Source organism: Microbacterium resistens NBRC 103078 (assembly GCF_001552355.1).
GTDB classification, from domain to species: Bacteria; Actinomycetota; Actinomycetes; order Actinomycetales; family Microbacteriaceae; genus Microbacterium; species Microbacterium resistens.
In genome coordinates, this window is sequence record NZ_BCRA01000015.1 from 1 (window position 1) to 57,671 (window position 57,671).

54 protein-coding genes (1 of these 54 running past the window's edge) are annotated in these 57,671 nt (G+C 71.8%); 42 read left to right on the plus strand and 12 right to left on the minus strand.

Annotated features, from left to right (window positions below):
• Positions 1-1,350, minus strand: a 1,350-nt coding sequence (locus MR1_RS02985; RefSeq protein WP_067243204.1) for a glycerol-3-phosphate dehydrogenase/oxidase, incomplete at its 3' end; no start/stop codon positions are given.
• A gap of 119 nt (positions 1,351-1,469) precedes the next feature.
• Here MR1_RS02985 and MR1_RS02990 point away from each other — a divergent pair.
• Entirely contained in the window at positions 1,470-2,450 is a 981-nt protein-coding gene (locus tag MR1_RS02990; protein WP_067243205.1) for a sugar-binding transcriptional regulator, read from the plus strand.
• Between the two features lie 9 nt (positions 2,451-2,459).
• On the opposite strand, the gene MR1_RS02995 is transcribed toward MR1_RS02990, so the two are convergent.
• Positions 2,460-3,590: a glutamate--cysteine ligase gene (locus MR1_RS02995; protein WP_067243206.1), complete on the minus strand. Its 1,131-nt coding sequence runs from the start codon at positions 3,588-3,590 to the stop codon at positions 2,460-2,462.
• A gap of 240 nt (positions 3,591-3,830) precedes the next feature.
• Here MR1_RS02995 and rpsP point away from each other — a divergent pair, with 240 nt between their 5' ends.
• The 4 genes from rpsP to trmD are packed head-to-tail and all read left to right on the plus strand — an operon-like array spanning position 3,831 to position 5,800.
• On the plus strand, positions 3,831-4,262 hold the full coding sequence (gene rpsP, locus MR1_RS03000) for a 30S ribosomal protein S16 (protein ID WP_067243207.1): 432 nt from the start codon (positions 3,831-3,833) through the stop codon (positions 4,260-4,262).
• A gap of 6 nt (positions 4,263-4,268) precedes the next feature.
• Positions 4,269-4,499 (plus strand): RNA-binding protein, encoded by a 231-nt coding sequence (locus MR1_RS03005; protein WP_067243208.1) that lies wholly within the window; start codon positions 4,269-4,271, stop codon positions 4,497-4,499.
• Between the two features lies 1 nt (position 4,500).
• Positions 4,501-5,115 carry a ribosome maturation factor RimM gene (gene rimM, locus MR1_RS03010; protein ID WP_067243209.1) on the plus strand — a complete coding sequence of 205 codons (615 nt, stop codon included), beginning with the start codon at positions 4,501-4,503 and terminating at the stop codon, positions 5,113-5,115.
• Positions 5,105-5,800, plus strand: coding sequence for a tRNA (guanosine(37)-N1)-methyltransferase TrmD (gene trmD / locus MR1_RS03015; RefSeq protein WP_067243210.1), 696 nt, complete (start codon positions 5,105-5,107; stop codon positions 5,798-5,800). Before rimM ends, trmD begins: the two co-directional genes overlap by 11 nt.
• A 5-nt stretch (positions 5,801-5,805) precedes the next feature.
• Here trmD and MR1_RS03020 read toward each other — a convergent pair whose 3' ends face one another.
• Together MR1_RS03020 and map are read right to left on the minus strand one after the other, a co-directional pair.
• Entirely contained in the window at positions 5,806-6,399 is a 594-nt protein-coding gene (locus MR1_RS03020; RefSeq protein ID WP_255218077.1) for a histidine phosphatase family protein, read from the minus strand.
• Between the two features lie 59 nt (positions 6,400-6,458).
• Positions 6,459-7,241, minus strand: a complete 783-nt coding sequence (map, locus tag MR1_RS03025; protein ID WP_067243211.1) for a type I methionyl aminopeptidase — start codon at positions 7,239-7,241, stop codon at positions 6,459-6,461.
• Between the two features lie 110 nt (positions 7,242-7,351).
• On the opposite strand from map, the gene MR1_RS03030 reads away from it, so the two are divergent.
• The 9 genes from MR1_RS03030 to MR1_RS03070 all read left to right on the plus strand — a co-directional run bounded on the left by MR1_RS03030 (position 7,352) and on the right by MR1_RS03070 (position 15,032).
• Entirely contained in the window at positions 7,352-7,870 is a 519-nt protein-coding gene (locus MR1_RS03030; protein ID WP_067243212.1) for an MFS transporter permease, read from the plus strand.
• A gap of 187 nt (positions 7,871-8,057) precedes the next feature.
• The gene (gene rplS, locus MR1_RS03035; protein WP_067243213.1) at positions 8,058-8,405 is read left to right on the plus strand and encodes a 50S ribosomal protein L19; all 348 of its coding nucleotides are present in this window, start codon (positions 8,058-8,060) and stop codon (positions 8,403-8,405) included.
• Positions 8,406-8,525: 120 nt separating this feature from the next.
• Complete coding sequence (gene lepB, locus MR1_RS03040) at positions 8,526-9,296, plus strand: signal peptidase I (RefSeq protein WP_067243214.1); 771 nt, start codon at positions 8,526-8,528, stop codon at positions 9,294-9,296.
• Entirely contained in the window at positions 9,293-9,952 is a 660-nt protein-coding gene (locus tag MR1_RS03045; RefSeq protein ID WP_067243215.1) for a ribonuclease HII, read from the plus strand. The genes lepB and MR1_RS03045 overlap by 4 nt, the downstream gene beginning before the upstream one ends.
• 53 nt (positions 9,953-10,005) lie before the next feature.
• A complete protein-coding gene (locus MR1_RS03050) occupies positions 10,006-10,332 on the plus strand; it encodes a DUF2469 family protein (protein ID WP_067243216.1) in 327 nt (108 codons plus the stop codon).
• 612 nt (positions 10,333-10,944) lie between these two features.
• On the plus strand, positions 10,945-11,307 hold the full coding sequence (locus tag MR1_RS03055; RefSeq protein ID WP_067243217.1) for a YraN family protein: 363 nt from the start codon (positions 10,945-10,947) through the stop codon (positions 11,305-11,307).
• Complete coding sequence (locus MR1_RS03060) at positions 11,304-12,872, plus strand: YifB family Mg chelatase-like AAA ATPase (protein ID WP_067243218.1); 1,569 nt, start codon at positions 11,304-11,306, stop codon at positions 12,870-12,872. Before MR1_RS03055 ends, MR1_RS03060 begins: the two co-directional genes overlap by 4 nt.
• Positions 12,869-14,083: a DNA-processing protein DprA gene (gene dprA / locus MR1_RS03065; protein WP_255218078.1), complete on the plus strand. Its 1,215-nt coding sequence runs from the start codon at positions 12,869-12,871 to the stop codon at positions 14,081-14,083. The genes MR1_RS03060 and dprA overlap by 4 nt, the downstream gene beginning before the upstream one ends.
• A gap of 46 nt (positions 14,084-14,129) precedes the next feature.
• Entirely contained in the window at positions 14,130-15,032 is a 903-nt protein-coding gene (locus MR1_RS03070) for a tyrosine recombinase XerC (protein ID WP_067243219.1), read from the plus strand.
• A gap of 12 nt (positions 15,033-15,044) precedes the next feature.
• On the opposite strand, the gene MR1_RS03075 is transcribed toward MR1_RS03070, so the two are convergent.
• A complete protein-coding gene (locus tag MR1_RS03075) occupies positions 15,045-15,617 on the minus strand; it encodes a murein hydrolase activator EnvC family protein (RefSeq protein ID WP_067243220.1) in 573 nt (190 codons plus the stop codon).
• Between the two features lie 299 nt (positions 15,618-15,916).
• Between MR1_RS03075 and rpsB the strand changes: the two genes are divergently transcribed.
• The 9 genes from rpsB (at position 15,917) to MR1_RS03120 (ending at position 22,554) form a co-directional block, all read left to right on the plus strand.
• Entirely contained in the window at positions 15,917-16,828 is a 912-nt protein-coding gene (gene rpsB / locus MR1_RS03080; RefSeq protein WP_067243221.1) for a 30S ribosomal protein S2, read from the plus strand.
• 41 nt (positions 16,829-16,869) lie between these two features.
• The gene (gene tsf, locus MR1_RS03085; protein WP_067243222.1) at positions 16,870-17,697 is read left to right on the plus strand and encodes a translation elongation factor Ts; all 828 of its coding nucleotides are present in this window, start codon (positions 16,870-16,872) and stop codon (positions 17,695-17,697) included.
• Between the two features lie 100 nt (positions 17,698-17,797).
• Entirely contained in the window at positions 17,798-18,514 is a 717-nt protein-coding gene (gene pyrH, locus MR1_RS03090) for a UMP kinase (protein WP_084344327.1), read from the plus strand.
• A gap of 86 nt (positions 18,515-18,600) precedes the next feature.
• Positions 18,601-19,155 (plus strand): ribosome recycling factor, encoded by a 555-nt coding sequence (gene frr, locus MR1_RS03095; RefSeq protein ID WP_067243223.1) that lies wholly within the window; start codon positions 18,601-18,603, stop codon positions 19,153-19,155.
• A 7-nt stretch (positions 19,156-19,162) separates the two neighbouring features.
• Positions 19,163-20,182, plus strand: a complete 1,020-nt coding sequence (locus MR1_RS03100) for a phosphatidate cytidylyltransferase (protein ID WP_084344328.1) — start codon at positions 19,163-19,165, stop codon at positions 20,180-20,182.
• Complete coding sequence (locus MR1_RS03105; protein ID WP_067243224.1) at positions 20,179-20,751, plus strand: DivIVA domain-containing protein; 573 nt, start codon at positions 20,179-20,181, stop codon at positions 20,749-20,751. The genes MR1_RS03100 and MR1_RS03105 overlap by 4 nt, the downstream gene beginning before the upstream one ends.
• A gap of 76 nt (positions 20,752-20,827) precedes the next feature.
• Complete coding sequence (locus MR1_RS03110) at positions 20,828-21,538, plus strand: aggregation-promoting factor C-terminal-like domain-containing protein (protein WP_255218079.1); 711 nt, start codon at positions 20,828-20,830, stop codon at positions 21,536-21,538.
• Positions 21,539-21,553: 15 nt separating this feature from the next.
• Positions 21,554-21,838, plus strand: coding sequence for a hypothetical protein (locus tag MR1_RS03115; protein WP_067243225.1), 285 nt, complete (start codon positions 21,554-21,556; stop codon positions 21,836-21,838).
• Entirely contained in the window at positions 21,838-22,554 is a 717-nt protein-coding gene (locus tag MR1_RS03120; protein WP_067243266.1) for an alpha/beta hydrolase, read from the plus strand. Before MR1_RS03115 ends, MR1_RS03120 begins: the two co-directional genes overlap by 1 nt.
• A 27-nt stretch (positions 22,555-22,581) precedes the next feature.
• Here the strand turns inward: MR1_RS03120 and MR1_RS03125 are convergent, their stop codons facing one another.
• Positions 22,582-23,646 carry an AI-2E family transporter gene (locus MR1_RS03125; protein WP_067243226.1) on the minus strand — a complete coding sequence of 355 codons (1,065 nt, stop codon included), beginning with the start codon at positions 23,644-23,646 and terminating at the stop codon, positions 22,582-22,584.
• 170 nt (positions 23,647-23,816) lie between these two features.
• Between MR1_RS03125 and MR1_RS03130 the strand changes: the two genes are divergently transcribed.
• Both MR1_RS03130 and MR1_RS03135 read left to right on the plus strand, forming a co-directional pair.
• A complete protein-coding gene (locus MR1_RS03130) occupies positions 23,817-25,637 on the plus strand; it encodes a hypothetical protein (RefSeq protein ID WP_067243227.1) in 1,821 nt (606 codons plus the stop codon).
• Complete coding sequence (locus MR1_RS03135; RefSeq protein ID WP_067243228.1) at positions 25,634-26,572, plus strand: tetratricopeptide repeat protein; 939 nt, start codon at positions 25,634-25,636, stop codon at positions 26,570-26,572. The genes MR1_RS03130 and MR1_RS03135 overlap by 4 nt, the downstream gene beginning before the upstream one ends.
• Before the next feature lie 44 nt (positions 26,573-26,616).
• Here the strand turns inward: MR1_RS03135 and soxR are convergent, their stop codons facing one another.
• Positions 26,617-27,063 (minus strand): redox-sensitive transcriptional activator SoxR, encoded by a 447-nt coding sequence (soxR, locus tag MR1_RS03140; RefSeq protein WP_067243229.1) that lies wholly within the window; start codon positions 27,061-27,063, stop codon positions 26,617-26,619.
• A 68-nt stretch (positions 27,064-27,131) separates the two neighbouring features.
• Here soxR and MR1_RS03145 point away from each other — a divergent pair, with 68 nt between their 5' ends.
• Positions 27,132-28,541: an MFS transporter gene (locus tag MR1_RS03145; protein WP_217996173.1), complete on the plus strand. Its 1,410-nt coding sequence runs from the start codon at positions 27,132-27,134 to the stop codon at positions 28,539-28,541.
• A gap of 3 nt (positions 28,542-28,544) precedes the next feature.
• Here MR1_RS03145 and glgB read toward each other — a convergent pair whose 3' ends face one another.
• The 3 genes from glgB to glgX are packed head-to-tail and all read right to left on the minus strand — an operon-like array spanning position 28,545 to position 34,958.
• Positions 28,545-30,740 carry a 1,4-alpha-glucan branching protein GlgB gene (glgB, locus tag MR1_RS03150; RefSeq protein WP_067243230.1) on the minus strand — a complete coding sequence of 732 codons (2,196 nt, stop codon included), beginning with the start codon at positions 30,738-30,740 and terminating at the stop codon, positions 28,545-28,547.
• Positions 30,737-32,821: a maltotransferase domain-containing protein gene (locus MR1_RS03155; protein WP_084344329.1), complete on the minus strand. Its 2,085-nt coding sequence runs from the start codon at positions 32,819-32,821 to the stop codon at positions 30,737-30,739. Before MR1_RS03155 ends, glgB begins: the two co-directional genes overlap by 4 nt.
• Positions 32,822-32,861: 40 nt before the next feature.
• Positions 32,862-34,958, minus strand: coding sequence for a glycogen debranching protein GlgX (glgX, locus tag MR1_RS03160; protein WP_084344330.1), 2,097 nt, complete (start codon positions 34,956-34,958; stop codon positions 32,862-32,864).
• Positions 34,959-35,072: 114 nt separating this feature from the next.
• Between glgX and MR1_RS03165 the strand changes: the two genes are divergently transcribed.
• The 9 genes from MR1_RS03165 (at position 35,073) to ligA (ending at position 47,911) form a co-directional block, all read left to right on the plus strand.
• On the plus strand, positions 35,073-36,254 hold the full coding sequence (locus tag MR1_RS03165) for a cysteine desulfurase family protein (RefSeq protein ID WP_067243231.1): 1,182 nt from the start codon (positions 35,073-35,075) through the stop codon (positions 36,252-36,254).
• 49 nt (positions 36,255-36,303) lie between these two features.
• Positions 36,304-37,401 carry a tRNA 2-thiouridine(34) synthase MnmA gene (gene mnmA, locus MR1_RS03170; RefSeq protein ID WP_157517879.1) on the plus strand — a complete coding sequence of 366 codons (1,098 nt, stop codon included), beginning with the start codon at positions 36,304-36,306 and terminating at the stop codon, positions 37,399-37,401.
• A gap of 318 nt (positions 37,402-37,719) precedes the next feature.
• Positions 37,720-39,060, plus strand: a complete 1,341-nt coding sequence (locus tag MR1_RS03175; RefSeq protein ID WP_067243232.1) for a purine-cytosine permease family protein — start codon at positions 37,720-37,722, stop codon at positions 39,058-39,060.
• A gap of 34 nt (positions 39,061-39,094) precedes the next feature.
• Positions 39,095-40,642, plus strand: coding sequence for a hydantoinase/oxoprolinase N-terminal domain-containing protein (locus MR1_RS03180; protein ID WP_067243233.1), 1,548 nt, complete (start codon positions 39,095-39,097; stop codon positions 40,640-40,642).
• A gap of 1 nt (position 40,643) precedes the next feature.
• Positions 40,644-41,741: a DUF917 domain-containing protein gene (locus MR1_RS03185; protein WP_067243234.1), complete on the plus strand. Its 1,098-nt coding sequence runs from the start codon at positions 40,644-40,646 to the stop codon at positions 41,739-41,741.
• Entirely contained in the window at positions 41,738-42,874 is a 1,137-nt protein-coding gene (locus MR1_RS03190; protein WP_067243235.1) for a DUF917 domain-containing protein, read from the plus strand. The genes MR1_RS03185 and MR1_RS03190 overlap by 4 nt, the downstream gene beginning before the upstream one ends.
• 9 nt (positions 42,875-42,883) lie before the next feature.
• Positions 42,884-43,918 (plus strand): S-methyl thiohydantoin desulfurase domain-containing protein, encoded by a 1,035-nt coding sequence (locus tag MR1_RS03195; protein WP_084344332.1) that lies wholly within the window; start codon positions 42,884-42,886, stop codon positions 43,916-43,918.
• Complete coding sequence (locus MR1_RS03200; RefSeq protein WP_067243236.1) at positions 43,915-45,429, plus strand: PucR family transcriptional regulator; 1,515 nt, start codon at positions 43,915-43,917, stop codon at positions 45,427-45,429. Before MR1_RS03195 ends, MR1_RS03200 begins: the two co-directional genes overlap by 4 nt.
• A gap of 163 nt (positions 45,430-45,592) precedes the next feature.
• A complete protein-coding gene (ligA, locus tag MR1_RS03205) occupies positions 45,593-47,911 on the plus strand; it encodes an NAD-dependent DNA ligase LigA (RefSeq protein ID WP_067243237.1) in 2,319 nt (772 codons plus the stop codon).
• A gap of 91 nt (positions 47,912-48,002) precedes the next feature.
• Here ligA and MR1_RS03210 read toward each other — a convergent pair whose 3' ends face one another.
• A complete protein-coding gene (locus MR1_RS03210) occupies positions 48,003-49,838 on the minus strand; it encodes a DEAD/DEAH box helicase (RefSeq protein WP_409366237.1) in 1,836 nt (611 codons plus the stop codon).
• A 58-nt stretch (positions 49,839-49,896) separates the two neighbouring features.
• Positions 49,897-51,597 (minus strand): long-chain-fatty-acid--CoA ligase, encoded by a 1,701-nt coding sequence (locus MR1_RS03215; RefSeq protein ID WP_067243238.1) that lies wholly within the window; start codon positions 51,595-51,597, stop codon positions 49,897-49,899.
• A gap of 91 nt (positions 51,598-51,688) precedes the next feature.
• On the opposite strand from MR1_RS03215, the gene gatC reads away from it, so the two are divergent.
• From gatC to MR1_RS03250, 7 genes are all read left to right on the plus strand, one after another.
• Complete coding sequence (gene gatC / locus MR1_RS03220; protein WP_067243239.1) at positions 51,689-51,988, plus strand: Asp-tRNA(Asn)/Glu-tRNA(Gln) amidotransferase subunit GatC; 300 nt, start codon at positions 51,689-51,691, stop codon at positions 51,986-51,988.
• A complete protein-coding gene (gatA, locus tag MR1_RS03225; RefSeq protein WP_067243240.1) occupies positions 51,985-53,517 on the plus strand; it encodes an Asp-tRNA(Asn)/Glu-tRNA(Gln) amidotransferase subunit GatA in 1,533 nt (510 codons plus the stop codon). The genes gatC and gatA overlap by 4 nt, the downstream gene beginning before the upstream one ends.
• A complete protein-coding gene (gene gatB / locus MR1_RS03230; protein ID WP_067243241.1) occupies positions 53,517-55,031 on the plus strand; it encodes an Asp-tRNA(Asn)/Glu-tRNA(Gln) amidotransferase subunit GatB in 1,515 nt (504 codons plus the stop codon). The genes gatA and gatB overlap by 1 nt, the downstream gene beginning before the upstream one ends.
• A gap of 10 nt (positions 55,032-55,041) precedes the next feature.
• The gene (locus MR1_RS03235) at positions 55,042-55,761 is read left to right on the plus strand and encodes a DUF1345 domain-containing protein (protein ID WP_067243242.1); all 720 of its coding nucleotides are present in this window, start codon (positions 55,042-55,044) and stop codon (positions 55,759-55,761) included.
• A 60-nt stretch (positions 55,762-55,821) separates the two neighbouring features.
• Complete coding sequence (gene dinB, locus MR1_RS03240) at positions 55,822-57,075, plus strand: DNA polymerase IV (RefSeq protein ID WP_067243243.1); 1,254 nt, start codon at positions 55,822-55,824, stop codon at positions 57,073-57,075.
• Positions 57,076-57,153: 78 nt separating this feature from the next.
• On the plus strand, positions 57,154-57,489 hold the full coding sequence (locus MR1_RS03245; RefSeq protein ID WP_067243244.1) for a hypothetical protein: 336 nt from the start codon (positions 57,154-57,156) through the stop codon (positions 57,487-57,489).
• Positions 57,473-57,671, plus strand: the 5' portion of a protein-coding gene (locus MR1_RS03250) for a nucleoside/nucleotide kinase family protein (RefSeq protein ID WP_067243245.1). 383 nt of this gene lie beyond the right edge of the window; the window shows 199 of its 582 coding nt (coding positions 1-199); its start codon is at positions 57,473-57,475; its stop codon lies off the right edge, out of view. Before MR1_RS03245 ends, MR1_RS03250 begins: the two co-directional genes overlap by 17 nt.

A 57,671-nucleotide genomic window follows, 5' to 3' on the forward strand; every position in this document is an offset into this window, starting at 1 on the left:
GGGGAGGCTCCGCGCGAGCCAGGCGTCGCGCGCGTCGTCGGCGGGGTAGTCGCGTCCGCCGCCGATCGCGCGCCCGGCCGTGGAGACGGTGCGGGTGCGGTCGATCAGACCCAGGACGGTGTCGGACAGGGACTCGCCCAGGGCGCGGAAGGTGGTCCACTTGCCGCCGACGAGCGACACCAGCGGCACGGCGCCCTCGCGGTTGACCTCGACGCGGTAGTCGCGCGACACGAATCCGGGTGCGGTGTCCTCGTGGCGGGGCAGCGGGCGGATCCCGGAGAAGCGGTAGACGATCTGGCCCCGGTCGACGGAGATCGACGGGAAGACGTGGTGGATCAGGTCGAAGAAGTAGTCGACCTCCTCCTCCGTGCACAGGGCGATCTCGCGGGGGTCGGCGTCGATGTCGGTGGTCCCGACGAGCACGCGGCCCTTGAGGGGGTAGATCAGCACGATGCGGCCGTCGGAGTGCTCGAAGAAGATCTCGCGGCCGCCCGTTGCCGCGAGCAGCTCCGGGTGGTCCAGCACGATGTGCGAGCCCTTGGTCCCGCCCATGAACCGCGTCTGCGTGCCGAGGGCCTCGTTGGTGAGGTCCGTCCAGGGGCCAGAGGTGTTCACGACGACGTCCGCCGCCACGCCGAACTCGGTCCCCGTCTCCAGATCGCGCAGGAGGATCCGGTCACCGTCGCGCCCCACGGCCTCGACGTAGTTCAGCGCGACCGCACCGGGGTGCGCGGCCCGGCCATCCTGGAGGACGTCGAGCGCGAGCCGCTCCGGGTCGTGCATGGACGCGTCGTAGTAGGTGGCGGTGTACTTGATCTTCGGATCGAGCATCGGCAGCGCTTCGAGCGACTTCTTGCGCCCGTGGAAGCGGTGCCTCGGCACCGTCCCGCCGTCGCGCGAGAAGGTGTCGTAGATCATCAGCCCCATCTTGATGAGGAAGGCGCCGCGCTCCTTCGGCTTGCCGGACTTGTGCGTGAGGAAGCGCAGCGGCGCCGACAGGATCCCGGAGAATGTCGAGTAGATCGGGATCGTGGTCTGGAGGGGCTTGACGTAGTGCGGCGCGATCTTCAGCAGTCCGTTGCGCTCGTGCACCGATTCGTTGACCAGGCGGAACTCGCCGTTCTCGAGGTAGCGGATGCCGCCGTGGACCATGTGGCTGGAGGCGGCCGACGCTCCGGAGGCGAAGTCCCCGCGCTCGGCCAGCACGACGTCGACGCCCTGCAGAGCCAGTTCACGGAAGGTCGAGATGCCGTTGATCCCGCCGCCGATCACCAGAACGGTCGTGCGGCCGGCCTCCCGGACCCGTCGGACATCGGTGCGCTCCTGCGCGGACGAGAGCTGCTCGGTCATCGTCGTCCCCTTTCCTGCCTGCTCATCACGTCGAGCTTGCTCACAGCATCGACTCCTTCGGCACTTTGCGCAACCTCCGTGCACGAATGTGCAAGGATCGGGGGGAAAGGGGGTCGGACATGGGCTCTCAGGATGCACGGACGCGCGATGCGAAGCTCGAAGCCGCGCTCACCGCCGCGCAGCTCTACTACATGCAGGACAAGACCATGGAGGTCATCGCCGAGGAGCTGGGCACCTCGCGCTCGTCGGTTTCGCGCCTGCTGAGCTTCGCCCGTCAGGTCGGGCTGGTGGACATCCGGATCAACTCGCCGTTCGAGCGCGCCGGCATGCTCGAGGAGAGCATCCATCAGCGTCTGCGCGTCTCCGCACATGTCGTGCCGATGTCGGAGAGCGTGACCGAGGTGGAGCGTCTCGAGCGCGTGGCGCTCACCGCGGGCCGGCTGCTGACGTCCTTCGTGGACTCGAACATGGTCGTCGGGGTCGCGTGGGGGTCGACGATCAGCGCGGTCAGCCGCGAGCTCGGCCAGCAGGAGACCCATGGCACCACCGTCGTCCAGCTCAACGGTGCGGGCAACACGCAGACGAGCGGTCTGGAGTATTCGAGCGACATCCTGCAGCGGTTCGGTCGGGCCTTCGGCGCACAGGTGCAGCTGTTCCCCGTGCCGGCCTTCTTCGACGACCCCCTCACGCGGGAGGCGATGTGGCGCGAGCGCAGCACGCGGCGCGTGCTGGACCTTCAGGCGAAGATGGACATCGCGGTGTTCAGCCTGGGCTCGCCGACGGCCGAGGTGCCCAGCCGCGTGTACGTCGGCGGCTACCTCAGCCGTGACGACTACCGGAGCCTGCGCGAGGATCGTGCCATTGGAGACGTCGCGACGGTCTTCTTCCGTGCGGACGGCACCTGGCAGGACATCCGTCTCAACGCGAGGGCCACCGGGCCGACGCTCGACCGGTTGCGTCGTGTGCCGCGGCGTCTCTGCGTCGTCGCCGGGCTCCAGAAGCTCCCGAGCCTCCAGGCGGCGATCTCCGCCGGGCTCGTCACCGACGTGGTGCTCGACGAGGGGCTGGCGCGCCGGCTGGCGGAGTCGGGCGAGCGCTGAGCGGCGGGCTCAGTCGAGCCCTGCACGGAACTCCTCCATGAGATGCGCGACGACGGCCCGCAGGTCGCCCTGCGCGTCCGCGACCGCGAGCTGGCGGGCGTAGCTCGCCCCGGTGTCGAGGATCCCCGCCACCCGGGTGAGTTCGGCGGGGCACTGCAGGTCCAGCGCGACCGGGGCCAGGAGCTCGAGCGTCTCGGCGAGGTGCTCGCGGACCGGCCGCTGCGATCCCGAGGAGTCCACGATGACCTCGGCGTCGAGTCCGTAGCGCGCCGCGCGCCACTTGTTCTCGCGGTGGAACCACGGCGGCATGGTCGGGAGGATCCGGCCCTCGTCGAGCTCGCGGGAGAACTTCTCGACGAGTGTCTGGACGAGCGCCGCGACGGCGGCGAGCTCGGGCAGCGTCGACAGGCCGTCGCAGGCGCGCACCTCGATCGTGCCCCAGCGGGGTGCGGGCCGGATGTCCCAGCGCACCTCGGTGGCATCGGCCATCACCCCCGTCCTGCGCATGTCCTCCAGGTAGGCCTCGAACTCGGCCCAGGTGGTCAGCGGCCACGGCAATCCCGCGGTCGGCAGCTGCTGGAACACGAGCGCGCGGTTGGACGCGTATCCCGTGCGCTCGCCCGCCCAGAACGGGCTCGAGGCGGCGAGGGCCTGCAGATGCGGGAGATAGGCGGTCAGCGCGCCGATGATCGGGAGCACCTTGTCTCGGTCCTCGATCCCGACATGGACGTGGATCCCCCAGATCATCATGTTCCGCCCCCACCACTGGGTGCGATCGATGAGGGTGTGGTAGCGGGTCTTGTCGCTGACCCGCTGGTCGTACCACTGCGCGAAGGGATGGCTGCCCGCCGACAGCAGCGCGATGCCGGCGGGATCCGTCGCCGCGCGGACGGCCTGGATCGCCCGGCGGACGTCGTCGATCGCGTGCGCGACGGTGGCGCCCACGCCGCTGGTGACCTCGATCGTGTTGGTGAGCAGCTCGCCGGTGACGGTGTGGCGCTCCGCCGCGCTGTCGTCCTCCAGCGCGGCCAGCAGTTCGGGGGCGCGCCCGACGAGATCCCCGGAGAGGGGATCGGCGAGCATCAGCTCCCACTCGACGCCGACCGTCGAGCGCGCGGATTCGGCGAAGCGGATCGTCACCCGCACAGTCTGGCACGCGGCGCCGCCCGTTCCCCGTGTCCCTGACGCGCGGCGTCACGAACGCGGCCGTGGCGCGCCGTGACGCGGTTCGCGGCGGGGCGGGCGATCTGGCAGAATAGAGGGTCGGACGGCCCGCTCGACCCTCTATCCAGCGCGCCATCCACCCGAAGAGCTTCCACCGGGTGTGCACCCCACGCTCCAGGTGACCAGTTCGTTCCTTCCACACCATTCAGGAGAATCGTGGCTGTCAAGATTCGTCTCAAGCGCCTCGGCAAGGTCCGTGCGCCCTACTACCGCATCGTCGTGGCCGACTCGCGCACCAAGCGCGACGGTCGTGTGATCGAGGAGATCGGCAAGTACCACCCGACCGAGGAGCCCTCGTTCATCGAGGTCGACTCGGAGCGCGCGCAGTACTGGCTGTCCGTGGGCGCCCAGCCCACCGAGCAGGTCACCGCCATCCTCAAGATCACGGGCGACTGGGGCACCTTCAAGGGCGAGAAGGACGCGAAGTCCACGCTCAAGGTCGCCGAGGCGAAGCCGGCCTTCGAGGCCGACGCCGCCAAGAAGTCGGTCATCAAGCCCAAGGCGGAGAAGAAGGAGACTCCCGCTGAGGAGGCTCCCGCCGAGGCGCCGGTCGAGGACGCGGCCGAGGCCGCGACCGACGCCGAGTAATCCGCCGTGCTCGCCGCCGCGCTCGAACACATCGTCACGGGGATCGTCGATCACCCGGAGGATGTGCGCATCACCGCATCCACGTCGCCGCGAGGCGAACTGCTCGAGGTGCGTGTGCACCCGGACGACCGTGGGCGCGTGATCGGGCGCGGCGGCCGCACCGCCAAGGCTCTGCGCACGCTCGTCTCCGCGCTCGCGGACGGGCGGCGCGTCCGTGTCGACGTCGCGGACGACTGACGTGCCCGCGAACGGGCGCGCAGGAGGACGGAACCAGCTGCGCGTGGGCCGGCTCGTCAAGGCGCACGGGCTGAAGGGCGCGCTCAAGCTGGAGCTCTACACCGATGATCCAGCGGGGCGGTTCGTGCCCGGGGCGTCGTTCACGCTGCAGGTCCCCGAGGCGTCTCCCTGGCACGGGAAGTCGCTCACGGTGCGCGACTATCGCGTGATGAACGGCAGCTCCGTCGTCTTCTTCGAGGACGTCGAGGACCGGACCGCGGCGGAGAGCCTGGTCCGGGCGATCCTCTGGATGGACCAGGACGAGACCGAGGCGCCCGAGGAGGACGCCTGGTACGACCATCAGCTCGTCGGGCTGGAGGTCGTGCGCGACGACGTCGTCGTCGGGCGCGTGATCCGCGTCGATCACCTTCCGGCACAGGATCTGCTCATCGTCCGCCGGGCCGGCGTCTCCGGAGATGCGGCGGAGGTCATGGTGCCGTTCGTCTCCGCGATCGTCCCGACGGTCGACATCGCCGCCGGACGCCTGGTGGTGACGCCTCCGCCGGGACTGTTCGAGGAGCTGGCCGACGAGGCGGCGGCGCCCGCGGACGAGCAGGACGCGCCCGGTGCGGATTGACGTCGTCTCGATCTTCCCGTCGTACTTCGACGGCCTGACCCTGTCACTGCTCGGCAGGGCGCAGGAGAGCGGCCTCATCGATCTTCGCGTGCACGACCTGCGCGAGTGGACGCACGATCGCCACCGGACCGTGGACGACACCCCCTACGGCGGCGGCGCGGGCATGGTCATGAAGCCCGAGCCCTGGGGCGAGGCGCTGGACGCACTGGTCGCGGCCGACGGCGCCGCCGCGCGTCCCACCATCGTGTTCCCTTCCCCGGCGGGGGAGGTCTTCACCCAGGCGACCGCCCGCACGCTCGCGGAACACGATCATATCGTCTTCGGATGCGGCCGGTACGAGGGCATCGACGAGCGCGTGTTCGACTATGCGGCCGAGCTCGGCGACGTGCGGCTGCTGAGCCTCGGCGACTACGTCCTCAACGGCGGGGAAGTGGCCACCATGGCGATGGTCGAGGCCATCGGCCGGCTCATTCCCGGCGTGGTCGGCAACCCGGACAGCCTGGTCGAGGAGTCGCACGAGGACGGCCTTCTCGAGTACCCGTCCTACACGAAGCCGTCCGTCTGGCGCGACCGTGCGGTGCCGGAGATCCTGCTCAGCGGCGATCACGGCCGGATCGCGCGCTGGCGCCGCGAGCAGCAGGTGGAACGGACCGCCGCCCGCAGGCCCGACCTGCTCGACGGCTGAGCGCGTCAGAGCACCCGCTCCGCCTCGTGCGTGAGCTCGAAGACCACCCCGTGGGGATGCCGGAGGTCCAACGAGGCGTGCGGGCTCAGCCCCCGCATCTCGCCGCGGAGCATCCGTCCGATCATCTCGTGGGAGATGAGCAGCGGAACGCCGTCGGCGACCTCCGTGCAGTGCTCGAGCGCCTGCCGGACCCGACCGCGGGCCTGGGCGTAGCTCTCGCCCCCGGGGAAGGCCCATCCGTAGCGGTTGTCCGCACGCTCTGCGCGAGTGCCCGGGAGCTCCGCCTCGATCTCGGCCCAGGTCCGTCCTGCCAGGGTTCCATGATGGATCTCCGCGAGACCGGGGACGAGGACCACCTCGGCCTCCAGGATCTCGGCGATGATCTCGGCGGTGCGCACCGCCCGGCCGAGCGGACTCGAACAGATGGTCCGGATGCCGCGACCGCGCACTCGGCGTGCGATCTCCCGGGCATGGACGACGCCGTCCGAGGTCAACGGCGAGTCGAGCTGTCCCTGCAGGCGTCCCTCCCGGTTCCAGGTCGTCTGGCCGTGGCGCGCGAGGAAGAGCCGATGCGGCACGGGGCGGTCCTGCGGGATCATGGACCCAGGATGACAGCCGAGGCCGCGGCGGGGAAGCGTCGCCGCCCGCCTGAGTGCGGTCAGTCGACGCCGAGGAAGGAACGGTCGGTGAGGATGATCGGGCCGTCCTCCGTGACCGCGATGGTGTGCTCGGAGTGCGCGCCCCGCGAGCCGTCGGCGCTGCGCAGCGTCCAGCCGTCCGGGTCGGTGATCAGCTCGTCCGTCGTGGCGAGGAACCAGGGCTCGAGCGCCATGACGAGGCCTGCGCGCAGCGGGAAGCCCCGTCCGGCGCGGCCGTCGTTGGGCACGTGCGGGTCGCCGTGCATGATCCGGCCGACGCCGTGGCCGCCGAAGTCCGTGTTGATCGAGTAGCCCTCGCCGCGTGCGACGGCGGCGATCGCGGCGGAGATGTCGCCGATGCGATTGCCGACGGTCGCCGCAGCGATGGCCGCATCCAGCGCGCGCTCGGTCGTGTCGATCAGGCGGAGATCCTCGTCGCGGGGCGTGCCGACGACGAACGAGACGGCGGAGTCCGCCACCCACCCGTCCACCGACACGGCGAAGTCGAGCGAGACGAGGTCGCCGTCGCGCAACGCGTAGTCGTGGGGGAGGCCGTGCAGGACGGCATCGTTCACGGATGTGCAGATCACCTTGCCGAACGGGCTCGCGCCGAACGAGGGGTGGTAGTCGATGTAGCACGACTCCGCGCCGGCCTTGCGGATGAGGTCGTGCGCGCGGCGGTCGATCGCGAGCAGGTTGGTCCCGACCTTCGTCTCGTCGCGCAGGGTCGCCAGCGTCTCGGCCACGAAGCGCCCGGCGGCGCGCATCTCGTCGATCTCGGTGGGCGTGCGCAGTTCGATCATCGGGGGTGTTCCTCTCGTCGCCCTCCATTCTCCCGCATCCGTGCCTGCGACTTCGCTCATGATCGCGGAAGATCGGCGCCCGCCGGACGGGAGCGACGTACGATCTCGGTATGTGGTTGCGGCGCGTGTTCTTCCGATGGCTCCCGCTGGCGGCGGCCGTGCTGCCGGTATGGCTCCTCGTGGGCTGGGGCGTGTTCCAGGCGGGCGGATGGGCGTTCCTCTGGGTCCTCTTCATCGCCGTGCCGTCGGTGCTGGTGGGGCAGCTCGTGCTCCTGCTGCTCGTGCGCGCGCGTCCCTCGGTCCGGGCCGAGCGAGCGGTGTCGTGGTGGGACGTGCTGGGCTTCACGGTGTGGCACGGCCTCACGGTCGCGGTGGGCTGCTTCCCGGAGGGGGCCTTCGCCTGGCTCCTCACCGGCGCGATCGCGGCGTTCCTCGCCCTGTTCTGGTCGTCGCTCTGGCAGCTGTGGAGCGAGGCGCGGGGCGGGCGCCGCGTCGTCGCCCAGTCCGAGACGATCTGGGCGACCACAATCGGCGGTGACGACCGCAGCGGGCCGGTCCGGGGGACGCCGCGCGGCGAGGTCATCGTGATCGCGGAGGCAGGACGCCCCGGCGACGCCGGCGGGCACTGACGCGCACCCTGCGCGGCGCCGTCCGCGTTTTGGAACGGTGCGAGATCCATGACAGAATGAATCCTTGTGCCGTGACCCGGCTCTGCCTCAGGGGAGCCTGCGGACGCCCTGCGCGCCGTTCGACACACACCATCCTTCCTTCCTTCCGAGTGCACGCGACCTGAGGCGAGTGCAGAGAGAGACGATCATGCAGATCCTCGACGCCGTCGACGCGGCTTCGCTCCGCTCCGACATCCCCGCCTTCGGCCCCGGCGACACCGTGAAGGTGCACGTGAACATCACCGAGGGCAACCGCTCCCGCATCCAGGTCTTCCAGGGCGTCGTCATCGGCCGCCAGGGCGACGGCGTGCGCGAGACCTTCACGGTCCGCAAGATCAGCTTCCAGGTCGGCGTCGAGCGCGTCTTCCCGGTGCACTCCCCGGTGATCGACCACATCGAGGTCGTCACCCGCGGTGACGTGCGTCGCGCGAAGCTCTACTACCTGCGCAACCTCCGCGGCAAGAAGGCGAAGATCAAGGAGAAGCGCGAGAACTGACGCGCCGATCCATCACAGAGCACCCCGGGACACGGTGTCCCGGGGTGCTCTGTTCTCCCCGACGTGTGCGACGCTAGAGAGGCCGTCACGAGGCGGCCGTTCCCCTCGTGAAGGAAGCCGATGACAGACGAGACCGCCTCCGCTCCGGCTGCGCTGCGCCGCGACCGCCGTGCCCCGTCGCGCCGTCGCGGCTGGCTCGTGTTCCTGAGGGACGTGCTCGTCATCGTGCTCGTCGCCGTGCTCGTCTCCTTCCTGGTGAAGAGCTTCATCGTGCGCAGCTTCTTCATCCCCTCCAGCTCCATGGAGGACACGCTCCTGGTCAAGGACCGGATCCTCGTCGACGAGATCACGCCCCGCTGGAACCCGTATCACCGCGGTGACGTCGTCGTCTTCAAGGACCCCGGCGGGTGGCTGCCGCCGAGTGAGCCGCAGCCTCCGCGATCGCCCCTGCTGGAGGCGGGGGAGTGGCTCCTGACGATCGTCGGCATCGCGGCGCCGGACTCGGACGACCACCTCGTGAAGCGGGTGATCGGACTCCCGGGCGACCGGGTGCAGTGCTGCAATTCGCTCGGCCAGATCACGGTCAACGGCTCTCCGATCGACGAATCGTCGTACCTCAAGCTCCCCCCGGGGGACACGCTCGCGTCGGAGATCCCGTTCGACGTCACCGTCCCCGCCGGATCGGTGTGGGTGCTTGGCGACAACCGCGACCGATCCCAGGACTCCCGGTACAACCAGGACCAGCCCGGGAACGGCTTCGTCCCGCTCGACAACGTCGTCGGACGCGCGTTCCTCATCAGCTGGCCCTTCGACCGGTTCGGGCTCATCGACGGCCACTACGCCGTGTTCAACGGCGTCGAGGAGCGGGAGCGCGAGGAGGACGCGCGGTGACCGTCGTCGCGCCTCGGCTGACGCTGGAGCGCCGCCTGCTGCGCGAGCACCAGCACATCATCGCCCTCGACGAGGTCGGCCGAGGCGCTCTGGCCGGCCCGGTCGCGGTCGGCGCCGCGATCATCGACGCCTCGGGTGCCCGGCGACGCGTGCCCGAGGGGCTGCGCGACTCCAAGCTCGTGCCGTCCGCCCGTCGTGCCGACGTCGCCGCCCGTGCCCAGGGGTGGGTGCTGTCCAGCGCCGTCGGCTGGGCGGACAACGCGGAGATCGACGAGGTCGGGATCATGCGCGCGCTCGGGCTCGCCGCCTCGCGAGCGCTGATCGCCGCGTGCGCCGACGCCGTGGATCCGGCCACGGCGCTCGTCATCCTCGACGGGAACCACGACTACCTGTCCGCGGTCCACCCGTCCTCCGTCACCGTGCGCACGGTCGTGAAGGGCGACCGCGACTGCGCCTCCGTGTCCGCCGCGTCGGTCATCGCGAAGGTCGCCCGCGACGCCCTCATGGTAGACCTCCACGAGACCCACCCCGACTACCAGTGGGAGCGGAACAAGGGCTATGCGAGCCCGGAGCACCGTGACGCGATCCGCCGGCTCGGGCTGAGCCCGCTGCACCGGTCGTCGTGGGCGATCGCGGAGGCCCCCACGCTCTTCTGACCCGTCGGCGACGGGGCGTCGGCAGCGGCCCGCACGGCCTAGGATGGACGGATATGGATGAGGACGCCTTCGACGACTACGACCGTGAGCTCGAGCTCGCCCTGTATCGCGAGTACCGCGACGTGGTCTCGCAGTTCGCCTACGTGATCGAGACCGAGCGCCGCTTCTATCTCGCGAACGACGTCAACGTCGTCCGCCGGGACACCGAGCACGACTTCTACTTCGAGGTGTCCATGACCGACGTCTGGGTCTGGGACATCTACCGGGCGGACCGCTTCGTGAAGGCCGTGCGTGTGCTCACGTTCAAGGACGTCAACATCGAGGAGCTGTCCCGGCGGGAGTTCGAGCTTCCGCAGGAGCTCTCGCTCGACGGCGAGTGACACAGCTCTGAGCGACGGCCGACCCGCCGTCGCTCGTCGCAATCTCGTGCGGAGATCGCGCGTTTCTACGGAGGGTTGACGGGCATTCGTCCGCGCGGAGGAGTGTCGTCCTCCGGAACGGCTTCCGTTCCGCGGAGGTCACGCGTTCCTACGGAGGTCGCGCGCTCATACGGAGGCCATGCGTTCCTGCGGAGATCCCGCGCATCGGCGGAGGTCGCGCGCGTCGGCGGAGCGTTGACCGGCATTCGTCCGCGCGAAGGGGTGTTCTCCTCCGGGACGGATTCTGTTCCGCGGAGGTCGCGCGCTCGTGCGGAGGTCACGCGCTCGTGCGGAGGTCGCGCGCTCGTGCGGAGATCGCGCGCGTCGGCGGCGGGTTGACCGGCATTCGTCCGCGCGAAGGGGTGTTGTCCTCCGGGACGGATTCTGTTCCGCGGAGGTCACGCGCACCTGCGGAGGATCACGCCCCGGGCGGAGGACCCGTGTTTCGGCGGAGGGCACGTGTTCTCGCGGGGTCGGCGAGCCTCGTCCTCCACACCCGGCGACGACGCGTTGTTCTCCGCGGATCCCGCGGCCCGCACCGGACGCGGCGGTTGAGCGCACGAGGCTGTCGGCATGGCAGCGAAAGACGACCTCGGGCGAGCCGGCGAAGACCGGGCGGCCCTCTATCTGACGGATCTCGGATACCGGATCCTCGCGCGCAACTGGCGGTGCGAGCTCGGCGAGCTGGACATCGTGGCCGAGTGGCGCGACGTCCTCGTGTTCGTCGAGGTGAAGACGCGGCGCAGTCTTCTGTTCGGGCACCCGTTCGAAGCGATCGACGAGCGCAAGCGGCGACGGATGTGGCGCCTGGCGCATGCGTGGGTGCGGGAGCACCCGTTGTCGGCGCGCGGCCGGCCGCTGCGGCTGGAGGCCATCGGGATCGTCGGATCGGAACCCTCCTGCGGCATCCTCGAGCACCTGACGGACCTGCGATGACGGCGGAGCTCCTGGAGGAGGGGACCTCGGGGTCGCGGACCTCCCGCACCTGGGCGGTCGCTCTGACCGGCATCACCGGCCATCTCGTCGAGGTCGAGGCCGACCTCTCGCAGCAGACGCCGGAGTTCCATCTGATCGGTCTCGGCGACCGGGCGCTGAGCGAGGCCGTGCGTCGCGTCCACAACGCCTGCAAGAACAGCGGCGTGGAGCTTCCGCGGCGCAAGCTCACGGTGAACCTGTCGCCGGCGAGCCTGCCGAAGCACGGCTCGGGGTTCGACCTGGCGATCGCGCTCGCCGCCCTCGGCACCGAGGGCAGACTGGACATCGCGTCGCTGGCTCGCACCGTGCACATCGGGGAGCTCGGGCTGGACGGCCGGCTTCGGCCCGTGGCGGGCGTGCTCCCCGCGCTTCACGCCGCCGTCCGGGCCGGGATCGCCCGAGCGATCGTTCCGAGGGCGAACGAGGCGGAGGCGCGGCTCGTCCCCGGGCTGGACGTGCATGCCGTCGCGACGCTCGCCCATGCCGCGGTGCTCCACGGCGCCGAGCTGGATCCTCCTGCAGCACCGGAGCGACTCCCCCGTGCGGAGAGCTCGACGACGACGGAGCGGGAGCCGGATCTCGACGAGGTCATCGGCCAGGACGAGGCCGTGTCCGCGCTGACCGTGGCCGCGGCCGGCGGTCACCACGTGCTCCTGAGCGGCCCGCCGGGCGCGGGGAAGACGATGCTCGCGCGACGGCTCCCCGGCATCCTGCCGGACCTCGACGACGACCTGGCTCTGGACGTCGCGTGCGTCCGCTCCCTGGCGGGTGAGGCGGTCGTGGATCTCGATCGTCGGCCACCGTTCGTCGCGCCTCACCACAGCGCCTCCCTCGCCGCGCTGGTGGGAGGCGGGTCCCGCCAGGTCCGGCCGGGCGCCATCGTCCGCGCGCACGGCGGACTGCTGTTCGTCGACGAGGCGTCGGAGGCGCCGCGTGCCGTCCTCGACGCGCTGCGGCAGCCGCTGGAATCGGGGCGGATCGAGATCCATCGGTCCGAGTTCACCGCCTCTTTCCCGGCCCGCTTCCAGCTCGTCCTGGCGACCAATCCGTGCCCGTGCGGGGTCTACGGTGTGACCGGGGAAGAGTGTGTCTGCCCGCCCGCGGCCGTCCGGCGCTACGCGTCGCGACTGTCGGGTCCGCTGCGCGACCGCCTCGACATCGAGATCCAGGTGGCCCGGGTCTCCGCGGACCTCGCCACGGCCGGGACGCGTGGCACCGTCTCCACGGCGCAGGCACGCGATCGGGTCCGGGAGGCGCGCGAGAGGGCGGCGCGACGCTGGCGGGGCACGCCGTGGCGGGTGAACGCACATGTTCCCGGGGCGTGGCTCCGACGTGGCGCCTACCGGCTTCCGACGCCGGTGCGCGAGCCCCTCGACCGGGCGCTGCGTCGGGGCGCGATCACCCTGCGCGGCTACGATCGCGTCCTGCGACTGGCATGGTCCGTCGCGGACCTCGACGGTGCGGCCGCACCGCGGCTGGAGCACGTCGGCCGGGCGCTGTTCCTGAAGAAGGGGCTGGCGGCGTGACCGAGCACGACCGCGGGGTGGATCCGGCAGCGGAGCTCATGGCGATCATGGACGACCCCGAGATCGGCAGAAGGCTCGGCGAGGTCCGCGCGGCGGGCTCGACCGACGAGGCCCGCGCGGGCGTCGTGTGGAGCGTCATCGCCGAGCCGGGCGACGGCGTCTCCGGTGCCCTCGTCGCTGCGCTCGGCGCCCGGGACGCGTTGGAGGAGGTCTTCGGCGCGGCCGCGTCCTCCGCGGGGGAGAAGGACTCCGGGCGCCCGGCCCGCCGTGCCCTTCAGGAGGCGGGGCGCCGGTGGGCGCCACGCCTCCGGCGAGAGGCGGTCCTCGCGGCGCTCGCCGGCGCGTCCCGGGTGCGGGCGTCGCTGCTGCTCCCGGACGATCCGGACTGGCCCGGGCGGATCGCCGATCTCGGACCGCACGCGCCGCATGCTCTCTGGGTCCGCGGCGACCCGTCGGCGCTCGGCGAGCTCGGCGTCGCCGTGGTGGGGGCGCGGGCATCGACGGCGTATGGCGAGCACGCGGCCGCCGAGATCGTCGGCCCGCTCGCCGCCGACGGGACCTCCATCGTCTCCGGCGGCGCCTACGGGATCGACGGGGTGGCGCACCGGGTCGCTCTGGGAACGGACGGCCGGACGCTGGCGATCCTCGCGGGCGGAGTGGACCGGGCCTACCCGAGCGGACACGCGGGGCTCCTCGTTCGCGTCGCCGGCTCGGGAGCCGTCGTGAGCGAGGTCCCGTGCGGGACGGCGCCCACGCGATGGCGCTTCCTCGCCCGCAATCGCCTGATCGCGGCCGTCGCCGCGGCCACCGTGGTCGTGGAGGCGGGGCGGCGCAGCGGCTCGCTGAACACCGCGGGTCACGCCGCGTCGCTCGGACGCCCGCTCGGCGCGGTTCCCGGACCGATCACGTCGGCGACATCGGCCGGGTGCCATCGCCTGCTCCGCGAATATGCGGCGCAGTGCGTCACGACCGCCGACGAGGTCCGGGAGCTGCTCGGGGCCGCCCCGTCCGCGCCCCCGAGCATCCCCGCGGAGGACCCGGACATGATCCGGATCGCCGACGCGCTGAGCACGCGGCACGGACGCGCGGTCGATGAGCTGGCCCGTGCGGCCGGACTCTCACTGGAGCGGGTCACGGCGCTGCTCGGGATCCTGGAACTGGACGGGGCGGTCGTACGCACACCCGGCGGGTGGCGTCGGCTGCCGGTCTGACGGCGAGGCTCCTCGTTGCGAACGGCCGGGGCCGCACACTGGGAGGGTGCGACTCTCCCACGCGCTGGACGACTTCACGACGCACCTGGCGTCGGTGCGGCGGCTGTCCGCGGCGACGATCCGCGCGTATCGCAACGATCTGACCGATCTGGTCCGGGCCGCCGGCGACCCGGAACTGGCGGACGTGGACCTCGAGACCCTGAGGGAGTGGCTCTGGCGCGCCACGCAGCGCGGCGACGCCCGCGCGACCTTGGCGCGCCGGACGGCCGCCGCCCGTTCCTTCTTCGCCTGGGCCAGGGAGGAGGAACGGATCCCGGTCGACCCCAGTCTCCGACTCGTCGCGCCGAAGCGCGGCAGATCGCTCCCCGCGGTCGCTTCGGCGGACTCGCTCCGGCAGCTGCTCGACGAACTTCGCCACGACGCCGCGGGCGGCGATCCGGTCCGCCTGCGCGACAGCGCCGTCCTGGAACTCCTCTACGGCTCGGGGATGCGCGTCTCGGAGCTCTGCGGCCTCGCGGTCGACGATGTGGACCTGGACCGCGCCACGGCGCGGGTGCGGGGCAAGGGGGACAGAGAGCGGGTGGTGCCGTTCGGCGTCCCCGCGAAGGACGCGGTGGCGGCCTATCTGCGGCGCGGCCGGCCGGCCCTGGCGGCGCGCACGGACCGCTCGTCACCCGCCCTCTTCCGGGGCGCGCGCGGCGGCGCGCTCGGACCGCGGACCGTCTACGCGCTCGTCGCTCGCACGCTCGGCCCCGTGCTCGGTGAGGAGACGGTCGGCCCGCACGCGCTCCGGCACTCCGCGGCGACGCATCTGCTCGACGGCGGCGCGGACCTGCGGGCGGTGCAGGAGATCCTGGGGCACGCCAGCCTCGGCACCACGCAGATCTACACGCACGTGTCCGCCGAGCGGCTGACCGCGACGTACCGCCTCGCGCATCCCCGGGCGTGAGCGGAGAACCGCTCAGCAGACCACCCCGCCGCAGGGGAGCAGGACGGCGCGCGGCACCTCGCCGAACAGCAGCAGGGGATTGATGTACTCGCCGTGCCACCGGACGCCGACGTGGAGCGTCCCGGGCGGTGCGTGTCCTCCCTGAGCCAGCTCGCCGACGGCGTCTCCGACGGCGACCGCCGCGCCCGGGTCGAGGTCGCTCTGCAGGGGCTCGTAAGTCGTGACGAGCCCGTCGCCGTGGTCGATCGTGAGGAGCGGGCGATCCACCACGGTGCCGCGGAACGCGATCGTGCCGTCGGCCGGCGCCCTCACGGGGCCGGCGGCGGCGACGTCGATCCCGCGATGGCCGGGGCCGTACGCGTGCGCCGGGGCGCGGAACGGGGCGACGACGGTTCGGGGTCCGGACACGGGCCATCGCCAGTCGGCTCCCGCAGGAGCCGTCGCCGCGGGAGCCGACGGGGCGGAGATGGTCGCCGCGGCGGTGACGGCTCCCGCGGCCGACCCGGGGGAGCCGAGGAGGACGAGGAGGAGCATGAGAGCGAGCGGCGGAGCGACGCGACCGGGAGGGAGACGACGTGGCGGCATGGCCCGATGATGCCGGGGCGCCGCCGTCGGCGCGGACCCCGCGCCGGAACGGTGGACGACGGGCCGGGGACCGGTGTTCGTGCAGGACGAGGGCGGTGCTCGCGAGGCGTCGAGGCTGATACACTGACAAGGCATCTCGAGCGATCGAGGTGACTACGCGTGCCCACAGCGTCCATCGTGGTGCGACACCCCATCGGTCCCTTCCGAGGGCGGGGTGTGCGCCGGGCACCAGGACAGCCGACCGCCCGGTCGGCGATCAACCGCAACGGCGAGAACCGCCAGAACAGGGGAGTACGACCATGGCCGTCGTCACCATCCGCCAGCTGCTCGACAGCGGCGTGCACTTCGGACACCAGACCCGCCGGTGGAACCCGAAGGTGAAGCGCTTCATCCTCACGGAGCGCAGTGGCATCCACATCATCGACCTGCAGCAGTCGCTGGCCTACATCGACCGCGCCTACGACTTCGTCAAGGAGACCGTCGCGCACGGCGGGACGATCCTCTTCGTCGGCACCAAGAAGCAGGCGCAGGAGATCCTCGCCGAGCAGGCGACCCGCGTGGGCCAGCCCTACGTCAACCAGCGCTGGCTGGGCGGCCTCCTGACGAACTTCTCGACCATCGCGAAGCGTCTGGCCCGCATGAAGGAGCTCGAGGAGCTCGACTACGAGAACCCCGCCGCCTCGGGCTTCACCAAGAAGGAGCTGCTGCTCAAGAAGCGCGAGCTCGACAAGCTGCACAAGTCGCTGGGCGGCATCCGCAACCTCACCAAGACCCCGTCGGCCCTGTGGGTCGTCGACGCCAAGCGTGAGCACCTCGCCATCGACGAGGCGAAGAAGCTGGGCATCCCGGTCATCGGCATCCTCGACACGAACGCGGACCCGGACGACTTCCAGTACCCGATCCCCGGCAACGACGACGCGATCCGCTCCGTCTCGCTGCTGACGCGCATCATCGCCGACGCCGCGGCCGAGGGCCTGCAGCAGAAGCACAACCCGGAGCAGGGCGACGCCGAGCCGCTCGCCGAGTGGGAGCGCGAGCTGCTCGAGGGCGGCGACGCCGAGGCGGCCGCCACCGAGGCCGCTGCGACCGAGACCGCTGCGACCGAGACGGCCGCGGACGAGGCCGGTGCCGCCGCGCACGACGAGGCGATCGCCGCTGCCGCCGAGGAGGCGCCCGCCGAGGTCGCCGCCGCTGAGGCCGCCGACAAGTAATCCCTCGTACACACACGACACGTAGCAAGGAGCCACCACACATGGCCAACTTCACCATCGCCGACATCAAGGCGCTGCGTGAGCAGCTCGGCACGGGAATGGTCGACACCAAGAAGGCGCTCGAGGAGGCCGGCGGCGACGTCGAGAAGGCCACCGAGATCCTGCGTCTCAAGGGTGCCAAGGGCAACGCCAAGCGCGCCGACCGCTCCACCAGCGAGGGTCTGGTCGTCGCCCGCGAGAACGGCAACAGCGTCACGCTGATCGAGCTCGCCTGCGAGACGGACTTCGTCGCGAAGAACGAGCGCTTCATCGCGCTGGCCGAGAAGGTCGCGGACGCGGCCGCCGCGGCGTCGGCGAACACCGTCGAGGAGGTCCTCGCGGCCTCCGCCGGCGGCCAGACCGTCGAGCAGCTGATCTCCGACGAGGCCGCCATCATCGGCGAGAAGGTCGAGCTGCGGCGCGTCCGCACCGTGACCGGCGACGCCGTCTCGGTGTACCTGCACCGCACGAGCAAGGACCTGCCGCCGCAGATCGGCGTCGTCGTCGCCTACACGGGTGACGACGCGGAGACCGCGCGCAGCATCGCCCAGCACATCTCCTTCGCCAACCCGTCGTACCTCACCCGTGAGGACGTCCCGGCAGCGGACGTGGAGAAGGAGCGCGAGATCGTCACCGAGATATCCCGCAACGAGGGCAAGCCGGAGGCGGCCCTGCCGAAGATCGTCGAGGGCCGTGTGTCCGCGTTCTTCAAGCAGGTCGCGCTCCTCGAGCAGGACTACGCCAAGGACAACAAGCTGTCCGTCGGCCAGGTCGCGAAGGACGCCGGCATCACGGTGACGGACTTCGCGCGCTTCAAGGTCGGCGCGTAAGACCGCGGAAGGGGTTCGGATCATCGCGATCCGAACCCCTTCTTCATGCCCGCCGCGAGGCGCGCACGCTATTTTGATCAGGGACGAGAGGAACAACCCCATGATGCAAGGATCCGGACGCCGTCGCGTCGTTCTGAAGCTGTCGGGCGAGGCGTTCGGCGGCGGCCAGCTCGGGGTCAACCCCGACATCGTCGGCCAGATCGCCCGAGAGATCGCCGCGGCGACCGACGAGGTCGAGATCGCGGTCGTGGTCGGCGGAGGCAACTTCTTCCGCGGCGCGGAGCTGAGCCAGCGCGGGATGGACCGCGGACGTGCGGACTACATGGGCATGCTGGGCACCGTCATGAACGCCCTCGCCCTCCAGGACTTCCTCGAGCAGGCCGGCGCCGAGCCGCGCGTGCAGTCCGCGATCGCCATGACCCAGGTCGCCGAGCCCTACATCCCCCTCCGCGCCGAGCGGCACATGGAGAAGGGGCGCGTCGTCATCTTCGGTGCCGGCGCCGGCCTTCCGTACTTCTCCACCGACACCGTCGCCGCCCAGCGGGCGCTCGAGATCCGCGCGACCGAGGTGCTCGTCGCCAAGAACGGCGTGGACGCGATCTACACCGCGGACCCGAACAAGGACTCGTCCGCGGAGCGCATCGACCACGTCACCTACCGCGAAGCCCTGCAGAAGGGGCTCAAGGTCGTGGACTCGACGGCGTTCAGCCTCTGCATGGACAACGGCATGGACATGCGCGTGTTCGGCATGGAGCCGGCCGGCAACATCACCCGTGCGCTGCGCGGCGAGGCCATCGGCACCCGCGTCACGGCCTGAGCGCCGCGCCCGGCCCGGCGCCCCGCACGGGGGCGGCGGGCCGCCCCGAGTAGACTGAGACGAACCCTCTGACGATTGGAGCCCCCGTGATCGCGGACGTCCTCGCCGACACCACTTCCCGCATGCAGCGCGCCGTCGAGGCTGCGAAGGAGGACTTCGCCACGGTGCGCACCGGCCGCGCGAACCCGCAGCTCTTCCAGAAGCTGATGGTCGACTACTACGGTTCGCCCACTCCGCTCGCCCAGCTCGCGTCCCTGGCCAACCCCGAGGCGCGCACGCTCCTGATCACGCCCTACGACAAGTCCGCGCTGAAGGCCATCGAACAGGCCGTCCGCGACATGCCGAACCTCGGCGCGAACCCCTCGAACGACGGCAACATCATCCGGGTGACGATGCCGGAGCTCACGGCGGACCGCCGCAAGGAGTACGTCAAGCTCGTGAAGTCCAAGGGCGAGGACGCGAAGGTCCACGTCCGCGGCATCCGCCGCAAGGCCAAGGACGAGCTCGACGGGCTCAAGAGCGAGCTCGGTGAAGACGAGATCGCCCGCGGCGAGAAGGAGCTGGACGCCCTCACGCGCCAGCACGTCGACCTCATCGACGAGGCTGTGAAGCGCAAAGAGGCCGAACTGCTCGAGGTGTGAGGTCGGGATGACAGGTCCTTCGGCGGACGAACCGCAGGACATCCCGCCGCGCCCTCCGCTTCCCGCTCCTCGCCACGGTGATCAGCTGCATGCGCAGTGGCAGGCGAAGAAGGCCGAGATCGGCACTCAGGTCTCGCACGCCCGGGATCAGCTCGACCAGGCGAACGAGCGCATCAAGGAGCGGACGGGCCGTGACCTCGTCGTGGCGATCCTGATCGGGCTGCTGATCGGCGGGGCCCTGCTGGCGTCCCTCGTGTTCGTCAAGTGGGCGTTCGTGATCTTCGCGGTCGCGGCGGCGCTGCTGGCGATCGGAGAGCTCGTCCTCGCCCTGCGCACGGGCGGGCGACGGGTGGATCTCTGGCCGCAGCTCGTCGTCGGCGCGGCGCTCGTCACGGCGGGCTACTTCGCCGACCCGTGGCTGTGCTGGGTGATGCTCTTCGTCGCGGTGTTCGTCGTCGTGGTGTGGCGCCTGGTCGGGCAGATGGCCGCCAGGGACGGGCGCACGTACGGCGACGTCCTCACCGACGCCGTCTCCGCGGGGTTCATCCAGATATACATCCCCTTCCTCGCTGCGACCGCGCTCATGCTGCTGCGCGAGGAGCGGGGGGAGTGGTGGGTGCTCTCGTTCATCATCGTGGTGGTCGTGGCAGACACCGCCGCCTACGCCTCCGGCCTGCTGTTCGGCCGGGGCGGGCGGCATCCGATGGCTCCGCGGGTGAGCCCGAAGAAGACCTGGGAGGGCTTCGCGGGCGCGGTCGCGGGCTCCCTCCTCGCCGGTGCGCTGCTCGGCGTCTTCCTGCTCGGGCTGCCGTGGTGGGCGGGACTGATCATCGGCGCCGCCCTGGTCGCATCCGCGACCCTCGGCGACCTCGCCGAGTCGATGCTCAAGCGCGACCTCGGCATCAAGGACATGAGCTCGTGGCTCCCCGGCCACGGAGGCCTCCTCGATCGTCTCGACAGCATCCTCCCCTCTGCGGTGGTCGCCCTGGCCCTGTTCCATCTCCTCAGCCCCCTGGCGGTATCGTGACCCTCTCCTCCTCTCCGGCCGACGGCGCCTCGGCGCCCTTCCCCCTCGCTCAGGGACGCGAGAAGGGCTATCAGCGTTCCGCGGTGGACGCCTTCCTCGCGCGGGCCAAGACCGCGTTCGAGGCGAACCCGCCCGAGCTCGACGCGGCCAGCGTGCGGGCCGTCTCGTTCCCGCTCGTCCGCGGCGGCTACCGCATCGCCGAGGTCGACGCCGCGTTGGCGCGGGTCGAGGACGCGTTCGCGGGACGCGAGCGCAGCACGGCGCTCTCGCAGAAGGGCGCGCGCGCCTGGGTGAGCCGCGCGCGTTCCGAGGCCCAGGTCATCCTGGACCACCTGAACCGCCCGAAGGGGCATCGCTTCGCGCGGACGGGACTGCTCACCTTCGGCTACCGGGTGGACGAGGTGGACCACGTGGCCGAGCGGATCGTCCGCTACCTCCGCGACGGTGACGCGCTGTCGGCGGAGCAGGTCCGTCACACGGCCTTCCGGATGCAGCGGCGCGGATACCGCGAGGAGCAGGTGGATGCGCTGCTGGACGCCACGATCGAGGTGCTCCTCGCGGTCCGCTGACCGCGAGTGCGCGTGCTCATGGTGGATTCAGCATCGGGTCGCTAGACTGGGGCGCATTGTGACTCCCGATAACGATTTGGTTTCGACGGACGCTGCCCGAGCCGACGTCTCCGTCCGCGCGAAGGCGCCGCGCCGAGGCGCCGCGACGCCCCGGCGCCGCACGACCGCGACGATCCTCGCCGGTCTGGCCGTCGTCGGTTTCTCCGCTGCGATCGTCGCGCCGGCGGGCATCGCCATGGCGACCCCGTCCGCCGACGAACCGGCGGCCGCGCAGAGCGTGTACTCGCTGGCCGCCAAGGACGCCCAGACCTTCGACATCACGGTGCAGGGCGCTCAGGGCGTTCAGGCGACCCCGATCGCGCGCGAGGGCTTCGAGGTGTACGTGACGCCCACGCCGACCCCCACGCCGACCCCGGAGCCCGCCTCGGATCCGGGCTCCGGCTCGTCCGAGGAATCGGGCGAGTCGTCCGGTGGCGGGGGCGGTGGCGGCCCCATGTACTACACCGGAGGGGGCGACCCGGCCGCGTGGATGGCGGCGGCGGGCATCGCGCCGGAGGACTGGGGCTACGTCGACTACATCGTCAGCCGGGAGAGCGGCTGGAACCCGAATGCGGTGAACTCGTCGTCCGGTGCGAGCGGGCTCGTCCAGGCGCTTCCGTGCGACAAGGTGCCGGGCAGCTGCTTCGATCCGGTGGACAACCTCCGCTGGGCGGACGGCTATGCGAAGAGCCGGTACGGGAGCTGGGCGGAGGCCGTCGGCTTCTGGTCCGCCAACCACTGGTGGTGAGCGTCCGCGCCCGCCATGCCCCGATCGCACCGTCGTCGTCCTGAACGCCCGCGCGACGACGCCCTCGACCGCCTCATCGCGGGGTGGAAGCGCACGGAGATCCGCGGCGGCGTGGAGTGGTACGTGCAGCCGATCTCGGCCGCGCAGGCGCAGAAGGAGTACGTCTGCCCCGGATGCCGGAGCCTCGTGCTGCCCGGCGTCGCCCACGTCGTGACGTGGCGCGCGGACGGCGTGCTCGGCGACGCCGCCGACCTCGCGGCACGGCGCCACTGGCACAACGGGTGCTGGCGGAGGCGCTGATGGAGATCCGTGGGCCTCTGGACCTCCCTGCGCGGCGAGAGGACCTGACCCTGCGCACGGCCGACGGGCTCACCCTCGTCGGTGAGCTGGCCCTTCCGCTCGACCGGGATCCGGCGGCCACGCTGGTGACCCTCCACCCCCTGCCCACGGCGGGCGGGTTCATGGACTCCCACATCATCCGGAAGGCCGCCGCCCGGCTTCCGGCGCTCGCCGACCTGGCGGTGCTGCGGTTCAACACGCGGGGCACGAGGTCGCAGCGCGGCACGAGCGAGGGGTCCTTCGGCGGCGGTGTCGACGAGGAGCACGACGTCGCGGCCGCGATGGCCCTCGTCCGCGAACGGGGCCTGCCGGCTCCGTGGCTCGTCGGATGGTCGTTCGGCACCGAGCTGGCGCTGAAGTACGGCCGCGATCACGCGGTGGACGGGGTCATCCTCCTCTCGCCTCCGCTGCATCGGACCACCGACGCCGAACTCGCCGGATGGGCCGACGACCCGCGGCGCGTGATCGCCCTCATCCCGGAGCTCGACGACTACCTGCGTCCGGACGAGGCCGCGCGGCGATTCGCAGCGATCCCGCACGCGACGCTGATCGCGGTCGAGGGCGGGCGGCACCTCTGGGTGGGCGAGTCCCAGACCCGGCGGGTGCTCACGGAGATCGTCGCCGCCGTCAACCCGGCGGCCCTGCCGCTGCCGCTGCACTGGCCGGCTGCCCGCTGACCGCCCGGACGAGCCGCATCGCGGGTGTCACCGCTCGTTCATCCTCGGGATCAGGACCTGGCGGTAGATGATCAGGATGCTCGCGGCCACCGGGATCGCGATCAGGGCGCCGAGAAGGCCCAGCAGCGCGCCGCCGGCCAGGGCCGCGATCACGACCACGGCACCGGGCACCGAGACCGCCCGGTTCATGACGCGCGGGGAGATCACGTACGCCTCGATCTGCATGTAGACGAGGTAGTACACCGCGGCGATGATCGCCGTGGTCGGATACGGCAGCCCGCCGAGCCCCGGGATGAGACAGATGAGGACGATCAGCGTGGACCCCGTGAGGGTGCCGACCAGCGGGATCAGGGAGAAGAAGAAGGCGATGACCGCGAGCACCGCGGGGAACGGCGCCTGGATGATCGACAGGAGGATGGCGCTGAGGACTCCGTTGATGACGCCCATGGTGACCTGCCCCATGACGTAGTAGCCGACGGAGGCGGTGATCTGTTCCGCGAGATCCACGAACCGCGCCCTCTTGGAGGCGGGGACGAGCTGGTAGACGGAGCTCTTCAGCGAGGGGATCGCCGAGGTGAAGTAGATCGTCAGGATCAGCACGATGAAGGCCCCGGCGAGACCCGTCACGATCGCCGTTCCGGCCGCCACCACGCTCTCGGTGATGGATCCCCAGTTGCGCAGCAGCCAGTCCGTGGCGTTGCTGATGAGGTCGTCGAGGAAGGCCGGCTGGAGGCCGGGGAAGACCGACAGCACCCAGTCCTTGACGTCTTCCAGGGCCGTGCTCTGCAAGAAGACCGTGATCTGGCGCACCAGCTGCGTGATCTGGTCGATCAGGATCGGCAGGACCATCAGCACGATGCCGGTGAACACCCCGAGGACCGCGAGGATCGTCACGAGCACCGCAGCCCACCGAGGGACGCGGTGCCGCGTGAGGAACGTGATGGCCGGGTCGAGACCGAGACTGAGGAACAGGGCCGTGCCGACGTACAGCAGGATCGTGGACAGCGACTCGACGCTGTTGATGAGCATGATGCCCAGACCCACGCCCAGGGTCGCCACCAGGGCGGTGCGGAACGGGTTGTGGATCTTCATGCGGCTCCTCGGTCTCGGACGACCACAGCGTAGTCGCGAGCAGGGACGGAACCGGGGCGCGACGCCCCAGGATCGTGCCCCTCGTGGCATCCTTTCAGGTCGTTTCGCTAGTCTGAAACGTCGAGCGGAGATCCCGGGCGTCCGCCGGCGGATCACGGAGGAGACTTTTCGTGCGTTTTGTATGGGCCGTCCTGGCCTTCGTGCTGGCTGCGGTCCTCATCGGGACCGGTATCGCGCAGCGGAGCATCTTCCTCGGCCCGAAGGACGTGACCGCGGAGCTGTCCGTCGACCAGCCTCAGCGCTACACGATGATCGACGGTGAGGTGCTCCGCTCCCACCCGGGCGAGCAGACCCTGGTGGCGCACGGCGACGGCACGATCTTCGTGGCCCAGGCGCGCACCGCCGACCTCGAGGCCTGGCTGTCCGACGTGCCCTACAACCGGATCGCCCTCGACGACGCGGGCGAGCCGGCGGCGACGGTCGTGGAGCCGGAGGAGTCGACCGATGCCGCAGCCGGTTCCGCCGACGGGCGCGACCCGGCGGGCTCGGACCTGTGGCTGGACGAGCTCACCGACGAGAACGCCTTGATCGACCGCATGCAGATCCCGGACGGCGTGAGCGTTCTCCTCGCCTCCGACGGCACGGCCGAGGCGCCGGCGGACGTGGCGGTCTCCTGGCCCCTCGACAACGCCACGCCCTGGGCCGGCCCGCTGATGGTGGCCGGTGGCGTCTTCGCGCTGCTCGGGCTGATCCTCTACATCCTCGCCGTGCGTCACTCCCGCCGCGGCAAGGGACCGCGGCGCAAGGGCCCGCCGCCGATGCCGCCGACCGAGCCGATCGAGCTCGCCCGCGGCCGGACGGGGGCCATCGACACGGGGGCGTCGTCGGACGCCTCCCGGGCCGAGCGCTCGGCTGCGCCTCGTCCCCGCGTGCGTCGGGCTTTGCTCGTGGTTCCCGCGATGGGTCTGTCCGCGGCGCTCCTGTCCGGGTGCACGCCCGACGCCTGGCCGCAGTTCACCGCCTCGCCGACGCCGACGCCCACCCCGACCGCCACGCCCGACGGGACCCAACAGGCGCCGGCCGTCACCGAGACGCAGGCGGCACGCATCCTGGAGAACCTCGCCGCGACGGTCGCAGAGGCGGACGAGAAGCGCGATGCGACGCTCGCGGCCACGCGTCTGTCGGGGGCGGCCCTGGCCGAGCGCGAGACCGCGTACACCGTGCGCGGCACCGTGGCGGACTTCGCCCTCCCGGCCACGATCCCGCCGGAGAAGGTGCGCATCCTCGTGCCCCAGGCCTACGACTCCTGGCCGCGCACGACCATGATGCTCGTCGAGCACGGTTCCGACGAGACCGTGCCGCCGCTGATCCTCACGATGACGCAGGCCGACCCGTGGTCGAACTACACGGTCGGATACGTCTCCGAGATGCAGGCCTCCGCGAAGCTCCCGGACATGGCTCCGGCCTGGCTCGGCGCGAAGCTCACGCCGCCGGACTCGCCGTTCCTCACCGTGGCCCCGGACAAGCTCGGCGAGACGTTCGCCGACGTCGTCGACAACGGGGAGAAGAGCGCCGCGTACGACCAGTTCGACGAGACCTCGCTCGCGTTCGTCAAGGCCGTGAACGACAGTCGCGCCTCGGTCACCCAGGACCTGATCGACGCCGGGGCGGAGACGACCTCGGCCGCCGCGTTCGACGCCGTCGCCGGGGACGAGGAGCCGGTCGCGATCTCCACGATCGACAGCGGAGCGATCGTCGCGGTCACGGTCGATGACATCCAGTCCGTCACGCCGACCCAGGAGGGCGTGGACATCCGGACTGCGGAGAACTCCACGACGGCGGTCCTCGCCGGCGCGGCCACCTCGGCCACCGGGTTCCGCACGACCTACAGCATGCAGCTCTTCTTCGCCGTGCCCGCTCAGGGCTCTACGTCCCCGATCACCCTGCTCGCTGCCACGCAGCAGCTGCTCTCCGTGGAGGTCATCCCGTGACCGACATCTCCGCCGCCGCGCTGCGCGGCGCCGTCGACCTGTCCTCGCTGCGCAACCGTCCCGCGTCGCCGGCACCGGGGGAGGCGCCGTCCGGCGCCGCGTCCGGCACCCTCGTCGTGGACGTCACCGACGCCACCTTCGGAAGCGTCCTCGAGCTCTCGCGCACCGTCCCGGTGGTCGTGGACCTCTGGGCGGAGTGGTGCGGCCCCTGCAAGCAGCTCAGCCCGATCCTGGAGAAGGTCGTGACGGAGCTGGCGGGGCGCCTGGTGCTCGCGAAGGTGGACGTCGACGCCAACCCGCAGCTCGCGCAGAGCTTCCGCGCCCAGTCGATCCCGATGGTCGTGGCCCTCGTCGCCGGGCAGCCCGTGCCGCTGTTCACGGGCGCGGTCCCGGAGCAGCAGGTGCGGGACGTCTTCGACCAGCTCCTCGCCCTGGCGGCGCAGAACGGCGTCACCGGATCGGTCCCCGTGGACGGCGGCGGGCGCGCGGAGGGTGAGACGGCCGCTCCCGAGGAGCCGCCGCTGCCGCCGCTGCACCAGGCGGCCTTCGACGCGATCGAGGCGGGGGACTTCGCCGCCGCCATCGCGGCCTACGAGAAGGCACTGGCGGAGAACCCTCGGGACGAGGACGCGCGCGCCGGGCTCGGTCAGGTCCGGCTGCTGCACCGCACGCAGGGTCTCGACCTCACCGCGGTGCGCGAGGCGGCGGCTGCCGCTCCCGGCGACGTGGACGCCCAGTTCGCCGTCGCGGACCTGGACATCGCCGGCGGACACGTCCAGGACGCCTTCGACCGGCTCCTGGACCTGTTCACGGCCGTGCAGGGGGACGACCGCGGCCGCGTCCGCGAGCGCCTCGTCGAGCTCTTCGGCCTCGTCGGGGACGCCGACGAGCGGGTGGTCTCCGCACGCAAGCGGCTGGCGACCCTCCTGTTCTGAGCCGGCTCGCCCGAGCCGTTCCCGCGGAGCCGTCGCCCGCGGCGTCAGGCCCCGGGCTCGTCGTCGTGCTCGGCGAGCAGACGACGCGGGCCCGGGCCCTCGTCGGACAGCGCATCCTCGGGATTGAGGATCCGGCATCGGCGCAACGACAGGCAGCCGCACCCGATGCAGCCGGTCAGCTCCGCCTCCAGGCGCTCGATCTCCCGGCGACGCTCCTCGAGGTGCGCGTGCCACCGTGCCGAGATGCGCGCCCAGTCGCGCTTGCCGGGCATCCGGTCCTCGGGGAGCTCGGCGAAGACCTCCGCGATCTCGGTGAGGGGGATGCCGAGCCGTCGCGCGAACAGAAGCAGCGACAGGCGCCGCAGCATGTGCCGCGGATACCGTCGCTGGTTGCCCGCGGTGCGTTCGGAGCGGATGAGACCCTGCTCTTCGTAGAAGCGCACGGCGGAGGTGGCGACGCCGGCCCTCGCCGCGAGGTCGCCGATGGTCATGAGGTCTGTCGGTGTGCGCACGGAGCTCCTTGACTTCAAGGACACTTGAAGTTCTACGGTAGATCACCGTGAGCACAGAAACCAGTGAAATCCCCGTCGCCGCGCCGCCGGAGGTCGTCCAGGACCGCTGGCGGGACCTGTTCTCGGGCCGCCGGCTGGCCGTGTCCGCAGTCCTCGCCGGGGGCGTCGGCCTGTACGCGATGAACCTCTTCATCGCCGCGGCCCTGATGCCGTCGATCGTCCAGGACCTCGGCGGGAGCGCCTACTACGCCTGGGCCGCCACCGGGTTCCTCCTCGCGGCGGTGATCTCCTCGATGCTCGTCAGCCGCATCCTCGGGGCATGGGGAGCGGCGGCGTCCTACGCGGTCGGCTTCCTCGTCTTCGCCGCCGGCGCCGTCCTGAGCGCGCTGGCCCCGACCATGGGCCTGTTCATCGCGGGCCGGGTGATCCAGGGGCTCGGCGGGGGTCTGCTCGCAGGACTCGGGTACGCCGTGATCCGCACCGCCCTGCCGCCCGCGCTGTGGACCCGCGCGGCGGGCCTGGTCTCGGCGATGTGGGGCGTGGGCACTCTCGTCGGCCCGAGCGTCGGCGGGCTGTTCGCCGAGCTGCACGCGTGGCCGTGGGCGTTCGCGGCCCTCGCCGCCGTGGCCGTGGTCCTCGCCATCGCGAGCACCCGCGTGCTCCCGGGGCCGGACCGATCCGCCGACGCGCGGATGTCGGTCCCGTACGCGTCGCTGGTCCTGTTGACGCTCGCCGCGGCGGCGTTCAGCATGTCGTCCGTGGTCCCGGCCGGCCCCGCCGTCGCCGCGGCGCTCGCTCTCGGAGCCGTCCTCCTGGTGGTGTTCCTCGTCGTCGACGCCCGATCGGCGTCCGGTGTGCTCCCGAAGCTGACGTACCAGCGCAGGAACCCGCTGAAGTGGGTGTACCTGACGGTCGCGCTGATCTGCGCGGGTGTGATGACGGAGAACTTCATCCCGCTCTTCGGGCAGGAGCTCGCGTCGCTGTCGCCCCTGATGGCCGGATTCCTCGGGGCCGCTCTGTCGATCGGCTGGGTCGGTGCCCAGCTGTTCAGCGTGTCGCTCCCGGACCGGACGGTCGGAGCCGTGCTGCGATGCGCTCCGCTCCTGCTCACCGGCGGCCTCGTGCTGTTCGGCGTGCTGCTGCACGACGGTGCGGACATCGGCCGGGTCATCGGCTGGGCCCTGGCCCTGCTCGTGGCCGGAGCCGGGATCGGCCTCGCCTTCCCCCATCTCGGCGTCGCGGCGATGCGCAGCTCCGCGGACGCAGCGGTCGGCGCTCAGGCGGCCGCGGCGCTGTCGACCACGCAGCTGATCGCCAACACGATCGCCTCCGCGCTCGGCGGGACGTTCGTGAGCTTCGGAGCGAGTGCGCTGGGCTCGGCCCAGTGGATGGTCTTCGGGCTCGCGGCGCTGACGGCCGTGGCCATCCTCACCGCCCAGGGCGTGCGGCGACGCTGACCGTCAGGTGAGCCGGCCCGCGCGCGGCAGGTGCGGGTCGCGGACGTGACGCAGCCACAGCGTCGACAGCGCCGGGAGCGTCAGCGTCGCCCGGGCGGGGCCGTCCTCACGGTCCAGGGCGTAGACCGAGCCCAGGTTGCCCGCCCCGGACCCGCCGAACTCGGCGGCGTCCGTGTTGAGCACCTCGGTCCACGTGCCGGGGACCGGCAGATCCAGCGGGACGCCGGTCCTCGTCACGCCCGCGAAGTTGCTGATCACCGCGAGCTGGCCGCCGTGTGCGTCCCGGCGCACGAACGCCACGACGCTCGGGTCCCACTCCGGAGCGCCGATGCGGGTGAAGGAGGTGGCGTCGTCGTCGCGCTCCCACAGCGGTGCGTGGGACCGGTACGTCCGGTTGAGCGCGGCCACGAACTGCTCCAGCTGCGCATGCGAGGGCTGGTCCCGCAGCCACCAGTCCAGGCCCCGCGACTCGGACCACTCGGCGAGCTGCCCGAACTCCTGACCCATGAACAGCAGGTTCTTGCCCGGATGCCCCCACATGTACCCGAGGTAGGCGCGCACGTTCGCGAGCTTCGCCGCGTGGTCGCCGGGCATCTTGGACAGGAGGCTTCCCTTCCCGTGGACGACCTCGTCGTGGCTGATCGGCAGGATGTAGTTCTCGCCGAAGGCGTAGACGAACGAGAACGTCATCTCGCCCTGGTGGTGGCCGCGATAGAGGGGGTCGCGATGGATGTACTCCAGCGAGTCGTTCATCCAGCCCATGTTCCACTTGAACCCGAATCCGAGACCGGCGTGGTCGGTCGGCGTGGTCACGCCGGGGAAGCTCGTGGACTCCTCCGCGATCATGAGGACGCCGGGGTTCCGACGGTACGCGGTCGCGTTGACCTCCTGCAGGAAGCGGATCGCCTCCAGGTTCTCCCGGCCGCCGTGCACGTTCGGCTCCCACTCGCCGTCCCGGCGCGAGTAGTCGAGATAGAGCATCGAGGCCACCGCGTCCACGCGCAGCCCGTCGGCGTGGAACTCCTCCAGCCAGTACAGCGCGTTGGCGACGAGGAAGTTGCGCACCTCGTCACGGCCGTAGTCGAAGATCAGCGTGCCCCAGTCCTGATGCTCGCCGCGTCGTGGGTCGGGGTGCTCGTAGACCGGCTCCCCGTCGAAGCGCGCCAGCGCGAAGGAGTCCTTCGGGAAGTGGCCCGGGACCCAGTCGAGGATCACACCGATGCCGGCCTGGTGAAGCCGGTCGATCAGATAGCGCAGGTCGTCGGGCGTGCCGTACCGGCGGGTCGGCGCGTAGTAGCCGGTGACCTGATAGCCCCAGGAGCCGCCGAAGGGGTGCTCGGCCACCGGCATGAACTCCACGTGCGTGAAGCCGGTCGCCGTGACGTGCCCGATGAGCTCGTCCGCGAGCGCGCGGTAGCCCAGCCCCGGGCGCCACGAGCCCAGGTGCACCTCGTACACCGACAGGGGCTGGGCGACCGCGTGGGTGGCGGCGCGACGGGTCATCCACGCCCCGTCCTGCCAGGTGTGCGCGGACGCGGTGACCACGGATGCGGTCGCGGGCGGCTCCTCGGCGAGCTGGGCCATGGGGTCGGCCTTGAGGATCCAGTCCCCGGCGCGGGTGAGGATCTCGTACTTGTACCGCGTTCCCGGCTCCACGTCGGGGATGAACAGCTCCCAGACGCCGCTGGCGCCCATCGAGCGCATGGCGTGCAGACGGCCGTCCCAGCCGTTGTGGTCGCCGACCACGCGGACTGCTCGGGCGTGCGGAGCCCAGACCGCGAACGCCGTTCCCGGGTCGCCCTCGAAGATCCGATGGTGGGCGCCGAGCGCCTCCCACAGCCTCTCGTGCCGTCCTTCGCGGATCAGGTGCAGGTCCAGTTCGCCGACGGTCGGCGTGTGGCGGTAGGGATCGGCGACCACCCACTCCGATCCGTCCTCGTACGCGGCGGAGATCCGGTACGGCCCGACGGACCCGCGGACCCTGCCCTCCCAGATGCCGTCCCCGACGTGGGCCAGCGGCACCTCCCCGCCGTCCGAGAGCAGGACCGTGACGCTCTCCGCGAGGGGGCGAAGCGCCCGGACGACGGTGGTGAGGCGGCCGTCGGCCTCGGGCTCGGGATGCGCTCCGAGGATCGAATGCGGGTCGTGGTGGGTTCCCCCGGCCACGGACTCGCGGATGGCGGGTTCGACGGTGATCATGATCCCAGCTCCCTCACTCTCAGGATGTGGACCGGCTCGGTGAAGGCATCGAGTCGCACGTAGTCGTGGTCGGTCCAGGTCCAGACGGCACCGGTCAGGAGGTCCTCGACCTCGAACGGGTCGCCCGGCTCGACGCCCCAGACGCGGGTGTCGAGGTGGACGGTCGTCTGACGCACGGAGTGGGGGTCGACGTTGACGACGACGATGATCGTGTCGGCGTCTCCCGTACCCGTGAACGCGGCATCGAGATGCTTCGAGTACACGAGGATCGCGTCGTCGTCGCTCCAGTGCACGCGGAGGTTGCGGAGCTGGCGGAGCGCAGGGTGCGCACGGCGGATCTCGTTGAGCCGGCGCAGGTAGGGTGCCAGCGAGTCGCCGGCCTCCTCGGCGCCCGCCCAGTCCCGCAGCTTGTACTCGTACTTCTCGTTGTCGACGTTCTCCTCGGACCCCGGGCGGGCGACGTTCTCGAACAGCTCGAAGCCGGCGTAGACGCCGTAGGTCGGCGCCGCCGTCGCCGCGATGGCCGCGCGGATGCGGTAGGCGGCGCGGCCGCCGAACTGGAGGTACTCCGTGAGGATGTCCGGGGTGTTCACGAAGAGGTTCGGACGGAGGTAGTCCGCCGTCTCCTCCGCGAGGGAGGAGAGGAACTCCTCCAGCTCGGCCTTGGTGTTGCGCCAGGTGAAGTAGGTGTAGCTCTGCTGGAAGCCCACCGCGGCGAGCCCCCGCAGCGGCGCCGGGCGGGTGAAGGCCTCGGCCAGGAAGATCACGTCCGGGTGCTCGGCGTTGACCGTGCGGATCAGCCACTCCCAGAAGCGCAGGGGCTTGGTGTGGGGATTGTCCACCCGGAAGATCCGCACGCCCTGCGCGATCCAGTGCCGCACGATCCGCAGCACCTCGGCGCAGAGCCCGGCCCCGTCCCTGTCGAAGTTCAGCGGATAGATGTCCTGGTACTTCTTCGGCGGGTTCTCCGCGTAGGCGATGGTGCCGTCGGGGAGAGGGGTGAACCACTCCGGGTGCGCGGTCACCCAGGGGTGGTCCGGCGCGGCCTGCAGGGCGAGGTCCAGCGCCACCTCGAGACCCAGCTCCTTCGCCCTCCCCACGAAGTCCCGAAAGTCCTGGAGCGTCCCGAGGTCGGGATGCACCGCGTCGTGCCCGCCCTCCGCGGATCCGACCGCCCAGGGCGATCCCGGGTCGTCGGGACCGGCGACCAGCGTGTTGTTGGGCCCCTTCCGGTGGATCCGCCCGATCGGGTGGATCGGAGGCAGGTAGACGACGTCGAACCCCATGTCGGCGACGGCGGGGAGCCGCTCGGCGGCCGTCCGGAACGTGCCGCTGCGGATCCCTCCGCCCGGAAGGCGCACCGCCCCCTCGGAGCGCGGGAAGAACTCGTACCAGGCGCCGACGCCCGCGCGGGTGCGCTCGACGAGGATCCGCTGCCAGCCGGTGACCGAGTCGAGTTCCGTCAGCGGACGCTGCCGGAACACCGCGGCCAGCTCCGGGTCCGTCGCGACAGCGAGCGCCGCCTCGGCGGGCCCGTCCGGCGCCGCCAGGTCCTCGGCATGAGCGGAGAGCCGGCGGCGCTCGGCGGCCGGGCGGTCCTTCTGCGCGGCGGCGCGCCGGAGCAGATCGGCGCCGAGCATGCGCACCACGGCCGCGTCCACTCCCGCCCGCAGCTTCACCTCGGCCGCGTGGGCCCAGGTGGCGAACTCGTCGGCGAACGCCTCGAAACGGAAGGACCAGGGGCCGAGCTCGTCCAGGGCGACGCAGACCTCGAAGCGGTCCGTGCCGTCGTCGAGCGGCTCCAGCCGATGCAGCGTCTCCGCGCCGTCGGGGGAGAGGAGGCGCAGGTGCACGCCGATCCGGTCGTGGCCCTCGCGGAAGGCGACGACCCGGAACGGGACGACCTCGCGGGCGAAGGCCTTCGGCAGGAAGCCCCCCGGGACGCTCGGCGAAGGCGCGGCGAGCGGGATCCGCGGGGTCAGCGTGTCGGCGTCGTCCGGTTCGGGAGCGGGCCGCAGCGGGATCTGCGCGGGGCTCCGGAGAGCCTCGGGACGACGAGAGGAACCAGGACGTGGGGCCACACCCCGAACCTACCGCGGCGGGCGGTGCGGGGATAGCGGGTCACTCCGCGCGGAACAGCCGCATGGAGGTCCCGGGGATCGCGATGACCTCGCCGGGGCGGTGCTCCGTGGGATCCTCGGCAGGGCGCTCGTCCGCGCTCGACCACAGCGACACGAACCGGGTGACGCCCTCGATCTCCGGCAGGCGCACGTCGATCGGCGCTTCGGTGCCGTGGACGATCAGCAGGATCCGGTTGAACTCCTCGGTGTCCGGCGTCGAGGAGGCCACGTACTGCAGCGTCCGGTTGCGGGGGTCGTTCCACTGCTCGACCTCCATGGTGTCGCCGTCCTGGTCGTACCAGTCCATGATCGAGGCGTTGGGGATGTGCTCGCCCAGGCGCGCGTACCGGAGCGGGCGCAGCGCCGGGTTCTCCGCACGCAGGCGGGTGAGCAGCGAGACGTGGGCGAGCAGGTCCTGCTGCCACGTCTCGTGCTCCCAGCTCAGCCACGTCAGCGGACCGTCCTGGCAGTACGCGTTGTTGTTGCCGCGCTGGGTGCGGCCGAACTCGTCGCCCGCGGTCAGCATCGGCACGCCGGCGGAGAGCATGAGCGTGCCGAGGAGGTTCCGCATCGCCTTGCGCCGGGCCGCGAGGATGACCGGATCGTCGGTCGGACCCTCGGCTCCGTGGTTGAACGAGCGGTTCATGTCCGCGCCGTCGTGGTTGTCCTCGCCGTTGGCCTCGTTGTGCTTGACGTCGTACGAGACCAGGTCGTGGAGCGTGAAGCCGTCGTGCGCCGTGACGAAGTTGATGCTCGCGAGCGGCCCGCGCTCCTCGCTGTAGGTGTTCGCGGAACCCGCCAGGCGATTGGCGAACCCGCCGATCCCGACGGGGGCGGAGGCGCGGCGGGCGTAGTCGATGTCGCTCAGCCAGAAGTTGCGGACCCGGTCGCGGTAGCGGTCGTTCCACTCGCTCCACCCCGGGGGGAACCCGCCGGTGTGCCAGCCGCCCATTCCGACGTCCCACGGCTCGGCGATGATCTTGGCGTCCGCGAGCACGGGGTCGGTCCGGATGGCCTGCAGAAGCGGGTGGTCCGGGGTGAACTCGTGGGCGGCGTCGCGTCCGAGCGCGACGGCGAGGTCGAAGCGGAATCCGTCCACCTGCATCTCGGTGGTCCAGTAGCGCAGCGAGTCCAGCACGAGCCGCGCGGCGGCGTCGGTCGCCGTGTTCAGCGTGTTGCCGCAGCCCGTCGTGTCGATGTACGCCCCGTCCGGCTGCTGCCGGTAGTAGGACGCGTTGTCGATTCCGCGGAGGCTGGAGCGGGGGCCGCCGATGCCCTCCTCGCTCGTGTGGTTGTAGACCACGTCGAGGATCACCTCCAGACCGGCCTCGTGCAGGAGCCGGACCATCCCCTTGAACTCGGCCAGCACGGCCTCCGGCCCCTCCTTGCGCGACTCCTCGGTCGCGTAGGCGGCGTGCGGGGTGAAGAAGTTCAGGGTGTTGTAGCCCCAGTAGTTGGTGAGCCCGCGCTCCAGCAGGCGCGGCTCCGGGACGAACGCGTGCACCGGGAGCAGCTCGACCGTGGTCACGCCGATCGCTCGGAGGTGCTCGATCATCGCGGGATGCGCGAGGCCCGCGTAGGTGCCGTGGAGCGCGGGCGGAACGCCCGGGTGCCGCTTGGTCAGCCCCTTGACGTGTCCCTCGTAGATCACCGTGCGGTCCAGGGGGATGCGGGGCTTGGCCGTGCCGCCCCAGTCGAACCCGTCCGCGACGACCACCGAGCGCCATTCCGCATACCCGTCGCCCTCGGCGAGGCCGCGGGCGTACGGGTCCAGCAGCAGCGTCTCCGGGTTGAACGTGTTGCCCGGGCTGTGGGCGCCGTTGACGCGGAGCGCGTACCGGGCGCCGGGCGTCAGCAGCTCGGTCGTCACCTCCCAGACCCCGCCGGGCTTGCGCTCCAGCGGAAGCTGGGCCGTCTCCCAGTCGAGGTCGGTCTCGTCGAACACCACGAGCTCGACCGAGCCGGCGTTGCGGGACCAGACGCGGAGCGTGCCGCCGCCGTCATGCAGACGCACGCCGAGGTCGTCGAGCGCCGGACTGCACAGGGCGCATCCCTGCTCATCGGGCACGACGGGCTCGGCGGACACATGCGGACACATGGGTTCCAGAGTACGGCCATCGGCGTGTCGTCGGCGCAACTGCGTCCCAGGTACGCCGCCACCGCGTCTCAGCCGTGCGGATCCCGAACGGCACGGGGGTGCGAGAGTAGTCGTGTGCACTATCTCGACCACGCCGCGACGTCCCCGCTGCGCCCCGAGGCGGCGCAGGAGTGGGTCCGGGCCTCCGCGGTCGTGGGGAACGCCTCGTCCACCCACGGCGCGGGACAGCAGGCGCGCCGGATCCTGGAGGAGTCGCGGGAGCGCCTCGCCGCGGTGCTCGACGCCGATCCGATCGAGGTGGTCTTCACCTCCGGCGGCACCGAGTCGGTCAACCTGGCGCTCCAGGGGCTCTGGAAAGGGCGTGCGGACGACCGGGATGCGGTGATCCTCCCGGACGGGGAGCATCACGCGACGCTGGACACGGTCGCCGCGCTCGCCGCGGACGGCGCCCGCGTCATCCCGGTGCCCGTCGACGGGGTCGGCCGTATCCCGCTCGAGGCGTTCGCCCGCGGGCTCGCGGACGATGGGGCGGTCTTGGCCACGGCTCTCGTCGCGAACAACGAGGTCGGCACGGTGAACGACGCACCGGGCCTGTCTCGGGCCGCCGCGGGGGCGGGCGTCCCGCTGCATCTGGACGCGGTCGCCGCGTTCGGGCACGTCGCGGTGCCGTTCCGCGTCCTGCGCGCGGATGCGCCGGCGGGCGTCGGCCTCGTCGCCATGAGCGTCGCCGGGCACAAGATCGGAGCGCCGGTGGGCACGGGGGCGCTCGTGGTCTCGCGGACCGCGCGGATCGCCCCGCTGCTGCACGGCGGCGGGCAGCAGCGCGGGCTGCGGCCGGGCACGCAGGACATCGCGGGGGCCGCGGCGCTGGCCAGGGCGGCCGAGTGCGCGGAGGAGGAACGTGAGGGGGAGGGGCGGCGACTGCGTGCCCTGCGGGAGCGCCTCGTCCACGGCGTCCTCTCCGCGGTCCCCGGCGCCGTGCTCCTCGGCGACCCGGACGGGGACGGCGACCGGCCGTCCCGGCTCCCCGGCAACGCGAACATCCTCTTCCCCGCGGCGCCGAGCGAGAGCATGCTGCTCCTGCTCGATCAGGCCGGCATCTCCGCGTCCGCGGGATCCGCCTGCCAGGCGGGGGTCGCCGAGCCGTCCCACGTCGTCCAGGCGCTCGGGCGCTCGGAGGCGGAGGCGCGGCGCGTGCTGCGGTTCAGTCTCGGGCGGACGACGGCGGACGAGGACGTCGACGCGGTGACCGCCGTGATCGGCGACGTGCACCGACGCGCGGCCGGGCACCGCTGAGCGACGCTCGTCCGGCCCTCGCCCTGGCGAGCGCTCGTAGACTGGAGACATGCGGATCCTGGCGGCGATGAGCGGTGGCGTGGACTCCGCGGTCGCCGCGGCTCGCGCCGTGGAGGCGGGGCACGACGTCACCGGCGTCCATCTCGCGCTGTCCCGGGCCGGCGGCACGCTGCGCACCGGCAGCCGGGGATGCTGCACGATCGAGGACGCGATGGACGCCCGCCGCGCCGCGGACCGGCTCGGCATCCCGTTCTACGTCTGGGACTTCTCCGAGCGCTTCCGGGACGACGTCATCGAGGACTTCGTCTCCGAGTACCGCGCCGGACGCACCCCGAACCCGTGTCTGCGCTGCAACGAGAAGATCAAGTTCGCGGCGCTCCTGGAGCGCGCGCTGGAGCTCGGCTTCGACGCGGTCTGCACCGGGCACTACGCGACCCTGGTCGACGGGGAGGACGGTCTCGAGCTGCACCGGGCGTCGGACGCCGCCAAGGACCAGTCCTACGTCCTCGGCGTGCTCACCGCGCAGCAGCTCGCCCACACGCTGTTCCCGCTGGGCTCGACCCCCTCGAAGGCCCTCGTCCGCGCCGAGGCGGCCGAGCGCGGGCTCAGCGTCGCGCAGAAGCCGGACAGCCACGACATCTGCTTCATCCCGGACGGCGACACCCGCGGCTGGCTCGCCGAGAAGGTGGGCAGCGCCGAGGGCGACATCGTCGATCGCTCGGGCGCCGTGGTGGGCTCCCACGACGGCGCGCACGCGTTCACCGTCGGCCAGCGCCGCGGGCTGCGCCTGGGCGTCCCGGCGCCGGACGGCAAGCCGCGCTTCGTCCTCGAGGTCCGCCCGGTGAGCAACACCGTCGTGGTGGGGCCCAAGGAGGCTCTCGCGATCGCGGAGATCTCGGGTCACCGCCGGTCGTGGGCGGGGGCGGCGCCGCACGAGGACGAGTTCGTGTGCGACGTGCAGATCCGCGCGCACGCGGATCCGGTGCCCGCCCGGGCGTTCGTGGGCGAGGACGGGATCCGCGTGGTCCCTGACCGGCCGCTGGACGGCGTGGCCCCCGGGCAGAGCGCGGTGCTCTACGCGGGCACGCGCGTGCTCGGCCAGTTCACGATCGACGCCACGGTGTCCGCGGTCCCCGCCGCCGTCTGACCCGTCGCCGTCCCCCCGCACCCTTCGCTTCCCCGGTCCGCGTGGGTCCGTCCTTCTCCTTCGGCCGAAACCCCCTCTCCGCGCCGAGACCCCCTCTCAGAGTCGTATCTGGGAGGGGGTCTGGGTGGGGAGAGGGGGTCTCGCGGGACCTGCCTCGGTCGATGGCGCAGGGGGAGCCGGGGGAGAGACATTCGGAAAGCGGCCGGGAAGCGTGCAGAGTGCACATCCGATGCGCTCGGGCGTGCAGTATGCACATTTCGCTGGAGGACTGCGCTGACTACGGTGGCCACAACCCGTCCTCCTCCCGAAGGAAACCTCATGGCACGCATGGCGCACACCGATGATTTCGCGCTCTCCCGGGTGACTCCCGACGCGCGCAAGCCCTGGTTCGGGATCGCGGTCCAGCGGTTCGGACAGGTGTCCGCGCTGTCGCAGTTCCTCCTCGGCGCGACCCTGGGCTACAGCATGACCTTCGGCGAGGCGTTCCTCGCGTTCCTCTTCGGCTCGCTCATCCTCGAGGTGATCATGTGCGTGGTCGGCTTCATCGGCCAGCGCGAAGGGCTGAACACGGCGCTGCTGGCCCGCTGGACGGGCTTCGGCGAGATCGGCGCATCGCTCGTCGGCCTGGCGATCGGCATCAGCCTGATCGGCTGGTTCGGCATCCAGTCCGCGATCTCGGCGCAGTCCCTGGACGCGCTCATGCCCGGGGCGCTGCCGGTCTGGGTCTGGAGCCTCATCTTCGGCCTCGCGGTGACGGCGATCGTGGCCTTCGGCTTCGTCGGCATGCAGTGGCTCGCGAACATCACGGTGCCGCTGTTCCTGATCCTGGTCGGCTGGTCCGTGATCAGCGAGCTCACCCGCCACGACCTCGTCGAGCTGGTCACCGGTCCGGCGCCGGGGCCGACGATGAGCGTGTGGGCGGGCACGGGCATCGTCGCGGGCGGCCTCATCGTGGGGGCGATCATCACGGGGGACATGACCCGGTTCAACCGGTCGCGGGCGGACGTCGTGAAGCAGACGGTCGTGGGCGTCTCGCTCGGGGAGTTCGTCATCGGTCTCGCGGGCGTCCTGCTGGCGCACGCGGCGGCGACCGGCGACATCGTCGCCATCGTGACGTCCTCGGTCGGATTCGTGGGCCTGTTCATCGTCCTCACCGGCACGTTGAAGATCAACGACTGGAACCTGTACTCCTCGACCCTCGGCCTGGTGAACTTCATCTCCACCGCCTTCGGCAAGAACCTGCACCGCGTGACGACGACGATCGTCCTCGGCGTCGTCGGATCGGTGCTGGCGGCCGTCGGGATCCTCGGGCAGTTCACCGAGTTCCTCGTCGTGCTGAGCGTCGCGTTCCCGCCGATCGCGGGGATCATGGTCGCGGAGTACTACGTGGTGCGGCGCTGGCGCCCCGCGCTGGACGCGACGCGCGACGCCGGGACGCTGCCCGCGACCGCCCCGCGGATCGTCCCGGCGACGATCGTCGTCTGGCTGGTCTCGTCCCTGGTCGGCTACTTCGTCACCTGGGGCATCCCGTCCCTGCTCAGCCTGTTCCTCTCGATGGTGCTCTACATCGTCGCAGGCAAGCTCGGCTGGGTGCACGGCGTCGGGGTCGCCACCACTCGCCAGGCGGCCTCCGCCGACACCGCGCGCGCCGCGGCCTGACCGATCCCGAATCCTCCACACGAAAGCGAGCACCATGCACATCGGCATCGACGTCGGCGGCACCAACACCGACGCCGTCCTCATGGACGGCACCCGCACCCTGGCCGGGGTGAAGCACTCGACGACCCCGGACGTGACGAGCGGGATCGTCCAGGCGATCGAGGACCTCCGAGCGGGGCACTCGTTCGAGGGCGGGGACATCGACGCGGTCATGATCGGAACCACGCACTTCATCAACGCGCTCGTGCAGGCCAGCCGGCTGGCGCCGACGGCGGCGCTGCGGCTGGGCCTTCCGGCGACCCGGGCCCTCCCGCCCCTCGTGGACTGGCCGGAGGTCCTCGTCGAGGCCACGCAGGCGCGCAGCTACCTCGCGCACGGCGGGTACGAGTTCGACGGTCGTCCGATCTCGCCCCTGGACCCGGAAGAGCTCCGGGCGCACGCGGAGGACATGAAGGCCAACGGGGTGCGCTCGGTCGCGATCTCGTCGGTGTTCAGCCCCGTCAACCACGACCTCGAGACCCAGGCGGCCGAGATCGTCGGCGCGGTGCTGGGGCCGGACGTGGCGATCTCGCTCTCGCACGAGATCGGCCGGATCGGGCTGCTGGAGCGCGAGAACGCCACGATCATCAACGCCGCACTCCGCGAGCTCGCCTCGGAGATCGTCGACGGCCTCACCGCAGCGGTCCGTGCGCAGGGCATCGAGGCGCCGATCTTCCTCAGCCAGAACGACGGCACCCTGATGGACGAGGAGTACGTGCGCCGATACCCGGTGGCCACGTTCGCCTCGGGCCCGACCAACTCCATGCGCGGGGCCGCGGCCACCAGCGGGCTCGCCGACTGCGCGGTGATCGACGTCGGCGGAACGACGGCCGACGTCGGGCTCCTCATCAACGGCTTCCCCCGGGAGACGGCCAACGAGGTGAAGGTCGCGGGGATCCGCACCAACTTCCGGATGCCGGACGTGCTCTCGCTGGGCATCGGCGGGGGCAGCATCGTGGACGAGGAGACGGGGGAGGTCGGCCCCGCCTCCGTCGGCTATCGCCTCACCACCGAGGCGCTCGTCTTCGGCGGCAGCACACTGACCGCGACCGACATCGCGGTGGCGGCCGGGAGGGCCGAGGTGGGCGACGCCTCCAAGGTCGCGCACCTCGACCCCGCGTTCGTCGCGCGCGTGCTCGAGCGCATCGCCGAGCGGGTCTCCGAGGCCGTGGACCGGATGCGCACCTCGCCCGATCCGATCGCGGTCGTCGCCGTCGGCGGCGGATCGATCCTGCTGCCCGACGAGCTGCCGCTGTTCGGGACGGTGCACCGCCCGGAGAACTACGCGGTCGCCAACGCGATCGGGGCCTCGATCGCCCAGGTCGGAGGCGAGATCGACAAGGTCTACGCGATCGCGCCGGGCCGCAGGGACGAGACCATCGCGGAGGTGCGCGCCGAGGCGGTCGACAAGGCGATCGCCGCCGGGGCGAAGCCGTCCACGGTCTCCGTCATCGACTTCGACGAGGTGCCGATCCCGTACCTGCCGGGAAACGCCACGCGGATCCGCGCGAAGGCGGTCGGCGACCTGGACATGGGGGCGTGACATGACCCGGACCATCACGGCAGAGGACATCGACGGACTCGCCCGCGGCGCAGCGGTGCTCGGCACCGGGGGCGGGGGAGACCCGTACATCGGGGCCCTGCTGGCCCGCCAGGCGCTCGGCTCCGGCGAGGTCACGGTGGTCGATCTGGACGACGTCCCGGACGACGCCCTGGTGCTCTTCGTGGCGATGATGGGCGCCCCGACGGTCATGGTCGAGAAGCTGCCCAGTCTGGCCGAGGTCGTCGAACCGGTGCGCGCCCTCGGCGTGCACCTGGGCCGCGCTATCACCCACATCGCCTGTGCGGAGGTCGGCGGGGTCAACTCCACCATCCCGATCGCCGCCGCGGCGGCACTGGGCCTCCCGCTGATCGACGCGGACGGAATGGGGCGGGCGTTCCCCGAACTGCAGATGGTGCTGCCCACCCTCTCCGGCGTGACGGCGTCGCCGCTCGCGTTCAGCGACGAGAAGGGCAACACCGGCGTCCTGCAGACCGTCGACAACTCGTGGACGGAACGCATCGCCCGCGTCGCCTGCGTGGAGATGGGATGCTCCGTCATGATCTCGGGCTTCTCGATGTCGGGGACGCAGGCGCGCACCTCGCTCGTGCGGGGATCGCTCTCGCGCTGCATCGCGATCGGCCAGGCGATCGCCGCCGCACGGGAGGACAAGGCCGACCCGGTCGACGCGGCCCTCATCCTCCTGGGCGGCCGTGAGCTCTTCGACGGCAAGGTCGTGGACGTGCAGCGCGCGACCACGACCGGGTTCGCCCGCGGCCGCGCCCGGATCGACGGGGACGCCGGGACCTCCCTCACGCTGCAGTTCCAGAACGAGCACCTCGTCGCCGAGAAGGACGGCGACGTGCTCGCCACCACACCGGATCTGATCATGGTGCTGGAGGGCGAGTCGGGCGAGCCGATCACCACCGAGGGCCTGCGGTACGGCCAGCGGGTCCGTGTGATCGCCGCGCCCGCGGACGAGCGCTGGCACTCCGCGGAGGCCCTGGCCATGGTGGGCCCCGGGTACTTCGGCTACGACACGCCCGCGCGTCGTTTCGACGGGACGCTCTCGACGGCCGCCGCCACGGAGCCGGTGGCATGAGCTGGCAGCTGACGGCGGCGGATCTGCCGGACCTCGCGCGGGGCGCGACCCTGCTCGGCACCGGCGGGGGCGGCGACCCCTACATCGGCACCATGCTCGTCGAGCGCGTCCTGGGAGACGGCGCAATCACCGTGCTCGACCCGGACGAGCTCGCCGACGACCTGTTCGTCATCCCGACCGCGCAGATGGGCGCGCCCACGGTGATGGTGGAGAAGATCCCGGCGGGCACGGAGCCGACCCTGGCGCTGCGCACCCTGGAGGAGCACCTCGGACGCACGGCCGACGCGACCATGCCGATCGAATGCGGCGGGATCAACTCGATGATCCCCCTCGTCGTCGCTGCCGAGACCGGCCTGCCGGTCGTCGATGCGGACGGCATGGGCCGCGCGTTCCCCGAGCTGTCGATGGAGACCTTCGCGGTCTACGGGGTGCACGGCTCCCCGCTCGCGCTCGCGGGGGAGCGCGGGGAGAGGGTCGTGATCGACACCGGTGACGACGACAGGCAGATGGAATGGCTGGCGCGGGGGATCACGATCCGGCTCGGCGGCGTGGGCCACATCGCGGAGTACGCGATGAGCGGTGCGGACGTGCGCCGCACGGCCGTTCCCCGGACGCTCTCCATGGCGCTGGCGCTGGGGCGGGCGATCCGCCTGGCGCGCGAGGAGCACCGCTCGCCGTTCGCGGCGATCGCCGACACGCTGTCGCGCACCCTCTACGCCCATGTGCGTGAGCTCTGCGTGGGCAAGGTGATCGACGTCGAACGGCGGACGACGGACGGCTTCGCGAAGGGACGCGCGATCATCGCGCCGCTCGGCGATGAGGGCGATCCCTTCGAGATCTCGTTCCAGAACGAGAACCTCGTCGCGCGTCGGGGCGGACGGCTGGTGGCGATCGTGCCGGACCTCATCTGCGTGGTCGACCACGAGAGCGCCGAGCCGGTCACCACCGAGGGGCTCCGCTACGGTCAGCGGGTGCGGGTGCTCGGCATCTCGACGCCGGACATGATGCGCACCCCGGAGGCGCTCGCCGCCTTCGGCCCCTCGGCGTTCGGACTGGACGAGCGGTTCGTTCCCGTGGAGGACCTGGTCGTGGAGGAGCCGACCGCATCGGGCGACCGAGGGTCCACGCTCTAGGCTGGTCCCATGGCGAGCCGGATGGGGCGTGAGGACCTGGCCGCTCTCGGACGCGGCTACGCGCTGCTCGGCTCGGGCGGCGGGGGCTCCACCACCATGCTGGAGCTCATGCTCGCCGGGTCGGGGTCGTGGCCGGTCGAGGCCGCCCTGCCGGAGGAGCTGGATCCCGCGACGCCGTGCCTCGGGGTCGCCTTCGTCGGCGCGACCATGCTGCTCGGGGAACGGATGCCGGGAAGCGATCCGTTCCGTCCGCTGCTGGGCGCGGTCGAGCGCTGGCTCGGACACCCCGTGCCGGCGGTCTGCTCCCTCGAAGGGGGCGGACTGAACGGCCTGGCCCCGCTGCTGCTCGCCGGGTCGCACACGGTGGTCGACGCCGACTGCACGGGGCGTGCCGTGCCGGGCCTCGATCAAATGTCGCTGTTCGTCGACCGGGTGCCCGGGCTGGTGTTCGCCTGCGAGACGGGCGCCGGAGGCGTGGCGCTCGTCGAGGCGGGACGGGCGATCGATGCCGAGCGCGTCGTGCGGGCGGCGATCATCCAGGCGGGAGGCGCGGGAGGGGCCGTGCTCGCGGGGTTCACCGTCGGCGACCTGCGCGAGCACGCGATCCCGGGGCACCTCGCGCACGCCCGCGAGCTGGGACGGGCCTTCGTCCGGTCCTCGGGGCGCTCCCTCGCCGAGCTGGCCGACGCGCTGGGCGCGCGCCTGCTCGCGGAGGGGCGGATCCTCTCGTCCGCACCGTACGCCGCGGATCCGCACGTGAGCGCCGTCGAGGTGTCCGGCACCGACGGGACCGTCCATCGGATCATCACCCGATCCGAGACGCTCGCGCTCGTCAGCGACGGGCGGCTGGTCGCGTCGTCACCCACGGTGATCGTCGTGATCGACGCGGTCTCGCGCGAGATCCTCGAGGTGACCGACCTCTCGCTCGCCCGTCATGTCGCGGTGCTGGCGATCCCGGCCCCGGCCTGGTGGGAGGCGCGGCCCGATCGGGCGCGCCACGTTCGGCCCTCCGCCTACGGGCTCGTCGAACTGGATGCCGCGTGAGCGCGGGCCTGAGCCTGTCGGCGCTGCTCGCGGAGCCGGGCACCGGCGGCCTCCGCCTGATCGCGGGGCCCGCGCAGGCGCAGTGGGAGGCGGTCGCCGTCGAGAGCCGGGAGGAGGATCTGGGCGATCCCGGCACGGGACGCCTCGCGATCCTCATGACGCGGATGCCCGCGACCACGTGGCAGCAGGACGCGATGATCCGGCGGGTGCGGGACCGCGGCTACACCGCTCTCGCCGTCCCCGGCGCGTCGGAGGTCGATCAGGGAGCGCGCCGCCTCGCCGATCGCCTCGGGCTCAGCCTGCTGGACGTGGCCCGGCCGGTCCAGCTCGCGCGGTCCTGCTGGATGCTGATCGAGGCGCGCGACGCCCTCACCCTGGGGCTGGTGCGGAAGGTGGCGCAGTCGTTCGAATACTCCGCGGCGGACCTCGCCGATCTGCTGCGGCATATCGCGGCGAACCTGGGCCGGGGCGTGGCGCTCATCGACCGGACCGGCGTGGTGCTGGAGACGGGCGGGCACCTCCGCGAGGAGCTGCATGCGGCGATCGGGTTCGACTCGTGGACCGACCTGGCCCGTGCCGAGGGCGCGGCGGCGGCGTCCGTCCGCGTCGACAGCCCCGGCCGGACCGGGCTGCGGCTCGCGATCTTCGGGGACGGACTCGGCGAGGCGCAGCTGCAGGCGCTGTCCGTCGCCGCGGAGATCGCGATGCCCGCCATCGCCGCGCGCATCCTCATCGACGAGGTCGCCGCGGTCAACGACGCGGCGGTGTCCTCTGCGCTGCTGCGCGACTTCCTGGATCTCCGCGGCGCGGCGGACGACGACGTCGAGCGACGGATGGCGGAGCGCGGGTGGCGGACCCAGGGGCATCATCTGGGGTTCCACATGGCCGCGCGCGGCCGGCTGGACCCGTTCTCGCTGCTGCGCTCGCTTCGGGCGGGGCTGGGCGCGATCGACGCCGAGGCGCACGCGACGACCGCCGGACGGGGTGTGACCGGCTGGCTGACGTTCGCGCAAGCGCCGGGGCCTGCACGCGTGGAGCGGGCGGTGGCCGCGCTGCGGGAGCTCCACGTCGCGGCGATGCGCGACTTCCCCGTCGCCACCGGGGTGGGCTCGCTGCAGTCCGCCGTCGCCGGGCTGGCCGTGACGCTGGACGAGGCCGGGGATGCGGCGCGCATCGCCGCGGCGCGCTCGGCGACCGGCTGGTTCGTGCGCGTCGACAGCCTCGGGCTGGAGCAGCTGCTGCTGGCGTGGACGGGAAACGATGCGTTCGTGCCGGCGGCCGAGTCGCTGCTCGCCCCGCTGCGCGAGGGCGGGGGAGAGCTGCTGACCACCTTGGCGGCGTACCTGGACCATGAGTCGGGGATCGCCGCGACGGCGTCCGCGCTGGGACTGCACCGCAACACGGTCGCCGTCCGCATCCGCCGGGTGCAGGAGCTGCTCGGCATCGACATGAGCGATCCCGAGGCCCGGCTGGCGCTGCACCTCGCCTGCCGCGCCGTCCGGATTCCCTGAACCCGGTCGTCACGGGACGCCTCCGGGCGCCGAAACCCCCTCTCCCCGCCGAGACCCCCTCCTGAAGTCGTATCTGGGAGGGGGCGTCGGCGAGAGGAGGGGGTTTGGTGGGCAGGGGACGCCGCGCCCGGACAACGTCCGTGGCCGCTCGTAGACTGGGGCGGTGCCGGAGAACGAGATCTCGCTGCAGGACGCCCGCGTCGAAGCCGAGGAGCTGACCACCCGCATCCTCGAGGCGAAGGACGCGTACTACGGTCGCGACACGTCGATCGTCGACGATGCGACCTACGACGGCTGGATGCACCGGCTGGAGGAGCTCGAGCGGCTCCATCCCGAGCTCCAGGGGCAGGACTCGCCGACGCAGATGGTCGGCGCCGCCGAGGCGACCGGGCTCGCCACCATCGAGCACGCCGAACGGATGCTGAGCCTCGACAACGTCTTCTCCGTGGAGGAGCTGCGCGAATGGGCGGCGAAGACGCAGGCCGCCGCGGGGCGCCCGGTCGCCTGGCTCACCGAGCTGAAGATCGACGGCCTCGCGATCAACCTCCGGTACGAGGACGGTGTGCTGACCTCCGCCGCGACGCGGGGGGACGGGCGCGTCGGCGAGATCGTGACCGAGAACGCGCTTCGCGTGGCGGGGATCCCGCAGCGGCTGAGCGGCACCGGTCACCCGCGCATCGTCGAGGTCCGCGGCGAGGTGTTCATCCCGGTCGCCGCCTTCGAACGGCTCAACGCTGCCCAGGCGGAGTTCCGGGAGCGCGCCTACGCGGAGGCGCTCGCGCGCTGGGAGGCGCGCAGCGGCTCCAAGCGCCCCTTCGATGAGGACAAGGCGCGGGCTGCCGCTGCGCGACGCTTCCCGGCCTTCGCCAATCCCCGGAACGCGGCGAGCGGCGGGCTCCGGCAGCAGATCGACAAGAAGGACGGCATGGAGCTCGAGGCCGGGCTCCTGCGCATCGCCTCGCTCGCGCTGTACGTGCACGGCATCGGGGCGTGGCCCGACCCGCCGGTCGCCGCGCAGAGCCAGGTGTACGAGCTCCTCGCCGAGTGGGGGCTCCCGACGAGCCCGCACACCCGGGTGTGCTCCTCGGTCGACGAGGTCGTGGAGGTCGTCGCGCACTTCGGCGAGCACCGGCACGACATCGAGCACGAGCTGGACGGCATCGTCGTCAAGGTGGACGAGCTCGCGCTGCACGACGAACTGGGCGCGACGAGCCGCGCTCCTCGGTGGGCGATCGCCTACAAGTACCCGCCGGAGGAGGTGCAGACGACGCTGCTCGACATCGTCGTCTCGGTCGGCCGGACCGGGCGTGCGACGCCGTTCGCGGTGATGGCCCCCGCCCACGTCGCGGGAAGCGTCGTCCGCCAGGCCACGCTGCACAACAAGGACGTCGTGAAGGCGAAGGGCGTGCTGATCGGGGACACCGTGGTGCTCCGCAAGGCCGGCGACGTGATCCCCGAGGTCCTCGGCCCCGTGGTCGACAAGCGCGACGGCACCGAGCGCGAGTTCGTGATGCCGGAGCGGTGCCCGGAGTGCGGGACGCGGCTCCGGCCGATGAAGGAGGGGGACATCGACCTCCGCTGCCCGAACGCGCGGTCGTGCCCGGCGCAGGTGCGCGGGCGGGTGGAGCACATCGGCTCCCGCGGCGCTCTGGACATCGAGGCGCTGGGCGAGGTCACCGCGGCCGCGCTGACCCAGCCCAGCCGTCCGGAGACGCCGCCGCTGGAGACGGAGGCGGGGCTGTTCACGCTGAGCCTGGAGCAGATCGTCCCGATCGAGGTCGTCGTGCGCGACGCGGAGACCGGGCTGCCCAAGGAGGACGAGGACGGGATCGTGAAGACCCGTGCGCCCTTCCGGCGCAACCCGACGGCGGCGGAGAAGAAGGAGGGGCGCACGGGGCCGCAGCCGTCGTCTCAGGCGATGAAGCTCCTCGCCGAGCTGGAGCGCGCGAAGACCAAGGAGCTGTGGCGGCTGCTCGTCTCCCTCAACATCCGTCACGTCGGCCCGGTTGCGGCACGGGCGCTCGCGCAGTGGTTCGGATCGCTCGACGCCATCCGTGCGGCGTCGCGGGAGGAGCTCGCCGCCGTCGAGGGGGTGGGCGGGATCATCGCCGACTCCCTGGTGGAGTGGTTCCAGGTCGACTGGCACCAGGACATCGTGCGGCAGTGGGCCGAGGCGGGCGTGCAGTGGACGACGCCCGGTCATCCCGGACCGGGCGCGGCGGTCGCCGAGGGCGGCGTGCTCGAAGGGCTCACCGTCGTCGCGACCGGAAGCCTCGACGGGTACACCCGCGACGGCGCGCAGGAGGCGATCATCAAGGCCGGGGGGAAGGCCGCCTCATCGGTGTCGAAGAAGACCGACTTCGTGGCCGCGGGGCCTGGCGCCGGCTCGAAGCTCGCCAAGGCCGAGGAGCTCGGCATCCGGATCCTGGACGCGGCGCAGTTCCACGTCCTGGTCACCGAGGGACCGGCTGCTCTCGACTGACGGGCACGCCACGGCGTCCGGGCGGCGCGGGTGACCCCCGCGACCGCACCATCACGCGTCGGCGCGAACCGTCGCGCCGCTCGGCCTCGTGTCAGCCCTTGTGGCGGGGCTTGCGGTACGGCCGGTCCTCGTCACGCCGCGGGCGGTCCTCGGCCCGGCGCGGGCGGTCCGCGTCGCGGGGAGCGCGTCGATCGGCGTCGCGCGGAGCACGGCGGTTCGGCACGCCCCGATCGGGCTTGATCTCGATGAGCCGGCCGGAGATCCGCGTGTCGCGCAGCCGATCGAGGACCCCCGGGTCGAGGTTCGCGGGAAGCTCGACGATCGAGAAGTCCGGCTTGATCGAGATCGCGCCGAAGTCGTCGCGGCCCAGCCCGCCCTCGTTCGCCAGGGCCCCCACGATCTGCCGGGGCTCGACCCGCTGACGGCGGCCGACCTCGATCCGGTACGGCGTGTAGTCGCCGCGTCCGCGCCGTTCGGTCCGCGGTCCGCGGGCGTCCCTCTCCTTCGTCCGGACGGGACGGTTGTCGGCCGCCACCGCGCGGGCGAGGGGGTCGTTCTCCGGATCCAGGAGCAGCGGCGTCTCGCCTTGCGCGACGATCGCGAGGGCAGCCGCGACGTCCGCCTCCGGCACGTCGTGATGGCGCACGTAGTGCGCGATGATGTCGCGGAAGCCCTCGATCCGACTCGTCTCCTGCAGCGCCGCGGTGATCGCGTCGTCGAAGCGGGCGAGTCGGGTCGAGTTCACGTCCTCGGTCGTGGGGAGCGTCATGAGGGTGGGCTGCTGGCGGGTCGCCTTCTCGATGTGGCCGAGCAGATAGCGCTCACGGGGCGTGATGAAGCTGATGGCATCGCCCGTGCGGCCCGCGCGCCCCGTCCGCCCGATGCGGTGCACGTAGGACTCGGTGTCCGTGGGGATGTCGAAGTTGACGACGTGGCTGATGCGCTCGACGTCGAGTCCGCGGGCGGCGACATCCGTGGCGACGAGGATGTCGAGCTTGGCGTCCTTGAGCTGGTTGACGGTGCGCTCTCGGAGGTTCTGCGGGATGTCGCCGTTGATCGCGGCGGCCGAGTATCCGCGGGCGCGCAGCTTCTCGGCGAGCGTCTCGGTCTCGTTCTTGGTCCGGACGAACACGATCATCCCGTCGAAGTTCTCGACCTCGAGGATGCGGGTGAGCGCGTCCACCTTCTGCGCATACGAGACGACGAGATAGCGCTGGGTGATGTTCGCGTTGGTGGCGGTCTTCGACTTGACCGAGATCTCCTCGGGATCACGCAGGTACTGCTGCGCGATCCGCCGGATCTGTGCGGGCATCGTGGCGGAGAAGAGCGCGACCTGCTTGTCCTCGGGCGTCTGCGCGAGGATCTGCTCGACATCCTCCGCGAAGCCCATCTTGAGCATCTCGTCCGCCTCGTCCAGGACGAGGTACTCCAGCTCGGAGAGGTCGAGCGTCCCCTTGGCCAGATGGTCCATGATGCGCCCCGGCGTGCCGACGACGATGTTCACCCCGCGACGGAGGGCCGACAGCTGCACGCCGTAGCCCTGGCCGCCGTACACGGGGAGGAGGTGGACGCCGCGCATGTGGGCGGAGTACGACTCGAAGGCCTCGGCGACCTGCAGGGCGAGCTCGCGCGTCGGCGCCAGCACCAGCGCGCGGGGCGTCTTGGCAGAGGTGTCCAGCCGCTCCAGGATCGGCAGGGCGAACGCGGCGGTCTTGCCGGTTCCCGTCTGCGCCATCCCGACGACGTCGCGTCCGCTCAGCAGCGTCGGGATCGTGGCCTGCTGGATCGGCGACGGCGTCTCGTAGCCGAGGTCGCGGATCGCCTTCAGGACAGGACCGGTGATGCCGAGCGCGTCGAAACCGGGCGGCGTCGCGCCGCCCTCGGCGTCGTCGGGGGAGTCGTTCAGCTGCGCATCGTCAGGGGCCACTTCCCAACCGTAGCGCCTCGGCTGCGGATCCACCGGCCCCGGGCGGCTCGGGCTCGGCTCAGGATCCGCTCGTGAGGGCCAGGAGCTTGTCCCGCACCTGGCGCCGCAGCACCTTGCCGATCAGGGAGCGCGGAAGCTCGTCGACGACGAAGATCCGCCGCGGAACCTTGTACGGGGTGAGGATGCTGCGGGCGAACTCGCGGATCGCCTCCACGTCGACGTCCGTCGATCCGTCGACGACGATGGCGGCGACGACCTCCTCGCCGGAGTGCTCGCTGGGAAGGCCCACGACGGCGGCGTCGGCCACGTCCGGATGCTGGCGCAGCGCGCCCTCCACCTCGGTCGGGGCGACGTTGAAGCCGCCGGTGATGATGAGCTCCTTGATCCGGTCCACGATCCGCACGAAGCCGTCGTCGTCGATCGTCACGATGTCGCCCGTGCGGAACCAGCCGTCGACGAAGACGGCCTCGGTCTCCTCGGGTTTGCCGTAGTAGCCGGAGAACACCTGCGGGCCGCGGACGACGAGCTCGCCGGGGCTTCCCGGGGCGACATCGGTGGTCGGGTCCTCGGGGTCGACCACCCGGCATTCGGTTCCCGGCAGCGGCAGACCCACGGTGCCGGGCACGCGGTTGTCGGCGACGGGGTTCGCCATCAGGACCGGGGAGCACTCGCTGAGCCCGTAGCCCTCGACGAGGTAGCCGCCGGTCGCCTCCTCGAACGGGACGACGAGGTCGTGGGACAGCGCCATGGCGCCGGAGATGGCCACCTCGGTCCCCGCCAGCGAGACCCCCTTGGCACGGGCGGCCGAGAGCAGACGCTCCGCGATCGGCGGGACCAGCGGAAGGAACGTCGCGGGGTGCTTCCTGGTCACGGCGAGCACGAGATCCGGGTCGAACTTCGGGAACAGGACCAGGCGCGCGCCCATCGACATCGCGAACGTCAGGCAGAGGGTGAGCCCGTAGGCGTGGAACATCGGCAGCACCGCGTAGACGACGCAGCCGTCTCCGCGCGTGATCGACGGCACCCACGACTGCGCCTGCGCGGCGTTCGCGAGGAGGTTGCGGTGCGTGAGGGACGCGCCCTTGGGCGTGCCGGTCGTCCCCGACGTGTACTGGATGATCGCGAGGTCGTCGGTCCGCGGTCGCGGGTGCGCGGTGGGCAGGGGCGCGGCGGCGACGACGGACTCCCAGGGCACGGTGCCGCGCACCCGGGTGGTCAGCGCCGCTCGCGACTCCCGTGCCTTGGCGACCGGCAGCCGCAGCGCGAGACGCGTGAGCGCGGGCATGGCCCGCGTCACGTCGACCGAGACGAGGTTCGTGACCGCGAGGTCCGCGGGGAACGCCTGGACCGTGTCGACGACCTTGTTCCAGACGATCGCGTGCTTCGCGCCGTGGTCCTCGAACTGCTTGCGCAGCTCGCGCGGCGTGTACAGCGGGTTGTGCTCGACGACGACGGCGCCCAGGCGGAGGACCGCGTAGAAGGCGACGATGTGCTGCGGGCAGTTCGGGAGCACGATCGCGACCGGATCGCCCGCGCGCACGCCCCGCGCCGCGAGGCCCGCGGCGGCGCGCTCGATCGCGGCCTGCAGGTCGCGGTAGCTCGTCGTCCTCCCGAAGAACTCGAGGGCGGGGGCGTCCGGGTAGTCGCGGGCGGAGGCCTCGACGATGTCCACGAGCGAGCCCGTGACCGGAGCCAGATCCTCGGGGACCCCGTCGGCGTAGCTGGCGGTCCAGGGGCGCGGCGGGTCGAACGTCGTCATGCTGTTCAGCCTATTGCGCGGCGTGCGTCCGGGTCGGGTGCCGGCCGCGGCGTCGCGAAGAAGCGTCGCGGGCCTCTCCTAGACTGGAGTCGTGTCTGAAATCACCCCCGATCTCGTGCGCCACCTCGGTGTGCTCGCGCGCATCCAGCTCTCGGACGACGAGGTGACCGAGTTGACCGGTCAGCTCGACGCCATCGTCGACAACATCGCGAAGGTGTCGGAGGTCGCGACCCCGGAGGTCGTGGCGACCAGCCACCCGATCGCCCTGCACAACGTGTTCCGCGATGATGTGCCCGGCCAGACGCTCACGATCGAGCAGACGCTGCAGAACGCGCCGGATTCCGACGACGACCGATTCCGGGTCACCGCCATCCTGGGAGAAGAACAGTGACGGAACGAGCCGACAGCGAGATCATCCGCTGGACCGCGGCGGAGCTGGGGGAGCGGATCGCCGCCGGCGACGTCTCCAGCGTGGAGGCCACCCGGGCGCATCTGGACCGCATCGCGGCCGTGGACGGCGACGTGCACGCGTTCCTGCACGTCAACGAGGGCGCTGCGGACGCCGCCGCGGAGATCGATCGCCGCCGCGCCGCCGGCGAGGAGCTCGGCCCGATCGCCGGCGTCCCGCTGGCGATCAAGGACGTCCTGGTCACGACGGATCAGCCCTCGACCAGCGGCTCGAAGATCCTCGAGGGGTACCGGTCACCGTTCGACGCGACCGTCGTCGCGCGCTCCCGCGCCGCGGGCCTCGTGGCGCTGGGCAAGACGAACATGGACGAGTTCGCCATGGGTTCGTCCACGGAGCACTCCGCCTACGGCCCCACCCACAACCCGTGGGACCTGGACCGTATCCCCGGGGGATCCGGAGGCGGCTCGGCCGCGGCCGTCGCCGCGTTCGAGGCGCCGCTGGCCCTCGGCTCCGACACCGGCGGCTCGATCCGACAGCCCGCCCACGTCACCGGCACGGTCGGCGTGAAGCCCACCTATGGCGGCGTCAGCCGGTACGGAGCGATCGCTCTGGCCTCGAGCCTGGACCAGGTGGGCCCCGTGACGCGCACGGTGCTGGACGCCGGCCTGCTCCATGACGTGATCGGCGGGCACGACCCGAAGGACTCCACGTCGCTCCCGGACGCGTGGCCGTCGTTCGCCGCCGCCGCCCGCGAGGGGGCCACGGGCGAGGTGCTGAAGGGGCTCAAGGTCGGCGTCGTCGCCGAGCTGCCCGACTCCGGCTTCCAGGACGGCGTCGCGTCGTCGTTCCGTGCGGCGCTCGCCACTCTCGAAGCCCACGGAGCCGAGATCGTCGAGGTCTCGGCCCCGCACTTCGAGTACGGGGTGGCGGCCTATTACCTGATCCTCCCGGCCGAGGCGTCGAGCAACCTGGCGAAGTTCGACTCCGTGCGCTTCGGGCTGCGGGTGACGCCGGAGGGCACGCCCACGGTCGAGGACGTGATGTCGGCGACCCGCGAGGCGGGGTTCGGCCCCGAGGTGAAGCGACGGATCATCCTGGGCACCTATGCGCTGTCCGCGGGCTACTACGACGCGTACTACGGCAGCGCGCAGAAGGTGCGCACGCTCATCCAGCAGGACTTCGCCGCCGCCTTCGCCCAGGTCGACGTGATCGCCACGCCGTCGGCGCCGACGACCGCGTTCCGGCTGGGCGAGAAGATCGGCGACCCGCTGCAGATGTACCTGAACGATCTGACCACGATCCCCGCGAACCTCGCGGGCGTCCCCGGGATCTCCATCCCGTCGGGCCTCGCGCCCGAGGACGGCCTGCCCGTCGGGATCCAGTTCCTCGCCCCCGCCCGTGAGGACGCGCGCCTGTACCGCGTCGGCGCCGCGCTGGAGGCTCTGCTCGTCGACGCATGGGGAGGACCGCTGCTCGATCGGGCCCCGGTCCTCGAAGGAGGGAAGCGCTGATGGCCGCCGCCGCGCTGATGGACTTCGACAAGGCTCTGGAGCTCTTCGAGCCCGTGCTGGGCTTCGAGGTGCACGTCGAGCTGAACACCGCGACGAAGATGTTCTCGGACGCGCCGAACCCCGCGAACGAGGCCTACCACGGCGCCGAGCCGAACACGCTGATCGCCCCGGTCGACCTCGGGCTTCCCGGCTCGCTGCCTGTCGTGAACGCGACCGCGGTGCGTTCCTCGATCAGCCTGGGGCTCGCGCTGGGCTGCTCCATCGCGGAGTCCAGCCGCTTCGCCCGGAAGAACTACTTCTACCCGGATCTCGGCAAGAACTACCAGATCTCGCAGTACGACGAGCCGATCGCGTTCGAGGGATCCGTCGAGGTGGAGCTGGAGGACGGCACCCTCGTGACCGTTCCCATCGAACGGGCGCACATGGAGGAGGATGCCGGCAAGCTCACCCACGTGGGCGGGTCCACCGGCCGCATCCAGGGCGCGGAGTACTCGCTCGTCGACTACAACCGCGCCGGCGTCCCGCTCGTCGAGATCGTCACCAAGCCGATCTTCGGCGCCGAACACCGTGCGCCGGAGATCGCGAAGGCGTACATCGCCGCGATCCGCGACATCGTCCGCGGGCTCGGCATCTCGGAGGCGCGGATGGAGCGCGGCAATCTGCGCTGCGACGCCAACGTCTCGCTCCGCCCGCGCGGGCAGGAGAAGCTGGGCACCCGCACCGAGACGAAGAACGTGAACTCGATGCGCTCGGTCGAGCGCGCCGTGCGGTACGAGATCCAGCGCCAGGCGCAGATCCTCGCGGACGGCGGCACCATCACGCAGGAGACGCGGCACTGGCACGAGGACACGGGGACAACGTCGCCCGGACGTCCCAAGTCCGACGCGGACGACTACCGGTACTTCCCGGAGCCGGATCTGCTGCCGGTGCGCCCCTCCCGCGAGCTCGTGGAAGAGCTGCGGGCGGCCCTGCCCGAGCAGCCGGTCGCCCGTCGGAGGCGGCTGAAGGCGGAGTGGGGCTTCACCGACCTGGAGTTCCAGGACGTCCGCAACGGCGGCCTGCTCGATGAGGTGGCGGCCACCATCGCCGCGGGTGCGACGCCGGCGGCGGCCCGCAAGTGGTGGACGGGGGAGATCTCCCGCATCGCCAACGCGCAGGAGCGTGACGCGGCGGATCTCGTGTCCCCGGAGAACGTCGCCGCGCTGCAGCGGCTGGTGGACGAGGGCACCCTCACCGACAAGCTCGCGCGCCAGGTGCTCGAGGGCGTCATCGCGGGGGAGGGCACGCCGCAGGAGGTCGTCGACGCCCGCGGGCTCGCCGTGGTGTCGGATGACGGCGCGCTGATCGCCGCGATCGACGAGGCCCTCGCCGCGCAGCCGGACGTGCTGGCCAAGATCCGGGACGGCAAGGTGCAGGCTGCGGGCGCGGTGATCGGGGCCGTGATGAAGGCGATGAAGGGCCAGGCCGACGCCGCGCGCGTCCGGGAGCTCATCCTGGAGCGTGCGGCCCAGTAGGGCGCGACCGATGGCCCGAACGAGGAACGGGGCGTACCCGATCGCGTACAGCGATGACGTCCGCGGAGGGATCGCGGCGCTCGTCGCGGCACCGATCGTGGTCGTCCCGTTCGTCGTCTCCGTCGTCGGGCAGGACCGGCTGGCGTCCGGTTCGGTGCTGTTGGCGGTCTGCGCGATGTTCCTCGTCTCCACGGGGATCTATCTCGTCTGGACCCACGTGCTGTTCGTCCGCACCGCAGCCGATCGCGCGCTGCGGATCGCGAGCGCGCAGCACCATCGGCCGTCGGGGCTGCTGACGCGTCTGCTGGGGTTCGGCGCAGCCGAGAACTGGGCCGTCTCCGCGGCGGCCGCGGCGATCGTGGTCGCGATCGCCGCGTCGACCACTCCGGACGCGGGCCACGGACTGCTGATGCCGGCCATCGTGCTGCTCACCGCCGCCGGGGCATGGGCGACGATGGTCTACGCCTTCGCGCTGCGATACTTCCGGCTGCACGCCGGGGGAGAACGCATCGCCTTCGATCTCGACGACGATCCGCGGTTCATCGACTTCGTGTCCATGTCGGTGATGATCTCCGCCGTCGGCGCGATCTCGGGCGGAACACCGCGCACGCGCGCCGGCCTCAGCGCAGTGCGCGTCCACACGGTGATCGCGTTCGCCTTCAACGCGGTGGTGGTCGCGATGACGGTGTCGATCCTCGCCTCCCTGGTCGCCGCCGCCGCGCAGCGCTGACCGGAAGCATCGCACCGCTCGGCGGCGTGCCGTGTCGGTGGCCTGCGCGAGAATGGGCGTATGGGACGCGGTGACGGATCGGGGCGCATCGTCTCGCCCGACGATGCGGACGACACCGGCGCCGACATCCTCCACGTCGACATGGATGCGTTCTATGCGGCGGTGGAGGTCCTGCACGACCCGAGCCTGCGCGGCGTGCCGCTGATCATCGGCTCCCCGGACGGGCGCTCCGTCGTCTCGAGTGCGTCGTACGAGGCGCGCCGCTACGGCGTGCGGTCGGCGATGCCTGTGTCGCAGGCGATCCGGCTGTGCCCGGCGGCGCGCATCGTGCCGCCGGACTTCCAGCGCTACCAGGAGGTCTCGCGGGCGGTGATGGCCATCTTCGAATCCGTGACGCCGCTCGTCGAGCCGCTGTCGATCGATGAGGCGTTCCTCGACGTCCGAGGCGTCCGTCGGCTGTGGGGCAGCCCCGGGCACGTCGCCCGCCTGATCCGGAGCCGGGTCCGCGAGGAGGTCGGCATCACGTGCAGCGTGGGGGCCGCGGCGACCAAGCATGTGGCAAAGATGGCCTCGACCCTGTCGAAGCCGGACGGGCTGCTCATCGTCCCGGAGGCGGAGACGCTGGACTTCCTCGCCCCGAAGCCGGTGCGGGCCATGTGGGGGGTCGGTCCCAAGGCGGCCGAGGCGCTGGAGTCCCGGGGCATCCGGCTGATCGGCGACCTCCGCACGGTGCCGGAGCCGGCCCTCGAGCGCACGGTCGGACCGGCGCTGGCGGCGCGGCTTCGTGACCTGTCCTTCGGGCGCGACCCGCGGGCGGTGGAGACGACGCGGGTGGAGAAGAGCGTCGGGCACGAGGAGACCTTCGAGCACGACGTGACGGATCCAGAGATGCTGCGCTCGGAGCTCCTGCGGCTGGCGGACCGCGTCGCCGCGAGGCTTCGACGGGCGGGCTGGGAAGCGGGCGGTGTGGCGATCAAGGTCCGGTTCTCGGACTTCACCACTCTCAGCAGGTCCCAGACCCTGCCCGAGCCGTCGGCCGTCGGGCAGCGCATCAGCGAGGTGGCGCGGGCGCTGTTCGACGCGATCGACCGTCGCGATCCGGTTCGGCTCATCGGGGTGCGCGCTGAGCGGCTCGGCCCCGTCGGCGGCGGGATGACGCTGTGGGACGACGACGCGGACTGGCGCCGGGTGGAGAGCGCGCTGGACGACGCGCGCGCCCGGTTCGGGTCGGCCATGATCACCCGCGCGCGGCATGTGGGCGCCGGTGAGGGGCGAGGGGCGCCCCGGCATCCGCGGGCCCATGGCGTGGACTGAGCCCACGGCCGAGGCGTGGCGCGGGACACGGGCGAGAGCGGCCTCCCGTAGCGGGGGAGAGTGGGTTAGCGTGGACGCATGCCGCACATCGCACTCGAGCTTGGCAAGAATTCCGCGTCCTTCGGGGTGAAGAGCGCCTACGGGGAGACGCAGGAGGTCGACGGCGCCGCGTTCACGCCCGTGGCGCTCACGTTCTCGGGCTTCGGCGGAGGAGACTTCGACGCGTCGGGCAGCAACGGTGAAGGCAGCGGTGGCGGAGGCGGAGGGCTGGCGATCCCCCTCGGCGTCTACGTCCGGCGGGAGGAGGGGCTCCGGTTCGAGCCCAACATCATCTCGTTCCTCGCCGTCGCCGTGCCCTTCGTGTGGGTCGCCGGGCGCGCGGTGACCCGCATCATCCGTGCTCTCAAGAAGTGACGACCCGGTCGCCCGCGCCATTCACGAGGGGGTCGCGCGTCTGCGCGCGGCCGTGCGAGCGGTCGCGGCGTCGAACCCGGTCGTCCTGATCGACGGCCGCAGCGGGGCGGGGAAGTCCAGCATCGCGCGGCTCCTGGCGGCGCAGTGGCCCTTGAGCGCCGACGCGCAGCTGATCGCCCTGG

Coding starts and splice junctions, on each gene's coding strand:
- MR1_RS02990 (WP_067243205.1), top strand. CDS start 1,470: ATGGGCTCTCAGGATGCACGGACGCGCGATGCGAAGCTCGAAGCCGCG.
- MR1_RS03020 (WP_255218077.1), bottom strand. CDS start 6,399: ATGATCCCGCAGGACCGCCCCGTGCCGCATCGGCTCTTCCTCGCGCGC.
- map (WP_067243211.1), bottom strand. CDS start 7,241: ATGATCGAACTGCGCACGCCCACCGAGATCGACGAGATGCGCGCCGCC.
- MR1_RS03030 (WP_067243212.1), top strand. CDS start 7,352: ATGTGGTTGCGGCGCGTGTTCTTCCGATGGCTCCCGCTGGCGGCGGCC.
- rplS (WP_067243213.1), top strand. CDS start 8,058: ATGCAGATCCTCGACGCCGTCGACGCGGCTTCGCTCCGCTCCGACATC.
- lepB (WP_067243214.1), top strand. CDS start 8,526: ATGACAGACGAGACCGCCTCCGCTCCGGCTGCGCTGCGCCGCGACCGC.
- MR1_RS03050 (WP_067243216.1), top strand. CDS start 10,006: ATGGATGAGGACGCCTTCGACGACTACGACCGTGAGCTCGAGCTCGCC.
- MR1_RS03055 (WP_067243217.1), top strand. CDS start 10,945: ATGGCAGCGAAAGACGACCTCGGGCGAGCCGGCGAAGACCGGGCGGCC.
- MR1_RS03060 (WP_067243218.1), top strand. CDS start 11,304: ATGACGGCGGAGCTCCTGGAGGAGGGGACCTCGGGGTCGCGGACCTCC.
- MR1_RS03075 (WP_067243220.1), bottom strand. CDS start 15,617: ATGCCGCCACGTCGTCTCCCTCCCGGTCGCGTCGCTCCGCCGCTCGCT.
- rpsB (WP_067243221.1), top strand. CDS start 15,917: ATGGCCGTCGTCACCATCCGCCAGCTGCTCGACAGCGGCGTGCACTTC.
- tsf (WP_067243222.1), top strand. CDS start 16,870: ATGGCCAACTTCACCATCGCCGACATCAAGGCGCTGCGTGAGCAGCTC.
- pyrH (WP_084344327.1), top strand. CDS start 17,798: ATGATGCAAGGATCCGGACGCCGTCGCGTCGTTCTGAAGCTGTCGGGC.
- MR1_RS03100 (WP_084344328.1), top strand. CDS start 19,163: ATGACAGGTCCTTCGGCGGACGAACCGCAGGACATCCCGCCGCGCCCT.
- MR1_RS03115 (WP_067243225.1), top strand. CDS start 21,554: ATGCCCCGATCGCACCGTCGTCGTCCTGAACGCCCGCGCGACGACGCC.
- MR1_RS03120 (WP_067243266.1), top strand. CDS start 21,838: ATGGAGATCCGTGGGCCTCTGGACCTCCCTGCGCGGCGAGAGGACCTG.
- MR1_RS03125 (WP_067243226.1), bottom strand. CDS start 23,646: ATGAAGATCCACAACCCGTTCCGCACCGCCCTGGTGGCGACCCTGGGC.
- soxR (WP_067243229.1), bottom strand. CDS start 27,063: ATGACCATCGGCGACCTCGCGGCGAGGGCCGGCGTCGCCACCTCCGCC.
- glgB (WP_067243230.1), bottom strand. CDS start 30,740: ATGATCACCGTCGAACCCGCCATCCGCGAGTCCGTGGCCGGGGGAACC.
- glgX (WP_084344330.1), bottom strand. CDS start 34,958: ATGTGTCCGCATGTGTCCGCCGAGCCCGTCGTGCCCGATGAGCAGGGA.
- mnmA (WP_157517879.1), top strand. CDS start 36,304: ATGCGGATCCTGGCGGCGATGAGCGGTGGCGTGGACTCCGCGGTCGCC.
- MR1_RS03175 (WP_067243232.1), top strand. CDS start 37,720: ATGGCACGCATGGCGCACACCGATGATTTCGCGCTCTCCCGGGTGACT.
- MR1_RS03180 (WP_067243233.1), top strand. CDS start 39,095: ATGCACATCGGCATCGACGTCGGCGGCACCAACACCGACGCCGTCCTC.
- MR1_RS03185 (WP_067243234.1), top strand. CDS start 40,644: ATGACCCGGACCATCACGGCAGAGGACATCGACGGACTCGCCCGCGGC.
- MR1_RS03190 (WP_067243235.1), top strand. CDS start 41,738: ATGAGCTGGCAGCTGACGGCGGCGGATCTGCCGGACCTCGCGCGGGGC.
- MR1_RS03195 (WP_084344332.1), top strand. CDS start 42,884: ATGGCGAGCCGGATGGGGCGTGAGGACCTGGCCGCTCTCGGACGCGGC.
- MR1_RS03215 (WP_067243238.1), bottom strand. CDS start 51,597: ATGACGACGTTCGACCCGCCGCGCCCCTGGACCGCCAGCTACGCCGAC.
- gatB (WP_067243241.1), top strand. CDS start 53,517: ATGGCCGCCGCCGCGCTGATGGACTTCGACAAGGCTCTGGAGCTCTTC.
- MR1_RS03235 (WP_067243242.1), top strand. CDS start 55,042: ATGGCCCGAACGAGGAACGGGGCGTACCCGATCGCGTACAGCGATGAC.
- dinB (WP_067243243.1), top strand. CDS start 55,822: ATGGGACGCGGTGACGGATCGGGGCGCATCGTCTCGCCCGACGATGCG.
- MR1_RS03245 (WP_067243244.1), top strand. CDS start 57,154: ATGCCGCACATCGCACTCGAGCTTGGCAAGAATTCCGCGTCCTTCGGG.